Origin of the sequence: Sphingobacterium psychroaquaticum, from assembly GCF_900177625.1 — a bacterium.
GTDB classification, from domain to species: domain Bacteria; phylum Bacteroidota; class Bacteroidia; order Sphingobacteriales; family Sphingobacteriaceae; genus Sphingobacterium; species Sphingobacterium psychroaquaticum.
The window spans coordinates 230,685-288,355 of the sequence record NZ_FXAU01000006.1 but is presented as its reverse complement, the minus strand read 5'-3'; the positions used below and the strand labels follow the sequence as shown (position 1 = coordinate 288,355).

The following is a 57,671-nucleotide window of genomic DNA, read 5'->3' as shown; positions in this document are numbered from 1 at the left end:
CCATGCGCCGCACCGACATGATTTTGATCCGGCCAGTACTTGAACGATCGCACATTGTCTGTTCCCAACAAGTTTACCGTCTGATCCGCATTATTGATGTAACTCGTAATCATCAAGTTCTTTCGCTTATCATTTGCCTCAAAGGAATTATAGAATTCATCATAAATCCTAAACTCATTTGGCCAATTCAGCCAGCTCGACTTAAACGTAAGTCCGATTTGGGGTGCCGATTTAAAATTCTCAGGGAAAGAAACATTACTCCAGCTATTGGCTGTAGCTCGATCAGACGAAGCAATAGCAGGCCTCACCCAAATATACTCCTTATTGTTTTCGTTTTCTACCTTAAACAAATCTTTATACTCCCCAAATAAAGTAAAGTTGAAATTCTTAATAAATTCAGCGGATGTATCCGCAGCCTTTTGCCATTGCTTCGTATTGAGGTAAAACTTGACCAAATAACCTTGAGCAGCGGCTTTATGCGCCCTATACTTTTCTTTTTCTGCACCAGGATTAGGTAGATCCGCAACCGCAACCTTCAATTCGCTCTCAATAAAACTTGTCATCACCTCGTCCGTCGCCCGAGGTAAACTTAAAGCCTCGTCCGTTGAAGTACGTAAGGGAACTGGGCCAAAGAAGAAATACAACTTGTAATAAGAGATCGCTCTCAAGAAACGAGCTTCAGCCGCATATAATTTCCGCTCCTCATCAGAAAGATTAGAAGCCGCGATATTTTCCAAAACGATATTAGCATTCCGAACACACTGATACGGCGAATCCCAATTCTGGATCAAAAAATCCATAGTAGGATCCCAGTTGAAGTCTCTGAAATTTCGGATCGTAGCTTCCACATTATCGCCACTTTGATATAATACATCCGTCGCGAACTCCTGTGGCCCTAACACATATATCGAATTATTACTATTCATATTGGCCGCTTTAGCATAGCCTTCGTAGAGGACAGAAGTCAACCCTTCTTTAGTCTTTAGGTAATTCGTAGGAGATAATTGAGAATATACTTCTTCCTTCAAAAAATCATTGCACGATTGAACACTACATGCTCCGCCCAACAGAGCAAGATATAATAGGGATTTATTTAAAATCTTCATAACTATAAGTTTAAATTTATACCAAACATAAATGTACGCGCCGTTGGATAAGCATTCCAATCGATTCTAGCTCCGCTTCCATTTGGGTTAATCGAAGGATCATAGCCCGTATAATCGGTGATAATAGCGAGATTCTGACCGACTACATACAGGTTGATCCCTTTTACATATTTCGTATTTTGAAGCGGAATCGTATACCCCAACTTCACCGTATTCAACCGAACATAACTTGCATCTTCAACCGTATACGAATTAACCTCTTTCTTACCTTGTTTTAACGGGTTTACAAAAGAAGGATATACCGTCGAGGGGTTGTCCGCAGTCCATCGGTTAAGCATTGGGTCTGCTAATCGGTTTCGTTTTAAGTTTGCTGGAAAATACGTATCCACCAAATTATTATTCAGCATATTAACACCAAACACCCCATCGATGAAGATATTTAAATTGAAGCCCTTATAGTCAAAATTATTCGTTAGTGATGCCGTATACTTTGGAAAAGAGTTTCCTATTACCACACGATCATCGGCGTTCACAATCATATCACCGTTGATGTCTCTATATTTGAAATCACCCGCTACCACCGGATCTTTAGTTACCGAAAAATCATCATTTTTCTGCCATATACCATCGATCTCATAGCCGTAAAAAGAATACATCGGCTGTCCCACCTTGATAATGGATACATTCGACGTTCCTCCCGCAGAACCATTGTAAATAATTGTATTCGTCCCCAGGTCTTTCACCAGATTTTTTAACCACGCAAAATTCCAAGTCGTTTCCCAACTAAACGCACCTTCTATGTTTCGGGTATTCATCAAAAACTCAATACCCGAATTTCGTACTGCTCCCACGTTGGTCATCATCGTAGAGAAACCTGTCGTGCGCGGTACCGCCAGATTTAGTAACATATCCTTTGTATCTTTATAAAACACATCGATGCTACCGGATATTCTATTTTTCAGGAACCCATAATCCAAACCGAAGTTCAACTGTTCTGAGGTTTCCCATTTCAGATTGGGATTCGCAATACGGCTAGGGGTCGTAGTACTAACCTGTGCGTTTCCGATCACCGCTTTCTGCCCTCCACCATAAGTAGACATGGATTGGTAGTTTCCAATTTCTTGATTACCGGTTCTTCCCCAGCTGGTTCTCAGTTTCAGGGTATTAAAGAAATCCAACTGCTTGATAAATTCCTCTTCCTCCAGCTTCCATCCAAAAGCAAAAGAGGGGAACACGCCATAGCGATTGTTCGCTCCAAATCGAGATGAACCATCAATACGCAGCGATGCCGTAAACAAATACTTATCGTATAAATTATAATTAGCACGCCCGAGGTAAGACAAAAGGCTGTTTCGCGTACGGCCACTGGTGACAATAAATTTGGTCGGATCCGCAAGCCCCATATTATTGGTTCCTGTAGCATCCGAAGAGAAGCCACTACCTTGAGAAGAAGAAGAGACATCATTAAACTGTTGGCCGGTAATACCCACCAAAAAATTCAAGTCATGCATATCCAATCTCTTCTTATACCCGAGTGTAAACTCACCGAGATAGCTGGTGCTTGTTCCCTGTAAAATACTAGCGATCCCTCCATTCGCGCGTCCTTCGATCGTTTGCCGATCGACGTAGGTATCGCGGCGTTGATTCGAAATATCGGCTCCAACATTTAGCTTCGCGGTAAAATCCTCGAGAAATTTCATTTCACCGTAGATCGTGCCCAGCGTGCGATACAGATTTGATTGCGATGTTTTCCCATTCGCAATTGCTAAGGGATTATCTATATTCATATCCGGAGATAGTTTATAGGTTCCATCGGCATTATAAATCGGTAAGGTTGGATCATAGGCAATAGCCGCATAGATAATACCTGCTCGCTCATTCAAATCCATACCATTGGCGACATAATTATCTTTGATATAGGAACTCGTAATATTGGTCCCCAATTTAAAGTTACCTGCCGTATGTTCCAGATTCACACGTGCACTGTACCGCTTATTGTCCGAATTAATCAATAAGCCATCCTGCCCAAAATAGTTAAGCGACGTATGGTACTTTGTATTTTCATTGCCCCCTGAAAATGAAAGATTATGGTTCTGTATCGGTGCATTTTTGGAATACATATGAGCTAGCCAATCTGTTCCCTCCGTGATATCACCAATACGTTGGCTGGCCGTTCCCTCTCCCGCATCAATTAAGCCATTGATCACATCTTTGTACTGTTGGGTTGACAGTATCTTAATGTCACGCTGTACATTTTGCGCACCGTAATACGCATCATAATTTACGTTCAAACCGCCAGACTTTCCTTTTTTCGTGGTGATAAGCACCACTCCATTTGCGCCCCTAGAACCATAAATCGCCGTAGCAGAAGCATCTTTCAACACCTCAATGGACGCAATATCATTCGGGTTTATGGCATTCAGTGGATTTCTAGCCGATTTCATTCCTGTGAAATTCGCTCCGGTTCCCCCTACTGTTGCAGAATTATCGATGGGAAATCCATCCACAACATACAAAGGCGAATTACCCGCGTTCACCGATCCGACGCCGCGCACATTCACCGAAATACCACCTCCCGGCTCCCCACTGCTTTGCACCACCTGCACCCCCGATACCTTACCTGCGATCAACTGCTCCGGTGAAATATTTGCACCTTTATTAAAGTCCTTCTCATTCAGACTGCTAACACTCCCCGTTATATCTGATTTTTTAGAAGTACCATAACCAATTACCACAACCTCCTCCAGTGCACTTTCCTGTGCAACAAGAAGCACATCGTAATGCGTGCGACCATCCAAACGGATACGCTGCGATTGATAACCGACGTAACTTACATCGATTGTCGTATTACCCGAGGAAATACTAAATCGTCCTTGCCCATCCGAATTAGTCTTCCCTCCTTTATCGCCTACTATTGTAGCGCCGATAACAACACCACCGGTAGCTTGGTCTTTGACCAGTCCGGTAATCTGTTGCTGTGCATTCCCCTGGTAAGCTACCAGAGCGAGCGCAAACAGGATCAAAATTTTAAGTTTGTTTATCATAACTATACTTTTATAAGTGGTTTATCATTCTATTGGAAAATTTTCATTTTTAATGTATCATATCTATCTTTTAGTTCATTAAGTTTAATTTTTGTTTCTTCATCTAACGGTTCAATATCAGTTCGTCTGCATGTGGTCCCCATCCAACTGTATGTACCTTGGAGGTAGTATTTTGCGGACGCAGGATAGGCATAATGCATAACATCCATATTGTCGATAAAAAACTGCTGTACCTCGTCCACCTTATCTTGCTGTACATCGTCGTTAAAGTTATTGCACAACCACACAACCAACTCCGGAAAATAATTTCCTTGAATACAGGACAGCCCTCTTGATCCGGCCTTCAATGTAGCAACGGCATGCGCCATGTATGCATCATACAAACCAAAATCAGCGACGTCCGCCGTTACTTCATTTTTTTTCTGGACGTTTGCTAGATTTAGGGAAGTATCCTTATGATAGGTAATGCGCCCCGTATGCACCAGTTCGCCGAGAAACGTCGGATCGATGACCCGTTTGTAAGGCACAGGACATTCATAAAATCCTAAAGGAACATCATCTGTTAAAGCCAATAATTGCTTCACATTCGACCTGAATACTTCTTCACTATCGTGCTCGCTGGCCAGCAGACTGGTGATCACAATTACTGCCTGGATTCCTGTCGCATAAATTTCCTTTACAAATGCAGCCTGTTGTTCTATCGCCCCAGGGAAAGTACCTGTCGCTACGATTGGCACCCTGCCGTTCACCTTTTGTACAATAAAGGATACCGACTCCACCATCTCCTGCTTAGAAAGCTCGAACATTTCGCTCGACAGGCAATTCGCAAACAAGCCCTTTGCACCCGCTTCTAAATAGAATTCGATAAGATATTCCAGCGCCCCGTAGTCTATAGTCTTATCCTCAAAAAAGGGCATAAGCATCACGGGAATAAATTCTTTATTATTCCTAATCATAGTATTTTATATGTTTTTTAGTTTATTTTCTTCTTAGTTTTCGGCTTATATTTCCAATTAAAAATATAGTCAATGTACCGACCACGATAATCATATTGGCGTGCAATGGATTACGTAGATAGGCCATATTTTCGGGGATCAGATAAGAGAATGTCATCCAAAGGATAACGCAGATCCCCACAATTGTGCCAATAATGGCATCGCTATTCGTTGCTTTTTTACTGATCAGTCCCAGTAGAAAGAGACCCAGCATTCCGCCCGCAAATATTCCGGACAATGTCCACCATACATCCAGTAAGCTCTTGATACCAATCATGGCGATACCACAGATCATACCGATTACACCGACGATGACCGTAGCGATATAGAGTATTTTCAAACTGTTCTTATCCGAAGACTCCTTATTGAAGTATCTTTTATAAATATCTTCTGTAAAGACCGTTGCAGAGGCATTCATCCCGGAGCTTATGGTGCTCATCGCCGCCGATAATATGGCCGAAACAATCAGCCCCAGCAATCCTGTAGGAATCATGTACACCATAAAATGAGGCATTATTTTATCACCATAATCCGATGGTTTCAAAGTGGCTGCTAATTCTGCTACCTGTGGATTTTGAATAGCGAGCCCCAACTGTTCCGATGCCGCCTGTAATTTAATCGAATCCAACAGCGCAGGATTCTGGAGGTAGTACGTATAAAGACAGGTCCCGATTATAAAAAACAATAAAGACACCGGTACATAAATCCAAACACAAAGCCAAACGGATTTATTAGCCTCTTTAGGGCTCGAAGCGGTGTGGTATCGCTGTACATAGTTTTGGTCCATACCAAAGTTGTTCAGGTTAATAAAGAAGCCATACAAAAGAACAACCCAGAATGACGAATTGACAAAATCAAAATCCATCGTACCCAGACTAAATTTATGCTCGGCAATCCCCACATCAATAATATCCTTAAAACCTCCTGGCACCTCCTTTACCACGAGATAGATAATGATAAGCGCGCCAATAGTTTTTAATATCCCTTGCACCACTTCGGTCCAAATAACGGCCTCGATGCCCCCCATTACCGTGTATATAACGATACAGATCCCCGTTACCACCATAATAACCACCATACTGTAACCTGTTAAGGCCTGGAGCGTTAGAGAGATTCCAAAGAAAATCGAACCGATACGGGCGAGCTGCGTCAGCAGAAAACAAACCACCGCATAGGTCCGCGCCCAAGTACCGAATCGTTTTTCCAGATTCGTATACGCAGACACTTCCCCGGTACTTCTATAGAATGGAACAAAATATTTGGTCGCTAACCAGGCTGCAAACGGCATGGAGAGGCTAAAAGCAAAAGCATTCCAATTGCCTCCAAAGGCCTTCCCCGGTACCCCCAAAAAAGTATTGGAACTTAAAAATGTGGCATAGATCGATATTCCAATTGCCCACCCCGGTATACGTCCCGCAGCTCGAGTAAATTCATCCGCCGATTTATTTTTTCGGGAGAAATAAACACCGACCAGCACCATAGCGACGAGGTAGACCAAGATTATTACAATATCAAGTATGGGTAGATTCTTCATAATTCAAGTTGTGTTAGTTTTTTATATGCCTGATACAATTTTTCATAAATAGCCGCGCGTTCCGGATTACAATGGTATGTTTTTGAAACCTTTGCTGCAAGTTTTAATTTAGCATCATCTATATTTGGATAGACACCTGCTGATACCGCGGCACAAATCACAGCACCTAATGCGCAGGTCTGGTCACTATCTACGACCTGTACATCGCAAGCGAGCACATCGGCCAGCACCTGCACCACATAGGGAGCCTTATTGGGAATCCCTCCCGTAGCAATAACCGCTTTTATCGGAATATTATAGGAACGGAACCGATCGATAATCGCCTTTGACCCAAATGCGGTCCCTTCGACCAGTGCTTTAAAAATATGCCCCGCACCGGTAGCCAGTGCAAAACCAGAAGCGGCCGCCACTTTGGTAAAATCTGCATCCGGCGTCCGCCTTCCATTATGATAATCGGTAAATAACATATCCTCCGCGGTCAAGGGGATCGCTTGCGCTTCCCGCGTTATATAAGCAAAGAAATTATTTTCCAGCACTTCACGCTGTCTGTCCGAAAGATCCAGCCCTTCGACTTCAAAAACGGGCTTAAGCATCATCTTCTTGAACCAGTTATAGATATCACCAAAGGCAGATTGTCCCGCCTCAAAGCCAATCATCCCGGGGTCGATCGATCCATCCACCTGTCCACATATCCCCTCGACCAAAGGCGGGTTATCCTGCTTCGGGACGACCAACATATCACAAGTGGACGTGCCGATCACTTTAATTAAAGTATATGCTTCACTTCCAGCCCCCACAGCACCATGATGCGCATCGATAGCCCCCACAGTGATCAACGTATTTTCATCAAATCCATACCGGTCCACAAAAACCTTGGCGATCGTTCCAAATTCTTGTTCCGACGTATACGTCTCCGTGTAAAAGCGATGAACGAGGTGATAAAAAGAAGAGTCCAAAGAGCAGAGAAACTCCGACGACGGCAAACCACCATGCGATTCATTCCACATCGCCTTATGTCCGGCCGCACACCGATTACGTTTTATAGCAGAAACCTTCGTCGTACCCGATAAATAAGTAGGTATCCAATCCGATTGCTCGACCCATGTAAATGCCTGGTTAGCCAATGCAGGGTCCACACGATTGACATGTAAAATCTTAGACCAAAACCATTCAGACGAATAGATACCTCCGCTAAAGCGTGTATAGTCAATCGTCCATTTTTTTGCGAGCGCATTAATTTCATCTGCCTCTTTAATCGCGGTATGATCTTTCCAAAGGATAAACATCGCATTGGGATTTTCTGAAAATCCTTCCCGCAAAGACAAGGGTTGCCCTTGTTCATCGACAGCTACCGGCGTAGATCCTGTTGTATTGGTACCAATCGCTTTTATCTGTTTAATTGTTTCTGGTGATAGCCCTGTAAGTAATGCATGGAATACTTCGTCAATAGACTCCATATAATCCAACGGATGTTGTCTATACTGATCTTTCTGTGGGTCACAATACAAGCCTTGCTTCCAGCGCTTAAAATACGAGACCGCTGTAGACCGTACGTCCCCGGTCATGGCGTTGACCAATAGACCTCGCACAGAATCCGTCCCAAAATCCATCCCTATTACCAGTTTCTCTTGCATGGCGTCTTGTTTAGTGTATCCCACAATAGTTAACCTTAATGCCCAACGACTGTATAGCTGCAGCCTTGATTGCAGCGGCACGTTTTACGTCAAAATCACCGTCAACATACACCACTTGAATATGATTCGCTTTGTGTTTGGCCATCATCTGGTCCCGGCTTACGCCATCCAACACGCCGTGCATAATCGGCCATTGCTTATCCGTCAGGTTCCATCTTCGGTTCGTTTCTTCAGCAGGCAGCTCAACAACTCTACCGGTACCGATATCGCAGAATAATTCATTATTTTCAATGTATACCCTACTCCATACGATATTCCCCGGACGGCTGATGCCGCGCAGTGTACCGCCACCCTTTTTGAAAAACATAGCAGGTTGTCTTAAACTATCCGCCCCTTGGTACCCACCGATAAAATGTGATGCCGGAGCAGCTCCTGAGATCAAAAACACCCACACGAATTCAGGTACACCGTTAATCATATACTCTTCGCCATAGCGCAGATCATGAAGCGTATTATCGCCATCCAATCCCAGCGCATTCCACAGGTGGTAGGTCACATACCCATCGATACCCGCGCACTCATCCACTTCATTAAAATGTGGCAGCGCCTTTCCCGGATACAACTCCTGCCCTTTTTCATTATAAACGGGAGGTCTCACCGTATTATTTAAAAGTCCTTCCACCAGGTCACTCGCTGGAACCAGTTCTTTTAACCCCTGCTGGTATTGGATACCGATCGTATCGCAGCCAAACTCATCCGCTAAGCGCAATGCCGCCACATACATTTTACACTGTTCGATCGTCTGTTCCCGCGTCAATTCCGTTTCTCCATCTTGCCCCCAATCAAACTGCATACCTTTGCCCTGCATCCATTCCAAAACACCCTCCGCGTCGGTATCCGACACCGTCAACATTTTAGCATATAAGGTCGATTGGCTTAAGCGCTCTTTGAAGATACCCAACTTATGGATCAGGGCGTCAGGCACAATGGCATTAAACATACCCATGCAACCTTCATCAAACACCCCCATTACAATTCGATCCTGCACAATCTTTTGTGCGAAATTTTCTGCTAGAACCCGGTCTTCCGAAGCGAGGGCCCCGATCTCAAACGGGCGAACGTGTGAATAGTCATGGGTAATCGTCCCCTTTTCCGTCCATTCCGCTAATTTCTCCATGAAAAATTCATCGGTAAAATCCTTACTCCACAAAAAGCTATAGTCTACCTCGGCTTTGGTCAAGGAGCCCGTCAGGTTCAAGGCGCCTACTAAACCCGGATAGGTGCCATCCCAGTTTGCGACCACCAATATCGGCCCTTGGTGAGCGATCAACCCCGCCAACACATGATGACTGTATTGCCATACACTTTCTGCCACGATCAAGGGTGCACTTCGATCGATATTCCGGAAGACTTTAATTCCCTCATGTTGGTAGTCTATAAATCCATGTCCTTTTTCGGCATTATACCCATGCGCCCGTTTCACTTCCCACCCCAACTGCTGAAAAGCAGATTGGAGCATTTCTTCCATTTTTTGTTGCATTGGCCAGCAATTCAGGTTTGCCGCTGGTCTAAGATCTCCACTACATACAAGGATTGCTTGTTTATTATTTTTTGCTGTCATAGTCAACTATTTTATAATCGGTATTGCAAATATCAGCGAAGATTGATGGGAAATTGTTTAAGAATTTAGCTAACTATTCTAACATATTATCATAAAGTTGATTATGTCATATCATTTTCAGAACTTTAGTAAGAAAACAAGGTATACCAATTATGAAAGCCAAATTTCATCAAGTTCCAAAGACCAGTGATCACACGTTTAAAATCCGACATGATGTATTGCCGCATTTCGGTACGATCTGGCATTACCACCCCGAAATAGAGCTGCATTATCTCATCAAAGGCGAGGGCATCCGGTTTATCGGGGAAAACATATCCAATTTTGAAAAAGATGAGCTTATCTTACTGGGGAGCAACATTCCACATACCTGGAAGTGCAACCTGAAATCCGATAGTGAGTACTATGTCGAAGCCTTAGTTTTACATTTTCACCCGGAATCCTTGGGGCATAATTTTTTGAATCTCCCAGAAACTATAAAAGTACAAAAGCTATTGACGCTGGCACGCCAGGGATTAATCATTCAAGGAGAATCTAAGCGTAAAATTGTTAAATTGATGAATAAGATGACCGAGTCCACCGGCATCAACAAAATCGTGTACTTACTAAAAATATTCGATTTACTGAGTAACAATAGCGATTATGAAGTGATCTCACCCGACTATGCGCTGTCGGCGTCCCATAACTTTGATGGCGACCGGGCCAATAAAATTTTCACGTATACGTTTAATAATTTCGAAAAGAACATCACCTTGGAAAAAATGGCCGAACTCAGTAACCTCAGCGTCACATCGTTCTGTCGTTTTTTTAAAAATCTGACACAGAAATCCTATTACGATTTTCTCACCGAAATCCGCATCAATCACGCTTGTCGATTGCTCATCAATACCAACATGAAAGCTGGTGCAATTGCTGAAGAAAGTGGGTTTGAGAACACCTCTAATTTTTACCGTCACTTTAAACGATTTAAGGCGAGTACCCCCAGTTCCTTTAAAAAAGATTATCTACTGGCCAATTGATCCATATAAAAAACGCACTACCTTTTTACCAGTAGTGCGTTCGCGTCTAGTTGATTATATGTATTCTTAATTTCCGTATCACCTGATCATAGGCATCGGTATATTTCTTCATTCCTCGATCCGAGGGATGTATACCATCTGCTGTATCGTCGATATCTAGACCGATAGACCGCGCGGTGACCAGATGGACATGGGCATCCTTACCTGTTATATTTTCCGCTATAAATCTATTTAGATTCCGATTCACGCGCTCGTACGCCCTTTGCGAATCTGTATTCAACAGATTTATCGTCGCATCTGCATGCTCTGTAAATATTATCGGAGTTTGCGGATGAGACTTCCGTAACGTCTGCCAAGTATACAACAATCTTTGCCGTACCTCTTCATCCGTAAAAGCAACCAGGTTTGGAAGGCAATCGATGATATAAAGCGAGGCTTCCTGCTTCGCGATTACATCTACAACCTCTTTCTCCAATCTACCGTTTGCAGAAAAGCCTAGATTAACCACCGGCATCTCCACCTGCCGGCCCAACAAAGCAACCCAAGACATTCCCGCCCTCGAGGCCGATGCGCCCTGTGCGATAGAGGTACCATAAACCACGATGGGCTTACCCTTATGCTCCAGCGAGATCAAATCGACCGGCCGATTCAGTCCGATCTTAAAATCTGCCACCGTATTGTACAGCGGAAAATAGAGGCGATAGTATGCCAGGTCTTTGACATCAAGTCCCTCCATCACCACCTTCACATCGCCGTTATTCAAAGTGATATACTTCGTTTTTACCCAAACCCAGCGATTGTCCTTCAATTTAGCATATACATCTATACCTGAAATACCGATCGCACTCATGTGCTTCAAATTTATATTTTGTTCACATCGGTAGGCAAAAGCCACCGTATCTGCCTCCGTATAAAAGTCGAGGTAAACACCGGCTGGATTTCTTGATAGATTCCATACTTCCTTTCGCACCACATCTTTAACGGAAGCCGGCAACCGATATAAACTAGCTCTAAGCGATGCATCATCCAGTTTCCCTTGCAATCTCAAGGTCGCATCCTGTCCGACAGATACCCAGTTGAACCGGTTAAAGTCTTGGCTAAAGACCTGCGCAGATACATGCATCATCACGAAACCTAAAACCAATAACCGTATCACATTTGCTTTCATACCAATCCCTATTAAGGCTGCCAAGACAAGACCGGAAAACCATGGTTATGTAGCAAAGCATCGGCCTTCCAACTGCTTCCACCGTTATTTAGCGTGCTTATAGTCGTCGCACTTTTCAAACTGCTGGCAGCAAGCCCTGTACCCACACCATTATTCACGCCCACACTACCTAACAGAAAGAAAGCATGTGTTACCGTCGGGCCACTTACTCCAGCGATACCTCCCATAGTTGTCAACCCCGTGAGTGTAGAAGATACGCTTCCTACATTATAGCTACTACTGATACTTCCAAACTTAAAATAGCCCGATAGTCCGCCGATGTACTTATTTGTACTGGTGGTGGTGCTGAGCATCAAGCTTCCCGTGTTGTAGCAATTCGTTATCACGTTAGTTCCCACACCATAGCCCAATAGTCCCCCCACCTGAGATGTTCCAAATATGGCCGCCTTATTGTAGCTGTCACTTAGGGTTACGTTGTTTCCTTGGGCAACCAATCCGGCAGAAACACCACCGACAAATATTTGACTGGTGCTGTCTATCCCTAACCGCTTTATCGTGCCGTCTTTTACATAGCCAAACAAGCCATTAGAGGTTTGGGAATTATCATTCCGATTGATGATAAGCTGCTTCACCTTAAAACCTCCACCATCAAAATGACCACTAAAAGGGCGGTTGTTCGTCGTCGTGATATACCAACCGATCGGCATAAAATTATACCCGTTCAAATCGATGTCTGCGGTCAGTTTAAAATACTTACCGGCAAACGAATTCCCTTGATAAACCTGCTCCGCGAGGTACGCTATTTCGCCCGGTTCACCTATTAAAATAGGGTTAGCAGCGGTGCTCCCAAGCGCACCCGAGGCATCAAATTCCTTTACGCCACCATCCCAACCATTGTCAGGCAATAGATGCGCCCAGTTCATGGGTGTCGTTGCCGATGCATACCCTGAAATCCGATGAAACGTCATGAAATTAGCATTGTGAAAGTTATCCGCTCCACCAAAGCCATCCTCGTATGAGGTACGCGATACAAATAAGATATCATTGCCGTCAAAGATCCAATCCACATATTGAAAGCCTACGTTCTCTACATCATCATCCGCCAATACGATTGCTTTAACTTGCCATGATTCTAAGTCGTCCGAGCAGGTCAAAGCCAGGACATTCCTGATTCCTCCCGCCGATCTATTGCCTGCTTTAAACTCCTTTGGAACATAATTAGCCAGTGACCAATATTTTTGCGAAAGCGAATCATACCTGATATTGAATTTTGATGCGCCCCCAAAAAATGGGATCTTTTTTGCCGAACCCGCTTCAATCTGGGTATTTGATGACAGCGAATAATAGCCTGCATGTGCGCCATCCATCGATGCCAACCGAGTAATACATTTAATCTTTCCATCAAGCCCGATCACCGCATTCCCTTCTAGCCAGCCTGTACCATCCAGCCAAGCGGGTTTTTCCAACTTTGCCGACTGCGTCCAACTCGCTGAGTTCAATAGATCTGCGCCCATAGGAGCCGATACGATATACGCTTTATTACCCGACATCCACTTGCCATTCAAGTCCGTATCGTGAAATTCATACGCCTTATAAATGCGTCCATTTGCAAATAAGACGGGGGTCGATGAACCGTGGCACGCGCCAGATACAATAATCGTTGGGCTCGACCAGGTGACCCCACCGTCGTCCGAACCCCGGATGACCAGATTAGCGCCTCCACTGGTATTGGCACCGAGTAAATACAGTTTATTCTGATGGTAAAACAACCCCGACCATACGGCGCCATTCACGGAGGATATACTGTCCCACGAAGCCCCGTTATCCGTCGAACCAAAGATATCGGTGCGATTGGAAATACCCGTTCCAAAGACATCATTTGACGTAATAATATCACCATTCGGTAATTTCGCAATACTTGGCGTCCCTCTATAGACACCCGAAGATTTGGGACTATGGACCACCACCGTTCCGGGCACATTACTAAAATTCTGAACCGCCATGAACGCCGAACGCTCGATTAGCATTTTGTTACAACCTGTACCCGCTGTAAGCAATAGAACAGCGTAGAGCAAAGCCTTGAATATTCTGCTTGAGTTTTTCATGTGTAAATCGTTTATTGAGGTTAAGGTGTTTTTTTCTGAATGATACTCCAATTATCCGTTCGGAAAGGTGGAACTGGCAACCCATGTTCCGTGAACAGGTTTCCCACACTGTATGCCTTGAAACAATATCGTACTGATTTAGGATGCGCAACAGCAGCAGACCATACCAGTAATCTATCCCCCTGCAACGTTGCGTTCGCGGGATGAAAGACCTGATCTTCCCCAGCAATCTCCATATCCTGAAGCGTATCGCCGAGCAGCTGTAACCTATTATTACCCGAAAAAGTAATCGATATTTTATCCCCATCGGTGCTGTATCCTTTGTAGACCGATTCCTGATAGCGTTCCTTAAAACCATAGGTCTGCCCTAAAGCCAACAAGGCCAAGCGCGTGCCCACCTTCGTTTTATCCGGTGGATGTACCGTAGTGGAAGAACCGACATCCACTGTCGATACAATTCCTACCTGCGCCAGCGTACGGGCCAGCTTTCTTTGATTTTCCCTAAAAAAAGCCGCTATATAAGCCTTGTCTTTGTCCGTGGGATACGGAAACGGAGCGATCTCTACCGTATAAAAAGGCAGGTCTTTGCCGCCCCAAGATTTCCGCCAGTCATCGAGCATCGCAGGAAACTGTTTCAGGTAAGCACCTGGCGACATTCTATTCGCCTCGCCTTGATACCATAAAAAACCTTTGATTTGATACCCTAGCAATGGGGCGATCATTGCATTGTACATGGCTGCAGCACTATTTTTCTGAAAAGGTCTATCCAAATCCAGGAACTTATCCGCTATCGACTCCAGGCTACCTTTACTCATCCAAGACTCAATCCTTGTCCCCGAATTTGCCGCAACGATAATCCCCACAGGCACTTTTAATTCCTCCTGCAACGTACGGGCAAATTCGTAGGCTACGGCGCTGAAATTTGCGACCGATTGCGCATCGGCGGCAACCCACTTTCCTAAAACCAGATCGCTAACCTCTTCCGAAGGAGGCGATTCTAAGGTAAGAAAACGAATGGGGGGTAGCTTCGAGGCATGTTGCTCCATCTCCTGTCGATTCACAACAAGCTGCTTTGCATCAAACCCTTTGACAGGCATCACCATATTCGACTGACCTACAGCCAACCAAACTTCGCCAATAAGTATATTTTTTAAAACCGTCTGCTCGCCGTCATCCAGAATAATATCGTAGGGGCCACCCGCCTTTGGGGTCTCAATCGTAACCGTAAATTTCCCCTGCTTATCAGCGGTCGCTTTATAGGTTTTCCCCCAGCCTGTGGTGACCGTCACTTTTCCAACGGTTGATGTTTTACCCGCTATTTTGATCTTGGCAGACTGCTGCAAGACCATGTTATCCGAAAACTGGGTACCAAGCTCAATTTTTGAAAAACCTGTTAATGCGCTCGTCAAAAGAACGAGCAATATCATATATTTTCGCATGTTCTTTCTATTTATTGACAAACCGTACCAACTCCTTTGTGGTCTTACTCTTCTTATAATTCCGGATCCGTTGAAAAATAATGTAGTTCGAATTATGTGCATTATCTGCTTCGCCAAATTCATCCGAAAAACCAACCCGATTCATGAGAATGATATCCTTGCCATCAAACTGCCAATCCACATATTGAAAACCATGGTATTTAACATCCGTACTGGCCATCACAATTTTATCGACCGTCCAATTCTCTAGATCGGGCGAAGAAACCAAAGCGAGTACGCTACGCATTCCTCCTGCACGCATCTTTGGCTTTCGTACTATTTCCGACGGGTAATTCGTTAAGGACCAATATTTTTTAGTTTTGGGATCCCACATCACATTAAACTTCGTGGCTCCGCCTAAGAATGGAATCGCCTTCACCGAACCGTTTACAATAGCGCCTTTATCATCTACAGCATAGTGACCAGCGATATACCCCGATTCGTTCGCGATGCGCGTAATACCTCGTATCGCCCCATCTAATCCCAGTACAGCATTCGTTTCCAGCCAACCGGTACCATCTATTTGTTTAGGTTTAGCTATTTCTTCACTGTAGTTCCAGCTGTCAGGTTTCAACAGGTCTGCATTTTCGTCCGCCCACATAATGAACGACTTATTTTCCGACATCCAGGCTTTACTTTTATCTTCGATCCCAAGATGATCGTAGCCTTTATAAATTTTACCGTTATGAAAAACTACCGGGGTAGAAGAACCATGAAAGCGCCCTGCTCTTAAAATAGCATGTGGCGACCAACTTTTACCCGAATCAGTAGACTTTCTGATCGATAGATTGCGGTCTGATCCACGTACGCCCAGTACATACACATCCGTATCCACAACAAATAATCCGCCCCAAAAAGTATCCGCCAGCTCCGTCAAAAAATGCCAGGTCTTCCCCTTATCCGCCGATCGGTACACATGTACCTTATCGGAAGAACATTGCGGACCAAAAAAATCAAACGAAGCGAGATAATCTCCATTCGCGAGTATCACGACACTCGGTGTTCCGAGGTAACTGCCCGAACTCTTAGGCACATGTGCTACCACGACACCAGGTAAAGGCGCACCCGATTCCAGGTATTGGGCGTGCACCTGGAATACAAAAAACAACAGACACAAGGTCAATATTTTATTCATGATCTAAATCCTTATTCTTTTAATCAATGATGATGTTCAATTCTTTAACAACCTCTTCCTTCTGGTCTATCGACTGGTTGAAAGCCACAAAAGCTACCTTAAACGTCCCCTTTTCCTTAAACACATGCTCCAATTGCTTTGGCATAACCATGGTTATACTCTTTAAGCTCTTTGGTCTATCGGGCACCACGCGATCCAAATGTATGGCACCCGAGATGGCCCATTCCTCATTTTCACCGACAGGCGTGCTATTGTTAAGTACCAATTGGTTCGAGCTATTAACAATCCAAGGTATATTGTCTGTCGAAAATTCCACATTCTTCCATCCCTGCAGGTTGACACCTGGGTTAACTTCATAGGTATTCCCCTCCGAGGATTCCAGCTTGATGCTTAACGTCCTTATCGTATGGTTGTAGCTTTGGGTACTACCGTCATTGGGTTTGTAGCTTCTAAAAGCCAGGTACACCGGCCGCTTGGTTTCCATGTATTTCTGTAAGGTAATAGGACCTGATGCCGTATTATCAGCTCCCGTAGAAAACACCGCTAACGAAGAAAGGTCATCCCATTTAGCCATACTGACGGTATTTTTATCATAGCTCCCACTAAAGTCCGTTGATATCAACACCTGCAATTTGGCCGCTGCTGCACCCGTTTTCAACGATGTAAAACTCAATAATGGATTTCCCGTCGCTGTAACTACCCGATCCCTGAATTCATACTTTGCCCCCTTCTCCCCCGAGTAAAACAGGAGGTAATCCGGCTCGCCACTAAAATTAAATCGTACCGTATCCCCTACTTTATAGGTGTTCTTATCCAAGGATACGTTAAAGTCTACCGGTTTTATCTCCAGTTTGTTGCAAGCACTCAGACCACAACAAAGCCATACAACATATATTATTTTATTTCTCATGGTTTATCAGATTTACCAGCCTGGGTTCTGTGTTAACAGTTTATTTAGATTCATCTCATACGCCGGAATTGGGAGTAGCACATCCCTATCGGCCACATTGTCGCCAGCCTGTGCGGTATATTTTCTATTTGCAGGCGCAAAGTCCACGATATCCTTGGCTGCCACCTGTAAAAATTCCATCAATTTACCCCAGCGGATCAAATCCTGCCTACGTAAATTTTCACCAGCAAACTCGCGCATACGCTCTTTTTGAATAGCCGATCGGAAGGCATCTTTGGAAGCCGTGTGCTGTGCCGATAAGTCGGCATTCACCAAGGCCGGATTAACAAGTGTAGCCTGCGCCACAGCTCCCGATCCACTCGCGGCCGCGAAAGAAATCGTTGGCACCGCCGTAAAGCCTTTCCCTGCCCGGGTAATAATAACCTCCGTTACCCGACCAGATGCGACAATAGCAATAGCCTCCGCATTTGCACCACCGCCACCAGAGATAATCACTTTGGGAGGTGTTGCCGTCACATAACCACTACCACCATTTGTCACCGCTATCCGTTTTAAAACAGATCCATTCAATAGTTTTCCATACGCTCTTTTTCGCACCAAGTTAATGGCCGCTTTCGCCTCCTCCGTCACCCCATTCACCTCATTTTCAGCTTCCGCATACATCAACAAAATATCCGAGTACCGCAATAATGGGAAGTTCTGCGGCGTAAATGTGCTATGCTTAGGCGTTAGCGTCTCGAATTCACGTCGCCATTTCCCTAAATCCATATTGTATATACCTACACTCGCTGTTTTGTTCCAGTCCGGGTTGCTTACCGCCGTGCCAAACGTATATTGCACACAGGTCCAGTCCCGCCTTAAGTCTGGCGAGTATTTTAACGTACCGGCGCTACCTGTTTCTTCTTCATACGCTTTAAATAGCAAACCTGTTGTCTTAACAGATCCTGTGCTCTTACCGATCGTCACATCGTTCGCAAAAGGACCACTTATCGTGCCTATCTGTCCCGTTTCCATAAAGGCATTCCCCGTTCTATTGCCCCAGAATTCAACCTCCCAGATCGACTCCTTCACATCGTACTTATCCTGCGCATAATTAATAAAGATCTGTTCAAAGCTTGGATTCAGTTCATGTTCACCCGAATTGATCACCTTCTGTGTATAGGCGATTACCTCCTTATATTTATCGGTATCTTGAAGCGGGAAACCTGCCATATGGAGGTAAACGCGCGCCAGTATACCGCGCACTGCCGACAGCGTTACCCGGCCACCGAATCCCACCTTTGCCGCCGTTTGTCCTTCTAAATATGTTTCGGCACGCTTCATATCAGTGACGATCTGTTCGTATACGATTCGCATATCGGAACGTTTGATATCCGTGTTGTTGATGGAAGAAGTCGGTTCCAATTTCAGGGGTACATCACCAAAATGTGTCACCAGAATAAAATAGTAATACGACCGAAGGAAAAGCACCTCGCCCAGGATCTGCTTTCTCTTCCCTTCATCCATCTTAGGTTTATCGATATGTGCAATCAGCTGGTTGGCGCGTTCTATACCGCTATAGATGTAGCGCCATAAATTTGTGAGGTATATATTGGATGGCTCATGCTGATAGGTGTTCAACGAGCCCGCAGGTTGTACCCCCGTCATGTAACTCTCATCGGTACCCACCGAAATCTGAAATTGGTACCACTTGCCATACACATACTCGTGTCCCAAAATATCGTAGACACCTACCAATGCTGTTTCTAGGTCCTTTTCCGTATTAAAATAACTTTCAGGGCTGGTAAAGTCTGTTGGTACTTTTTCCAAAAAATCCTTACAACCTGAACACGCTAGTATTGCTAAAAATATGATTATCTTTTTCATGTTTTACACCTTTAAAATGACACATCGATTCCCATTGTCATGGTTCTAGCCCTTGGATATGCAGACCAGTCAAAGCCTGGCGTCAGTGCCGAATTCCGTACCGATACCTCAGGGTCAGATCCACTATATTTAGTAAACGTCAATAGGTTCTGTCCTGAAAGGTAAATCCGTGCGCTTCTTATTTTACGAGATTTCAAAAACGTATCGGAGAATGTATAGCCCAACGACACCGTCTTTAACCGCAGGAAGGAACCATCCTCCACAATGTTCGAGTGGTATATACGAGGCGGCAGCCCACCCACCCGTGGAATGGTTGTATTTTGATTCTCCGGCGTCCATCTATTCTCTACCGTGGAGTACAAATTGAAATTGTACAGATTATAGGTATTCTGTTCAAAATACAGCTTGTTGCCATTTAAGATATCATTACCATACGACCATTGTAGAAATACACTTAAATCGAAGTTCTTGTACGAGAAATCATTCGCAAAACCACCGATATGGAGCGGATTACCATTTCCGATGACCGTATAATCATCTGTATTGATGGTTCCATCGTTGTTCAGGTCGTTAAACTTCATATCTCCAGGCTGTATGGTATTGCGCGCACGCCCATTGTCGGGAACTTCAGGCCGCAGTACATAGGTGCCATTTGCCAACTGGTTAAAGTCTTCGTATTGGTACAAGCGGTCGAAACTGGCACCATAGAGCATCCCCATAGGCTGACCAACTTTCGCAATATAAGGGGCAACATTCGCAAAATCCCCTACAAAGCTCACCGTTTGAAGCCTATAGCTTTGTCCGGGTTGAAGTTTTAGGATTTTATTGCGGTTAAAACTAATATTGAATGCGCTACTCCATCTGAAATTCTTCCCCTTGATATTGGTGGTCTCCAAGCTGAATTCCAATCCTCGATTCCTTACACTACCTATATTCTGAAACGCCACCAGATAGCCCGTTGTATACGGTAGGTTGGCATTCAACAACAGGTCGTTCGTTCTTTTATCATAATAATCAAATGTAAAACGCACCCTATCTTGGTACAAGCCCAAATCGTAACCTACATTAAACTGGGCTGTCGTTTCCCAGCGCAAATCAGCTACACCAGCACTCGTAAGCAAGGACGCACCTTTATCTGGGGAACCATTGTTAAACGAATAATAACTTCCATACGGAAAGGTTATACCAGAATAGGTCGCATATTCATCCACCCGATTATTTCCTGTTGTACCGTAACTGACACGTAGCTTCGATTCCGATATCGCCTTCATATTTTGCATAAAGGCTTCCTTGTTCATCTTCCATGAGAAAGCCCCCGAAGGAAAATACCCCCACTTATTGGTTCCTTTAAATTTCGACGAACCATCCGATCTAAAGCTGGCAGTAAAAAGGTATTTGCTTGCATAATCATAATTTACCCTTCCCAAAAAGGAGGCTAAGCTCCACTCCTTGTGATAGGTCTCCGGCACGATAGATGTACTTAAATCAATACCATCGATCCCCAACTCTTCGTTTTGTATGAAACTTGCCGTGTACCCGGAGTAGCCTAATCGGTTCTCCTGCAAGGTAAAGCCAGCAAGCGCATCAAACCTGTGCTTTCCAATCTTCCTGTTGTAGGTCAATGTATTCTCATTAAGCCAATTATCCATTTTCCGCTCAAACACACTTCCCGTTGTCCCCTTAGATGTCGGATAATTCGGTGATCCAATCTGTGTCTTCGAGTTATACAATGTGCTCGTATTAAGATTATTGGAAACTACCCCTCCCCTCAATTTAAGGAGTAAGTGCTCCGTCAGTTTAAAATCCAGATATCCATTAATAATGGTACTTCCCAGAATACGTTCATTTAACTCATTCTGCACAGATATGATCGGGTTCACCCGGTAATCTGTCGGCGTTTCCGTAATGACAGCTGGGTCAAAGAACTCGTCCATCAAATCCACATCGTCAAAACCAGAAATCGGTCTATAACCCAATGCGCTATAGATCAAACTCAAGCTCGGTATACCCCCCGTAGGATCCGACACAATCGATCCCGATGTTGTGGTCTTTGTATAACTAGCATTGACATATGCCTTTATATTCTTTTTGAGCTGCTGGCTCAAGGTAAACTTACCCTGTGCCCGATTAAATCCCGAATTAAGGATCACCCCGTCTGATTTCAGGATATTGGCAAAAACAGAATACTGGGTATTCTGACTACCACCTCGAAAAGAAATATCATTATTCCACATAGGAGCTCTCCGAAATAATGCCCCTTGCATATCAACCCCAGACAGGTTCTTATAATCCTCCAATGTTCTTCCATCCAGGTACAAACGTTCCGTCGTCGTGGGGTTGAGCTCCTGTTGGTATTTCACAAATTCGTAGGGAGACAGCACATCCAGTTTTTTATTGACCGCTTGAATCCCGTAGTACGAATTGACGGCAATAACCGGAGTCGATTTTGTGCCCTGCTTGGTGGTAATGATAATTACCCCATTAGCCCCTCTAGATCCATAAATAGAAGTTGCCGAAGCATCTTTCAGCACTTGGATCGACTCAATATCAGATGGGCTAACCGGGCTTTCGTTGAAGGCCTCAATAGGGAAACCATCTACCACATACAGCGGGGAGTTATCCTGCGTCAAGGAATTGGCACCCCGAATCACAATGTTGTTAACAGATCCCGGCTGTCCATCATTTCCAGACACCTGCACCCCAGCTACACGCCCCGCCAATGCCTGATCGAAAGTAGCGACAGGCGCCTTCTGCATAGCTTTGACATCCACCGATCCGATTGCCCCCGTGATATCCGCCTTTTTGACCTCGCCGTAACCGATGACGACCACATCTTCAATCTTTTCCTCCGCCATCTTCAGGGATACATCAATCTTGGTTCGTCCCTGTACCACCTGAATCTGTCTCACATAGCCGATAAAGGAATACACCAGGGTATCCGTCGGGCTGACGGCGATGCTATAATTACCTTGTTTATCGGTAAAAGCTTTCTTCGTGGCATTTGTCGTAGCCACGCTTACCCCCGGCATAGCGATGCCCTCAGGCGTACTAACCCTTCCTGCCACGGTAAGCTGTTGCGTAGATTTTTCCTTGTCGTTATAGGCTGCTTTAGCTACCGGTGCTGCTTGGATAAAGACCATCTTATCCTCCTTGTTCAACACTATTTTTAGCGGTATTCCCGTAAAGCACTTTTCGACAACATGGTTCCACTCCATGTTTTTTACATCCATCGAAATAGGCCCCACTTTAGCAGATAAATCCGCATCAGCGATGAAATTGTAGTTTGTTTGTTTAGACAGTTCATATAAAACTGTTTTCAATGGCACCTTCGTAACCCGTACACTTACCTTCTGTCCATAGGTCAGCGCGCTGACCTGAAAGAACGTAACCAGCAAAAGAAAAAGGCTAAGCTTCATAATGATAAGTATTTTTAAAAAGCAATGCGGTATACCATATTGCCATACAGTTATTTTTTCATACATTTGAATGAAGTTTTTTAACGTTTTGATACTATGTTAATTAATCTTTTTATCGGCCTCATGTCGATAAGAGAGCAGAAGTGGTGCGAACACTCCTGCTCTTCTTTTTTAGCGATCTGCACCGCTACTTTCTCGTTACCACAACCCTCCTTTCATTCTTCGATTCAATAAATTCAAAATGAACGTTATTAGAAAGTTCTAACGTCTTGAGTAGATATCTCACATCCCGAGTACGTTGGTAATTTCCTTGAAAGGAAATATCATTCATAGGGCCTACGAACTCAACTTCAAACCCATACCATCTCGATAATTTGCGCATGATATCCTTTATATTCTCGTTGTTGAATATAAAATATCCTTCTTTCCAGGCCTGTAAGTCATTTACGTCAACTTCCTCTACCGTTAGTTTTTGGGTACCGATGTCTTGTCGCGCCAACTGTCCCGGTTTTAGAAATACCTCTTTTCTGCTTCCTTTTACGGAAACTTTCACCTTCCCTTCAAGTAGGGCTGTCTCTATAAACCCATCGCCCGCATAAGCGCAGACATTAAACTGCGTTCCCAGCACCTCAATAACCTGTTGCCCCGCCTGCACCACAAACGGTGTCTTGTGCCCCTGAGCACCTATGGTCGACACCTCAAAATGAGCCTGTCCCGTTAGCTCCACTTTTCGTTCCTCTTTTGAAAAACCAACGGGGTAGCGCAACCGCGACAATGCACTCAGGTATACCACACTTCTGTCGGGCAAAACGATTTTATATTGCACGCCTTTCGGTGTTTCAATTGTATTAAAGCTGGATGGACTATGTGCCTGCTCCTTTTCTGATAGCGTGTATACTAACTCCCCTTCCGCAGATTGTTGAATCTGAACGGATTCGTCCTGTAACAACTTCCCGATATTTTCGGTCGATAAAGCGATCTTTTTTCCGTCGGCCAATGTCAAGATAGCCGACTCGCCCCCCGCCAGCATCTCCGTTGCCGCTGCAGGTTCCCTATCAAATTTATGGAGCGCCCACCAACCTACGCCAAGCAGCAAAATGGCTGCCGCAGCGATCGGTTTCCAGAGGCGGATATGTCTTTTCTTGGCGGTGGCCGCTCGTAAGCGTTGTAAGCCCATTTCTTCTTCCTCCAGTAAATCCGAAACAAGGAGATCCGAGGGTGGTGTTTTGTACTTGAGATACCAACTCTCCACAATAGCTATCTCTTCCGCTGTCGCCGTTCCAGCATTGTATCTATCCAAAATTTCTTTTGCATTTTTCATTAATATAAAATGTTTTAAAGTAAATGCTACCTCATTTAATACCCGATATCATACGAGGATGGCTGTACATTGATGATTGGTTAGTTTCCCCGTTTATTGATAAGACACGCAACCCTATGGGGAGGGGGTAGATGGGTGCGAAAAAAAAATAAAAAAAATGTAAGGTGTTAGAAAAACAAGGTGAATATATTGTCCCCTAATTTTACGCGGAGTATGCGGAGTGCATTCCGAACTTGCGTGCGAACAGTCTGCGGGCTGATATTGAGTTCCTCGGCAACCTCTTTGTGTGAGCGTTCCTGAAACCTACTCATCTCAAAAATAATACGCATCTGTGTCGGTAGTGCACGTACCTCCTGCTCTACCAGGCGAATCAATTCCTTTTCCCGAAACTTTGTTTCTGTGACTTCCACGCCCTCATCCATAAAAGCCTGTAGGGATTGGGCATAGCTGTCCCGTACCTTTTGGTTACGGACCACATTGAGCACCCTACTTCGCACCGCAGCGTAGAGATAGGCAGAGAGACTCGAAGTGATGAAAAAGGTATCTCTATTTTGCCAAAGGTTAATGAATATTTCATGCAAGATATCCCGCACCTCTTCCCGATCCGGCAGTCTACGGTAGGCATGGCTATAAAGGACGTGGTGATACCGCTTATAGATACGCTCCAAAGCATCGTGGTCACCATTCCTCAATAGTCTCACAAGTTCTATATCCGTTACATTAAGTTCCAAAAGTATAAGGTCTATCTAATAAACAATGTGCTACCTGAGATTTACAGTATGTATCCCTCGGTATCCAGCTCTTTGTTTATTATTGGTACGCAAATATGCCTAAAACATCGCGTATTTTTCTACAAAATATTATCAAAATACTCTAACATCTTGACATATAGCAGCATCGTTAGGAGAACGGCTGTATTTAGATAGAATCCCCGACACACGACCGGGGAGATGGTGTGTCGGGGATTCTTTATTACGGTTTACGAATACACCGGATGCTTAAGCCTCCCGAACGAGAAAGTGCAAGCGATGTATTGATATCCGTATCGGTAAAATGGATGGCCACGGCCGCCCCTACCACCGTGGCGTGCGGGGTGCTACTCCAGTAACGACCATTGGAATAATATAAGGTTCCATTGCTCCCTAAACGATATCCGGCTTTGGGCATCTTCAAGCTGGAAGCCCATGCGGTAGCTGAGTTACTGATCTGCTCCGATACAATCAGCTGCTGCCATTCTATAGCCGTCGGAAGTCTCCACTGTGCCCCGAGCTGTCGACAGGGATCACATCCCTTATTCGAAGCGATTCCAGCCGATGTGGAAGCAGTCCACTGATCGGTCGATGTACCCGTATTCCACCAGACAGTACTTCCGCCATAAAAAGGAGCATGGTGCAGCAATGTAAGTCCGGAGGGATTATTCGGAGTTGGGGGTGTCGCTAGAACTGAAGTCCGCAGCTGATGCCCATCCGTATGCCTCCCCCACTGATAAAGGTTACCGAAACTCTGGGCATCGGCGATACTTCTAGCGATCCAATCTGCCCCTAGATTCTGGCGGAGCCACACGTTGCCATCGCCCGCTCTAACGGTGATATACACCTCCTGTGTCGGGTAATTCCCGGAGCGAACATACCCGACGCTTCCCAATGAACTAGCCGGCACGATTTCGGTCGGACCAAATCGAGCGGTATCGGTAGGCGCAGTGATGAAAGACCTAAAATTTTTCAACCTTCCGAACGTAATCCGATTGGCGTTATGATAATTATATGCACCGGCATACGAAGTACGAACCAAATAAATAAGATCATCGCCATCAAACTGCCAATCGGGGTACTGAAATCCAGTCTTGGCAACAGACACCGAAAATGAGAGCCCTTGGTCGTCTTCCATTAATGTCTTAACATGATGCCATTGCCGAAGATTGGTCGACATATAGAGCGACAGAATATTGCGCTGCTGTGGATAGCTGGCGTTGGTATTGTTGTTAACCATAGCCAAGTATACCCCTGTCGTGATATCTTTGCGTATCACAAACTTATGTAGCCCACCAGGAAAGGTAATAAAGTCATCCGGCGTGAATGTCGCCGTATCGCCCGTACTATTAATCCGTATGATAGCTGCCTTGTCAATGAAAGGTACGGAGTTGACCCGAATGATATTGACGAGGTCACCATTCGGATCGACCACGGCATTTCCTTCGATCCAGCCTGTCGTTTCTTCCGATCCTGGCGGATCCCATCCTTCATTGTAGGTCACCTTGGTACTCATCTTCCAGTTTGCGGGTGTCATAAGATCCGCATTCTCGGCGGCCGAAATCACAAACGCGCGATATCCACGCGTCCAGTTATAACGGGTATCCAGTCCTTCAAATGCACGATACAAACGGCCATTATGCTTAACAACAGGTGTTGGTGCACCGTGGTAGCGTACCGGCTGACCGGGAATATCTGTATCGAACAACGTTACCGGTGCGCTCCATGTCGCGCCCAAATCGGTAGACCGACAAAGGACAATGGTACGCGCAGTAACGCCTGTCCCCGCATTGGTCCCTAAAAAATAGATATTGCCCCCCTGTTCAAAAAGATTGGCCCAAAATAACCCCACAATGTCCGTGATGTGCGTCCAGCTATGACCATTATCGGTAGACCGGTATACACCCGTGGTATTCGAGGTCGGTCCATTGTAATCATGCGACGCTAAAATATCGCCATTCGCTAACCGCAGGAGACTGGGGCTCCCCAGAAAAGTTCCCGTTTCGGCAGCTTGGTATTTCACTTCGCTAATCCATAACGAATCAGCCTCTAGGCTATCCGCTTTCATCATGAGCTGCTCGCGCTCCATCATCAAACTCTCGCAGGATTGGAGAAGAAAGGCGAACAGAAAAGTGCTAAAAAAAAGTTTGATCTTCATACGTTTTAAATATTATATAAATCCGTGTCAAGGTGTCCCTATGGACATACCTTAATATTTTTAAACAGATAAAACCGTCCGTCTTCACCCCCTACCAGTAGCTCTTCTAAGGCGCCATCTTGGGTCACGATCGGACTAACCCAACAGCCGTGCCGGTCCATGTTTATGGCGCGATCGCCATCATGGCACAGTGCCTTCGGCCGATCAAACACGGGACGCTCATTGGTTCCCACGTTACGCATCACGTATGCTGTCGCGTAAGGCTTTGCTTCGGCCACCGCTCTGGACTGAGAGAGATGTATCCCCTGTCCAAATAAGATATCCCAATTACCGTCTTGATCAAAATCACAGATCGACAACGTCGCACGCCCCTCGTGCCCTGCCTCACCGACGATCTTAATCGGAACATCATCTTGCCACCTCAAAATTTCTTCGTCCACCAAGCAGCCAACATCCCCACCCGTACGCCCGTAGCGGCACAATAGACCTTGGCTATTAATCGCTATTAATGGCATTAGTTTTTCTTTTGCAGGCAGATACATAGACGGGATCGCTACTGGTTTACTACGCCATGCCCCTTTAAAAGAGTGATCCCCATATCGTAAGGCTTGTATTGGCGCAAGCTTAGGCTCCCGGGCGCTACCGATATTTTGATACCATTGGTACTGGCCCGTCACATCATTACAGACTATATCCAACAAGCCATCTCCATCCCAATCCACGACCAAGGGTTGTACATATCCCCATCGACGCTCATTAGGTCCTTGTATCGACCCCTGTTCTCCCGCTTGATGTTGTATAATGCGATGGCCCGCTTCCAACTTTACCGCCGGTTCCCATAGGGGTGCAGAGGCCGTCCCGCTGTTACGGAAAAACCAGATAAATCCGGAGGAATCTCCTCCAATAATATCAGCTACGCCATCTCCATCCCAATCCACCCATTGCACGGCAGCCAATGTCTGTATATGCAGGTCACCGCCCTTCATCTTCACGGGACGGATGTCCCATTCCTTTTTACCCGCGTGGTAGTAATACTCGACCAGTATGCCTGGATTGCCTCCCAGAATAAATCCATACCGCCCTTTTTGATCGGGATAGAGCGGTCGAGTAGACGTCGCATAGGCTCCACTATAAATTTCCTGCGTAATGGGTGGAATCCCTTTGGGCAATTTTTTTTCGAAAAGATGCAATACCCCATCAATAATACCGGTATCATACAAACTCATGCGATCAATCCCCCAAGTCAGCAACAATTGCTGCTCTTTGCCAGACGAAAGTTCGGCTTCATAGATTTTAGAAGGGCTCTGATAAAACTCTAGTGTAAAGGGTTCGCCGTTCAGTTGAACCTTTTTATAGGTTCCAAAATGCCATTTCTTAAGTTGGATCGCCTCCGCATAGCTCAGCTGTGCCTTATTTTTATCCCCCAACCAAGCTCCTTTTTCATCGAAACCTTTCCCAAATCCTATCGATGGATTGGGCGGATACACCCAGGGATTACTTTTCCCGGGCCAGTATGATTTATCTTCATTGACATACGAGTACTTCACTAAAAATGTACCCTCACGGTTACTTACAATAGTAAAATCACCTCCTATCAACGGCTCGCTACCTATAAGGATCGGGTTCGCCGTTTTAACGTTCAAATTGTCCTCATTTTCAAATTCCACCTGCCACCATTGCTTCTTAGCGATATCCATAAAGAAATAGTACACCTTGTTCTGGATAACAATAGACCGCGCCAAACTATATGTTGTACTGAGTTCATCCACACGCTCAGGCCGACCATAAATTAAGGATCCATCCTCGGCCCTTCCTAAAAACTTGCTCCGATAGAAACCATTGCCCAATAAAGCGATATGCACCAAGAGATCCCCATTTCCTAATACAACGGGCTTGATATCCAAACCGAATCCAAAATCTGTAACCGTATCCTGCGGATAACGCAGTGGCGCTACCTGCTGTTGTGCGTATGTGTCGGTCAGCATCAAAACGACCAGACACAGCGCATAAATTAGAGCTTTCTTCATAACGTACATTAGGGTTCAACAGTAACCTGTACTTTACGAAGTATCTCGCTCCGACCATCTTTATTGGCATTCGTTGCTATAAAGACGACCTCATAAGTACCCGGCTTCTTGTATATGTAACTATAGGACCGAATTGGCTTATCGATATACGCTTTGACCGCTACGCCAGGATTATGCCCGAGGTTGGTATCCGTAATCACAAATGGATTACTCACGCACCACATCTCATAGGTCCCCGTGGTGGTAAGTGGCCCCCGCATCGTAACTGCGGAGGAACTCGCGGACAAGTCGAATGCGTTGGCCATCCATGCTGCAATGCCTCCTTCATACACCGGTTTCCAACCCGCATTGGCCTGCGTCATCAACACGGTCGTTCCCAAAGGTGTAACCGCGCTAAGGGTCAATGCTTGAAACCGCCAGATGGCCGACTTTCCATTCTCCATTGTATTGGGACGGTTGGTATACCGAAAGGCAATGTAATTACGTTTATTCTTTGTGATATGTTCCGCAATATTGTGGACGCCGGCGGCAATATAGGGGTTGGTACTGCTACAATTCAAGGGGCTCCATGCATACTTTGCAGTCAGATCGACCCATTTAGCCTGTTTTATTTTGTCCAACTGATCTTCCGCCGCCACCCCAGTAAGATCGAGATCACTACTGATCAATACATGAAATTGGTCGGACTGACAGAATGGGGCGGTACCGCCCTGTCCGCGCACCTGGTTCTGAAAACTAAGGTTTAGTTTTTCCAGTGCTATAATGCTATCCTTATCTGCGTAATGGTAATCGTTACCAAATTCGCCCGAGTAAAAAGTAATGATATTGGCATCGCCAACAAAATCAAACTGTATGGGTTGGCCTACCTTGGCGGTAGACTGTAGCACCTGTACATCAAAATCAGGCGCTAACGTCTTTAATTCCTTGCTACAGGAGCCCCCCATCAGAACGGCTAAAAAAAGAAGGACGTATCTATATGTATTCATCATGAACGATATTATATATTTCATATTTTAACTGCATTTACCAGCCGGGATTTTGCTCCAGCTTTGGGTTAACCCCCATTTCATAGGATGGTATAGGCCAGATTACATCGCGCTCTCTGGCATTATTATAATAATTGTACATCGAGGTATACAGCGTATTGGTTCCGGTGGGAACCTCGGAGAGGCGGTCCTTCATCTTTTCATAGAAATCCCCCCAACGGATCAGGTCATTCTTACGGAGGGCTTCAAAACACAACTCCCGTGCTCTTTCGTTTTTGATCTCGCTGCGCAACTGTTCCGAGGAAAGCCCAGTCAGATCCACCGAAACATTACCGCCCTCCACATCAATACCTTTGGCACGCCGCCGCACTTTGTTCAGGTAAGGCAGTGCATGGGTGGCCGAATTTTCGGATTCATTAATCCCTTCTGCTGCCATCAACAAGACATCGGCATACCGCACCAACGGAAAGTTCTGTGGCGTCTGCGTATTGGTCTTCGGTAGAACCAGTTCATTTTCTCTTCTGAATTTACCGCAGAACCGTTCGATCAGCAAGCTGGTCGGCGGAAATGACTCTTTGCCTGCCGTACCATAGCGATACGGGGCAATAGCCCAATCACGTCGCTTGTCGTCGGCATCATAGAGCCTGTACAGCCACGGATGTGGCCGAACCATCCCTTGCGAAAACCCAAAGCCCAAGGTTCCTGTAGCCGAATAGGCGATGCCGTTGTTGATGCCTACACTGCCTCCCGTAACATTATAAACACCCGTACCGTTGCCCCAGAACTCCACCTCCCAAATGCTCTCCTTACTGTCGTATTTGTCTTGTGCATAATTGACAAAGACCTCTTCATACGAAGGATTCAAGCGGTGAAACCCTAAGTCAATAACTTTTTTTGCCCATTGGGCAGCCGTTGCATACCGTTCCTTTTCTGCTAATGGATAACCAGCCATATACAAATTCACCCGCGCTAAGACAGCCCATACGGCAGATTTGCTCACCCGCCCGGCCGACTCCACGGTGTTTATATCCTTCACCATCGTTTCCGCTTGCTCCATATCGGATAACACCTGGGCATATACTTCTTTAATATTCGTTCTCTTCAGTTGCAAAACTTCATTTTCGCTGGATACCGGTGGATCCAACGGCATAGGGACACCTCCAAATCGGCTTACCAAGAGGAAATAGTAATACCCTCGCAAGAAAAGAGCCTGCCCCTTTATCTCTTTCCGTTTTTCTTCACTCACCTGTGGCCCCGCCTGATCCATATTCTTCAAGAGACTATTGGCTCTACTCACCCCTCTATACAATGCCCGCCAGTGGTTGAGCAGCTTATCGTCGGTGGTATTGACAACATAATAGCCAATCGTACCATTGTCGGTCGGAAAATGCATAAACCCTTCGTCTGCTTCCAGCCCCATACGTCCCAATAGGGAGTTGCCGTAGACAAATGTTTCGGCCAAAACAGCATAGACCCCACGCAGCGCAATATCCAACTGCTCTTCGGTCTTATAATAACTCTCCGTGGAGACTACATATTTATCCGGTTTTACCTCGAGAAAGTTATTGCAAGCGCTCAAACTTTGCAGGATAACCAAAGCGGCAACAATGGGCCCGCGTACTAATATCTTCTTTAACATGTTCCTTGTTTTAATCGTTTAAAAACTAGCTTTAACTCCGGCTGTCACGGTCAGACTTCTCGGATACGACGAGTAGTCAAATCCCGGGGTAAGGTTGGAATGGCGAACCGAGACCTCGGGATCATACCCGCTATATTTCGTCCAAGTGATCAGGTTCTGCCCGGCGGTATACACTTCCAAACCTTTTAACTTGCCTCTAAGGCGCTTAGGAAAGGTATAAGACAGCTGCACTGTCTTCAGCCGCAGGTAAGAACCATCTTCGATAATCTTGGTAGAATACCGCCCCTTAGGACCAAAACCGCCCACCCGGAAATTCTCATCTGTCGGATTCTCCGGTGTCCAGCGATCTTCATAGGAAGCAAACTGGTTCAGCCCTATTCTATTTCCCATATTCCCTTCAAAAGCTAGCCTATTCGCGTTAATGATGTCATTTCCATAGTTCCACTGAAACAATACGCCCAGGCTGATTCCTTTGTAGGTAAAATTATTCTGAAGCCCGCCGATATGTCTGGGCAGAGCACGACCGATCTCCACCATATCTTTCTCATTGACGGTACCATCTCTGTTGTAATCGACATATTTGATATCCCCGGGTTGTACGCTTGCATTTCCATTATTGGGAACGCCCGCTTTCAGGACATAGGTGGATCCCACTCTATCAAAATCCTCTACTTGATAATTCCCGTCCCACACATATCCATAGATCGTGGAGGCCGGCCCACCGACCTTACCGATATAAGAGAATGATCCGTTATAGTCTCCCGTAAAGTTGACCCAAGAAAGAATATTAGATTGCCCATCAGAAAGCTTCATAATTGTATTTTCATTGAAGCTTATATTGAACGCCGTTTCCCACGAAAAGTTCTTGTTGCGAATGTTGGTTGACCGTATCGCAACTTCCACGCCCCTATTCCGTACTTCGCCGACATTCTTGTATACATTGCCAAAACCGGTCGCCAAGGGTATATTGGCATTGAGCAGGAGGTCCGTCGTATTCTTTTGATACACGTCTATAGTAAGATCTATCCTATTTTTCAGCAGCGTCATATCGTAGCCAATATCCCACTGCGCTGTACTTTCCCATCTTAAGTCCGCATTGCCCATCCCACTTAGAACCGCAGCATAATAAGGCAGCTGATTCCCAAAAGAATAATAATCCGTAATATCCAATGTCTGAAAACGTACAAAGTCATTGATCCTATTGTTACCGGTCACCCCATAGCTTACGCGCAACTTAGCATCGTTGATCCAAGAAACAGCCTTCAGGAAGTCTTCCTTGCCCAACTGCCAGGCAAACGCTGCAGACGGGAAAACGCCCCAACGATTTGCTTTGGAAAACTTCGAAGACCCATCGGCCCGAATCGAACCCGTTAAAAGATATTTAGATTTGTAATTGTAATTAACGCGCGCCAAAAAAGAAGCTAAGGTATTGGAGCTGAGAATTGATTTTACATTTTTTGGGATACCATAATCCAGCGCCCGGAGCCCCAAATGTTCATTCGTGATTCGATCCGTCTCAAATCCATAATTCTCTAGGGAGGTTCCTTGCAGCGTAAAAGCGCCCGTTACATCAAAATAATGCTGTGGGTTGAGCCTCTTTTTATACGTCAAGCGGTTTTCGTTAACCCAACTGTTCAACTCTATATCGCCATAGCTGCCGTTCGCCCCATTGGGATTCCAATTGGATGTAAACCCTTTATAGGTTTGCGAATTGTATAGGGCCTGACTTTTCGTAAAGCGCTGTGTATATCCCCCCCGTACATTAAAATTCAAGTCTTTAGTAATATTGTAATCCAGCGCAGCACTGACAAAAAGGTCAGACTTGTTTTCCTCCCTTATTTCATTTTTTGTGGAGATCAATGGGTTCATCAGAAAAATAGCAAACTCATCCTCCGGATCGATCAACTCATTCACCAGATCGACGTCATTGGCAACCGGTCTGTATCCCAGCATCCGATACATTAAGTAGGAAGCATAGGCGTTACTACTGGATTTCATCTCGGAGGCCAATGTCCCGTAGTTTTTATCCTTCGCGTAATTAATCTGGAGGCTTGTTTTTATTTTACTGCTTATGTTTTGTTCCATATTGGCCCGAAACTGCATCCGATCAAAACCGGAGTTCAAGATTACACCATCCTGCTTGAGGTGAGAAGCCGAAAAGGCATATTTCGTATGCGTACTTGCGCCGCGTACCGATAGCATGTTGTTGAGCATAGGCGCATCTCGAAAAAGGAGCGACTGCCAATCAATTGCAGGTGCAGATCTATAGTCTTCTACGGTCATGCCCGCTTTATCCAGGTATAAACTCTTCGCTCCTTCCGGACTTAACTCCAATTGGTATTTGACAAAGGCATAGGGGCTCATCATCTCCATCCGTCGGATAGGAGACTGTATCCCGTAATAACCTTGATAGGTAATCTCGGGCGTTCCGAGCTTCCCTTTTTTCGTTTCAATAATAATAACACCGTTGGCACCCCGCGAGCCATAAATGGCCGAAGCCGAAGCATCCTTTAGAATATTGATGGATTCAACATCGGCAGGATTCAAAGACGATAACGAAAAATCTTCCATGGGAAAGCCATCCACCACATACAGCGGGGCATTGCTCTGTGTCAATGAATTACCACCGCGGATGGTAATTTCGGAGGAACTTCCGGGCTGTGCGTCATAGCTATTAACCTGCACACCAGCCACCCGTCCTGCTAACGCCTGATCTAAAGTCGCTACCGGAGCTTGATTAAGCTCTTCCATCTTCACTTGACTAACAGCGCCTGTCAGATCGCTTTTGTGCACCGTGCCATACCCCACATTGACGACAACCTCTTCCAATTTCTGGTAGGAAGGGATCATCCGCACCGAATAGGAATCACGCGTATCGATTTCCAAGCGCTGTGGCTCGTAGCCCAACATATTAAAAGTCAGATAACTGTCCTCCCCCACACCGATATTAAAATTCCCTTGTGCATCCGAAACAATGCTGGTACCCGATGCAGAGGTTCTAATCGTTACATTCGGTAAGGCGGCTCCCTTTTCATCCGTCACGATTCCTTTTAGCGTGCGAGCCGGTTTACCCGACTGATCGGCTGCCTTTTTCTTAATAATCACCGTGTTGTCTTGGATCACATAATTGACCGGCAATCCGCTCAGCACCTTGGTAAGAACTTGGTCTAAAGTAGCACGTTCAAATTTAGCGGTAACAAGCTTGTTCGCATTAAAATCTGTCGATGAGTACATGAATTTTATGCCTGCCGACTGGTGCAATTCCTTAAAAACATCTTTGATGCTTTTATTTTGAAATTCCATTTGAATAGCTTGCTGAGCATCTACCGTGGCGATAGAAATAAATAGTGTAAAAATACCGGTGAGAAAGAGCTTTCGTAGGCGTGTTCTTTCCTTCCCTTTAGTGGGAGAATTAATTCGTGTTTTATACATTTGTAGTGTTTAAATTGGTAAGAATTTAAATGGGTTATTCCTAACCGATCGGATAGGGATGTTCGTAGCATCCCTATCTATTTAAAAGTTTATGGTTTATCAACTGGCATTACATACGTCTTTCCTCCTTTTTCAACAAGTCTTATATTATTGGTCAACTCAATGAGCTTAAATACTTCGTTAACATCTTTGTAGCGGGTAATAATCCCCGAGTATTTTTGGCTTTGCACCGCTGGGGAGACAGTAATGGATACCCCGTACCATTGCGCTAGCTCCGCCATCACATCCGCCAGTCCCTCTTCTTCAAATGAGAAAAGTCCGTTCCGCCAAGCTTCAATTTTATGCAATTGGGATGCCGCGGAAACCGAAATGTGGGAATCACCTTTAGAAACAGCCGCTCTTTGCCCCGGCTGGAGTACCGTGGAGCTGGCAAATTTTTGATGCTGGAGTTTCACCTTACCCTCGAGTAAAACAACCTCCTGCTTATCATTTAGCTTCGCATCGACCAAGAAAGAAGTTCCTAAAACCTGTATTTGCTGCAAAGTTGTATGCACCATAAAAGGAACGGCTTTGCCATTCCTCCGTAGGGATTTAACCTTAAAATAAACTACTCCTTCTGCCTGCACTATACGATCCCCCTGACCAAAATCAGGGTCGACCACCACCTCGGCAGACTGGTTTAGCCACAATTGGGTACCATCAGATAATTGAATAGCCAAGGCCTCCCGGTTCGGGTTTTTAAGATGAAGGGGCTTATTGGTTACGGTTAGCGTTGCTGCATTAATGACAACGACTTTTTGTTCGTCTCTTTGTTCGACCGAGATTCCCTCAGGAAGTGCATCCGCCAAGTTGTAGGAAGCTCCATCTTTCACAATATGCAGTGCGGTTACACCAGCAGATGCTTCCCCCTGTTTTTTTACCAGGACAACAGCGTCATCACGATCCCCTAAAAAATAGATACCACCACAAACGAGCATCGCGATAAAAACAGCGGCTACCGTTCGGATAAAGACAGTAAAGCGAGGAGGGCTATACGTCGATGAAGTATCCAGTTGGTTATTGATTTGCTTTTTGAGCACCTGCCCCATCTCCGGATCTATATCGACCTTACTTTCATAATGGCTTAGATTATGATAGAACTTATCTACAAACTCCTGTTCGGAATCTGTCGCCTTTCCACGCATATAACGGGAAAAAATAGCATGCAGTTTTTTCTTTAACGATGAATTCTTCGACATAAAATAGACATTAGGTTTATACGTGTCTATCTATATGTCGAAGAAAAGGTATTAAACTCCCAAAAAAAGAGTAAATATTTTTTTTAAGAGACCTCTGAGTTCCGTTTTAGCGTGTAGCAGTTGATTTTGAACGGTTTTAGGGGAGATATGAAGGATCTCACTAATTTCAGCAGTTGATAAACCCTGTTCTAATTTCAATTTAAATATCTCTTTCCTCTTATGGGGCAACTGTTCAAGCCAACAGGCAATAATAGCCTGTAACTCGTTTGCTGCAAATGAAGAATCCGCATACTCACTTCCTGCGATGATTTCTACAAAATCTTCAATCACCTCAAAGGTATATTTGTTCGCCCTAAAGAAGTCTATTACCTTATACTTTATGGCATTATGCAGATACGCTTGTACGTTTCTGATCTCCCGTATGTTTCTTTTATTCCATATATCAATGTAGACCTCTTGTAAAATATCAAGGCTCATGCTTTCATCCCCTATACGTGCACAGGTTTTGGTGTACAGATCTTTCCACGTTTGATCATACAGGACATCAAAAGCTCTTCGATCATCTCTTTGCACCAAAAGATAAAGTTCTTCCAAAGATATAGGAGCAAAAGCGTTAGGCATGGGTATAATTAGTCTTGCAATGAAACGTCAAATAAAGATATTTTTACGAGATTAACCTAAATTATTTTTCTAAAGCACACGACGCATTTAATTTCCTTTGACGATCGATCTGAAATTCTCCACACTTTTCTTAACATCCGCCATGTTATTATCCCAATTGTACTCGTATTCTGCAGCAATCATTCCTTTGAAATGCTGTCTTTTTAACTCCGCAATTACACCGGGAACATTGTTAACCCCCGTTCCCCAATGCACATCATGCGCTTTCTTATTCCCTTTCTCATTTAAGTCCTTAAAATGTAGGTGATAAATCCTGCCTTCCAGCTTTTTCAAACAAGCGACTGGATCTAATCCCGACCGGACCCAATGCCCAATATCGGCCGCAGCCCCCATCCGTTTGCTCCGTCCATTTATACTGGCCAAAACAATCTCTGGACTCCAGTAGTAGGAAGGGTCAGGATGATTATGGATCGCCGCCCGTATATCATAGCGATCACATAGGGCCGAAATATGATCCAACAAACGCGCTTCCGGTTCACAGGTTATCGTTTTGACCCCCATACTTTTAGCAAAGGCAAACACTTTTTCCCAATCGCTGTCCTCCTTAGTCTTGATCACACCATAGGCTTCCAAAACTATATTTTTTTTCTTCAGCATTTGCTTGATGTATTTTTTACTGTCCTCGGACATATTATAATCCATTTTTTCTTCGATGCCACCCCCTATAACCTGCTGTGGATACGCCTCTACATAACGAAGTCCAGCACTATCTATCTTCTCCAATGCTTCCGTAAACGTGAATCGATTAAAGGTATAGGCCTGCGCTCCCAGGTGCCAGCCCCATGCGGCTTCTGGATGTGTTACAGCCTGTCGATTACCCTCGGGCTTGGTTGTACTACAGCCGATTATAAAAACAGTGACGAGAATCAAGAGTAGATTGTTTTTTTTCATTTCGCTTATTTATTTGATATATGTTTAATACTGTAACAGGATGACATTCGAGACATCTTACGGTATTATAATTGGTCATTCCTTCTTGATCACTAAATTATAAGAGTTGGTTATTTGAGGTCTTTAACATTTTATCCAAAATGCTTAAGATATTATCATTTTGGAGGGGACGCGAAAAAAACAAGGTTTTTTACAAAGAAAGCATGGTATTCTTATAATGTTATTGTTTATTTGTAGGTACCATCATGTCCCATGACACGTGATTACCCATGCAGCAAGACGATTCCAATACGGACCAGCAACTTTTCGAATTACTGAAGACCTCCGATAAGGCCGCCTTCATGGCTATCTATAATCGCTACCGTGAACCGCTCTATCTTTTTGCTTGCAACCTGGTCAAAAATGAAGACCTTGCTGCCGACTTGGTGCAAGATATCATGCTACGGCTGTGGGAAAAGAGAGAAACAACGGCACTGCACTCCACCCTCGAGTCTTACCTGTTCAGCGCTATCCGTTATCGCTTTTTCGATTGGATAGACCGCCAAAAGGTGCGACAAGATTACATCGACCGCTTTCAGACATTCCTGGATCAATCGCACTGGCAAACCGACAATGCGATTGCCGAGCGCGAAGTGATGCAGATCGTAAATGATCAAATCGACAAGCTGCCGCAAAAGATGCGTATCGTATTTTTAATGCACTACAAGGACCATCTTAACGCCGATGAGATTGCCGATCAACTGCAGATATCCAAAAAAACAGTACAGAACCAAATCAACAATGCCAACCAGCAGCTACGCAAACAATTGGGTAAGCTTTACTGGTTTCTCTTCCTTTTTTAATTTTTTTTATTTTTTTTTCTGGGATAATCACCTGCTGAACCTACATGTTATGTAGAAGGCCAAGTTATTGATCGTATGAAACAGAAATATGATGCTGCAGCACTAATACGCAAGTACCACAACGGTACGGCGACCGATCACGAGCGGTGGTTGGTAGAAAGCTTTATGTTGATCGAACAGGAAGACGAACATTTTCTTCCTGATGAAGCGCGTATGGCCCAGCATCTGGCCAAGATTGAGCGAAATCTAGCGCAGCATATCGCATTAGAGACGGCAGCAAAAACGACCACAGCTTCCCCCGTTCGCTGGCTACAATCTCCTTGGCTTCGCATCGCTGCACTATTGATTGTCTGCACGGGTATTGCCTTCCTCGTGTTCATGCGTCAGGAATCCCAAACACCTTCGGCATCCGCTCCGTCTCTGGCAACGGCATCCACCCTTATCACACCGGGCGGCAACAAAGCCTACCTGCAAACCGCCGACGGCCAAGCGATCGACCTCAACGACACGCAAAATACGATTCATGTGGGCGATAAGGTATCGTATGGCGATGGCACCGTTGTTTGGAGTCCCCAAACGGCCATAAACCAGCAAGCCCTCAACGCCCTGCATACCCCCAAAGGCGGTAACTACACCATTGTACTTAGTGATGGCTCCCGGGTGACCCTGAATGCATCGAGCACCCTGCGGTATCCCAACCATTTCAGTGCCAACGAAAGAACCGTTGAGCTCCATGGTGAAGCCTTCTTCGAAGTGCGTGCCAGCCGCCAGAACGGGAAAAAGATTCCCTTTATCGTAAAGACAAAATCACATCAGATCGAAGTCACCGGAACAGCGTTCAATGTAAAAAGCTATGAGGACGAGAAGCAAGCCAAGACCACCCTCATTCATGGACGTGTCCAAGTACGCTTACCACAAGGAGGGGCTATCCACCCGTTGCTACCCGGACAGGAAGCCCGCATCCATAACAGCGACATCCATATTGCAGCCATCGATACTGCCGCTGCGCTCGACTGGAAAAATGGGTTGATCTACTTCAATGACGAAAGCTTGGTTACCATCATGAAAAAAATCGAACGGTGGTACGATATCGATGTCGAGTTCAAGAATGTTGACCCCAACATACGTTTTGGCGGTTCGGTATCAAAATATAAAAACCTATCGGATGTATTGCGCCGCTTAGAACTGACGGGCGATGTTACGTTTATAACCAAAGGAAGGAGGGTCATCGTGACGAAATAGTACCAACCAAGAAAAACATAAAACCGGAAGTGCGACCAACACCTCCGGCAACATGTTCTGATTAACCTAATTCATAATGTATTACCGGTTTATAGGCGACTGTGTCTACCAAACATCGTTGTCGCACTATAGATCAAAACACCTAACAAATGTATAAAAATTTGCGCACACTAATTTTTCTTAGGATCGTGAAAACAATCACTTTACTTCTCACTGTGTTCCTCTGCCAAGTCAGTGCCCATAGCATTGGCCAGCAGGTCAGTCTACAGAAAGACCGCATCAACTACAAGCAGTTTTTCACGGCTGTCCAACAACAGACAGGCTACCGCGTCGTGTATAATTCGGCGTTGCTCGAAAACACATCCCCTTTCCGGGTCAACCTCAAGAACGAGGCGTTACCGGCTGCCCTTACCCAAGTACTGGAGCCACAGGGCATCACCTTCGTCTTGGAAGGCAAGGAGATTATTTTAACAAAATTACCACAGCGTCCCCCCATCGAAAAGGTGCAACATAGCATCACGGGTAGTGTTACCGATAGCGTGGGGGCTCCCTTGGTGGGCGCCACGATCCGTGTCAAAGGAACCGAACTAATCACGCGTACCGATTCGCAGGGACGCTTCACGATTACCTCCGACAGGAGCACCGTCACCCTACTGATCAGCATGGTCGGTTTCCAGCTGCGCGAGGTTTCCGCCAGCACGGCAGGCAACAACCGTTATGTCCTTCAGCAATTCGTCACCCTGATGGACGAAACCGTTATCATCGGATATGGAACGCGCAAACGGAGCTTGTTGACCGGTTCGGTAGGTCGTGTCTCGGAGCTAAAGGCGGAAGAGAATATGGTAAGCAACCCCATTTCGGCACTCCAAGGAAGAATCGCCGGTCTGCAGGTACAAAATACCAGCTCCACCCCGGGTTCTATTCCGAACTTTGTGGTTCGCGGCGTACAAACCACGCAGGGAGCAATTGGAGGTACGGGAGCCAATCCACTTATTGTGGTCGACGGTTTGGTGATCGATGCGATTGGCACACCGATGTCGCCGACATCCACCAATGCCAACTACAGTTTGGCAAACCTCAACCCGCAAGATATCGCTTCGGTTGAGGTATTGAAAGATGCGGCCTCTTCTGCCATTTATGGTGCTCGTGGTGCACAAGGTGTAATCCTGATCACGACCAAACAAGGGCAGCTAAACAGCAAACCTACCATCGCCCTCAACAGTTATTACGGGGTTACGAAGACCGAATTTGGATACCGTCCCCTGAACAGCGGTGGATATCAATCGATGTTCAATGAAGCCCGAAAGAACCGAATCAGTGATATCGAGCGCCAGCTTCTTGCGGGCAACCTCACGCCGGGACAGATTGCCAACCTGAACACCGAAAAAGGACAATTGAACGGACAGATCAATAGCCTCCAAATGGGCGATGGCGATACGAACTGGATCGAGCAGCTGGCGCCCAACCATGCCGGCACCTACAACCTACAAGCCAGCATCAGCGGTGGAACCGCCAAAAGTGGTTACTACGTTTCCTTTGGTAAATTTGGAGAGGACAATTCCATCGGAAAAGGTCGTTTTGGGCGTAACAGTGGCAAGCTATCCTTAATTCAACAGCTGTACCCTTGGCTCGACCTGCAAGCAAACATCCAGATCTCCAACTCCGTATCCAACAATATATACAGCGATATGTACGGCGCCCTCCAAGCGCGCCCGGATACGCCCCTAGAGATCAAGACGAACAGCGACGGGAGCTATGGCTACTGGTTTGGTGCACAGCCCCACCCTTTTGCCTCTCGGGATGGGTATCGCCCCAAAGCGTCCACCTGGAACTACGTCGGTAACTTCTCCGCCAAAGCGAAGCTTACCGAAAATCTTTCCTTCCGTACTAGCCTTGCAGCCTCGCAAAGCCAGATCGAAGACGTGGAGTTTTTCACCCCGTTTTCTTACGAAGGTCAATTTAGCGCCGGACATTACAAATCCGTACAGAACAAAGGGATACGCTATACCTTCAACAACTTGCTGACCTACAACGTAAACTATGACCTTCTGCAGGGCGATGTGGTGTTGGGGCAAGAATTTATGGACAACAGCTACGGCACGCGAGGATCTGTTCTGGAGGGTTTTCCGGTGAGTGAAAGCCTATGGGCACCGGGAAATGCCTCTCGCTTTAACAACAACTACACCTACCTCAATCGCGATTACCAGGAAAATTCTTCGTCTTACTTCCTGCGTACCAACTTGAGTTGGAATGGTCGTTACCTGCTGAGTGCATCCCTACGCCGTGACGGTTCGAGTAAACTGAAAAACTTCCGCTACGCGTGGTTTCCTGCCGTCTCTGCCGGGTATATCTTAAGCAAAGAATCTTTTGTACAGTCGCAACCGTGGATCGACTTCTTGAAAGTACGGGGAAGCTATGGTATTACCGGAAACATCCGCCCATTGGGTCTTTTCGATGTATCCAGCTTAGCCGGTATCCAAACCTACCTCAACCAACCGGCCCTCCAGTTGAATACCACGTTGGGTAATCCAGACCTGCAATGGGAACGCACCAAGCAGTATGATATTGGGTTGGACGGTACCTTCTGGAAAGATCGGATCCAGCTGACGGCCGAGTTTTATGTGAAACAGACCGACGACCTCATTACGAGCATCCAGATACCGATGTCCAGCGGGGGCTTTATGTCGCAACGCGCCAACTTGGGCGGTATGCGCAACCGTGGTCTCGACCTATCGCTATCGGTCGGCAACTCGTCGGCACAGCAGGGACCGTGGAAGTGGCGCGTGGGTACCGACCTGAACATCAACCGCAATAAGGTAACCGAGCTGCGCGATAACAGAATCGCTTATGGCGGCTATGCTGCGGGCGGACCGATGGGCTTTATTCAGGTCGGCAGACCGGTGGGGCTGCTGCAACTGTATAATGCGATCGGTATCGATCAACAAACGGGGGATGCTATTTATGAGGATGTTAACCAGGATGGTCTGATCAACCAAGAGGATATGGTGTATATTTCGACCGCGCAACCGAAAATATCGGGTGGCTTCCATGGGAACCTCTCCTACAAGAAACTATCGTTATCCAGCTTATTTGTATTCTCGGCGGGCAGTAAAATCTATAACTTCAGCGAGCAGGAAGCCCGTCAATATGGCTTTGACGACTATACGGGCGTCATGGTCAATAAACCAGAGTGGGTGCTCGACCGTTGGACTGCACCGGGTTCCGATAGCCGTTATCCAAGAGCTGTGGTGGGACCACATGGAGCTGGGATGACGACCGACTGGAATACGCGTGTATCAACCCTATATCTATATAATGCGTCCTATGTACGCTTGAAAAACTTAACCCTAGCTTACGATCTGACATCGACAAAGTTGAAAAACGCAGGGATCGGATCGTGCCGTGTGTATGTAGCGGGGCAGAATCTCTTTATCATAAAGGATAAAAGCCTGAATTCCAACGACCCCGAACAAGCGATGGGCAGCGGATGGCAGCAGGCTATCGCGCCTATGCCGCGCGTCTATTCCCTAGGTTTCGATATCACTTTTTAATCTATTCCAATGAGCATCATGAAAATCATATATAAAATACAGTACAGCATCGCTTCTCTATTGCTTGTGGCCTGCCTGCTAAGCTGCGACAAGTCCTTGGATAAACCGGTGCCCGATACCTCTATTCCATTGGAGAAGGTACAACCAGGCGACTTACCCTTGTTGCTGCGCGGTGCCTATCGCCCGTTGGGCATCTATTACCAACCGTATCCGGTGTGGGATATCTATAGCGATGATATCACATCGATCCAAGGATCTTCGCCTGCACAATTTAATCCACGTTCCTATGACGACTGTAACCCGAATGTGCAGGATGGCTTTGGCAACGGCCGATTATACAACAGTGCCTATACCGCGATTGGTAATGCCAACTTTATTATCAACTATATCCGCACCAAAGGGCTGACGGACTACAACAGCATCTTGGGCGAAGCCTTAACCATCCGTGCGTACAACTATTACCGCTTGGCAGAAGCCTACGGTGGCGTTATCCTGACCTTGGACCTGGAGACCGATATCAGTGTCATCCGCCGTGATAAGAACACCGAGGAGGAAGTTTACGCACATATCACCAAGGACCTAACGGATGCCATTCCACTGTTGGGTGATTTTAAGAGCGCCGACAATGTGAGCAAACCGGCTGCCCAGCTGCTGCTTGCTCGTACGTACTTACACTTGGGAAAAAACAAGGAAGCTTATGACCTATCGGAAGAGGTGATCAAAAGTGGAAAAAACAAGCTGAGCGAGGGCGACTTTGGCGATAACTTTCGCTATGCCAGCAAAAGCTCAGAAATGCTGTGGCGACTTTCCGAGCCCATTACCGGATACGAGCGCGGTGGACTCTATACCATGTATTCGCCCCCTCCTCCTTTCCGCGGTGCTGGCATCGGGTTAACTTGGGTAGACCCGACATTGGCGCAGTCTTACGAACCAGGCGACATCCGGGCTTCTTTACTCCTAAAGAGGCATAACAACACGATTGGGGAAGCGGTGACTTACCTGTTGAAATTCTCGACCGATACGTTGCAACCGTCCTCCAATGCGTTTATTGTGTATCCTATAGCACGTATCAGCGAGGCTTACCTTATTTCTGCGGAAGCCGCTGCCCGTCAAGGACAGGTTGTCGTGACCCGCTATAACGAGCTCCGCAAGGCGCGCGGCAGCAGCCAAAAGCTGGCGACTGCATTTGCCAATACCACGGCATTCCTGGCGGAGATCGAAGCGGAACGCCGTCGAGAACTTGTGGGCGAAGGTCGACGCTGGCAAGATATGAAGCGTTTTGGGAAAGCGATTCCGTATCTGCAAAGTAAAGGTCAAGATGCTACACGGTTGTTCCTCCCGTTCAATAGCACGGAGCTGCTGCGCAATATCAAACTCTCCCAAAATAAAGGGTATTAAAAGAAAAATGGAGCTGTATACGGGATACAGCTCCATTTCTTTTTTACGATATTGTATACCTTTAATTGCACCTCGAGTTTTATTGTAACACAATAACTACAGAATGTCTTATTTATTTCGAAAGGCGAAAAAAAAATTCTATTTTTAGTTGATGTAATTCAATTGATAAATTATGAAGATCTAACAATAAAAAGTTATTAATATTAAATAAACATAGCCGTTTTCCTAAACTACTTTCGTACTAAGAAAGAAGAAAACATAAGAAAAATATAACTAAATAAAAATAACTCCAACAAAGGTGAAGTAGGGCGTTTCTATAGGGTAAAAAATGTTGGTCTCGTAATGATACAATGATTGAACGTGAATCTAATGCGATATGTCGTTTTAGGCAGGACAACCCTCCTTCTTCCGAAGTTTCACTAAAAACGAATTCTCCTATTGTAAAACCTGCACGAGAAAATTTACAGTCTTTACAAGAGAAGTTAAGAGATATATTTACAAGGTATCGAGAAATTGATCTGTCATTTGATTATTCCAAAGGATCCGCTAATTATCCATATGTTTTACATGTATCGATATTACCTCCAGGACAAAAAGTGTCAAACGGCATATATGTTGTCATCTGTTTTGATAAACTAGGTAGAGGGGCCCTAGTAGGAGCTGCTAAATCTAAAACTACTCCTCAGAATCTTGACACAATCTTTAGAAAAACTTCAAACAAAGATATTTTACAGATAGATGTTGATGGAAAAAGTTCAAAAACTCATTATAATAATACTTTTGCTAACCCTAAAGAATTTTATTTCAGCTTAGACGATGATGAATCCCTACTTGCTCACATTGCGACATCTTTAGACCTTGTTTTATACAAACTTGGTTTTATTAATGGGGATAAATTGACTCTCCCTTTACAAGTAAAGGGAGAAGGTTTAGACGCCCCTTTTGACTCAAAGAATATCGAAGATGCTCGAAAAAAAATTACCACACAGATTAATGCCAGGCAAGGACAATCTATTTTTAGAAAAGAACTACTAGAGGCTTATGGGGCTAGGTGTGCAATTTCAGGATGTAATATACAATCTCTTTTAGAAGCCGCTCATATATTACCTTATAGAGGAACACACACAAATCATATTCAAAATGGAATCATTTTGAGAGCGGACTTACATACTCTTTTTGATCTTGATTTAATAAAAATTGATCCTTCAACTTATACTGTTTTGTTAGATCATTCTATTAAGAATTCTGAATACAGTATTTATGAAAATAAAAAAATACTACTCCCTAGAATAACAGATTTCCATCCCTGCAAAGAAGCATTAAACTGGCGTCTAATGGAAAACAGGTTATAATCTCACGAATGATATAATCTACAATACATTTTATTTCAAGACATCCTCAATAGTCTACCCAAAGTCGTTAACCAGATTGTACTGTTTTTAGAAACCAGAAAACAGTACAAATAAGAGCCTTTGTTATTTTCTTATAATAGTTTACTTTTACGTTACACAACACTAAATAGTCAATTATATGAACATGCTATTCCTCAACGTGGGCGGATTGGAACTTATTGTCATTCTGCTTCTATCCCTCATTTACATCTACACATTCTATCACGCCATCACGAATCCGAACCTCACAGGCAACCTACGCATTGTATGGATAATCGTTCTTCTGGTGCTTAACGGACTCGGTGTTATCTTATACTGGTTGTTTGGAAAAAACGGTTCAAGGTAAGACCAGCAGCATAGATTTAAATCTCCTTGGTGAAGAAATTTTTAGTTTCCCCTTGCTTTTGTTAATTTGTGCTGATTAAACAGCCAAAGGATCATCCATCATGAGAAACAACACCAAGCTTACCAATGCAAGTATCGAGTCGGCAGGACTACCAAAAGACCCGGCACAGGCTATTGCCGAATATATATGGAACGGCTTTGATGCCCGCGCCAGCAAAATCGCGATAGACTACGACAGCAATGAATTGGGTTATATCCATAAGCTTGAGATTGCCGACAATGGTGAAGGGATGCCGCATGAGGAGCTGACACTGGCCTTCGGAAATTTTTTGGATTCGACCAAACGCCACGCCGTAAAGCGTAGCTCCTATACCCGTGGTAAAAAAGGGAAAGGTCGTTTTTCCTTTTCGCTGTTTGCGACCCATGCCAGCTGGTACACCACCTACAGCGAAGACGGCAAAAACTACACCTACAAGATTGAGATCGACCGTGGACAAAAGGAAAACTACGAGGTATCCGCACCAGAAGAAAGCAAAACGGCTGTCCCTGGCACCACGGCTGTCCTACAAGGAATATTCGGCTTAAAGGACGACTACCTCCACTCGCCTGAGTTTATCCATTTCTTGGCGCAAGAATTCGGTTGGTTCTTGTTCTTGAACCGTGATCGTGGCTTTGAAATCCGTATCAATGGGGAACTGTTGGACTACAGCCAGCTGATTGCGGAGAGCGACCAGACGACCGTGACGCTTTACACGCCAAACGAACAGAGTACCGCTCAATTTAATATCCAATATATCCGATGGAAGGAAAGTATTGGTGACCGCTATTACTACTATTTCCTAGATTCGGAGAAAAAAGAAGTCAGCAAGCTCCTGACCAGCTTTAACAACAATGCGATTGATTTTCACCACAGTGTATACATCCAATCCAATTTCTTCGATAATTCGGAGGAAGAGCTGTTCTTAGCGGACGACAATACCTTATTCAGCCACAAAGAGCAACAGGTTCTCTTCAAGCGACTACAAGCTGAGCTACGTGATCTTTTGGATCGCAAGCAAAAGAAATATGTGCTAGAGCAGGCCGTGCAGGGTAAGATCCAGGAGTTAGAAGATAAGCTGCTCCTGCCCTACTACAGTCCCGCACCGGCCGACCAGCAGCGCAAAGGCGTGTTGATTGCATTGATCAAGGAAATTTATACAGCAGATCCAAAAGTCTTTGTCGGCATGAAACCGGAGCTCACACGTACCTTTTTGGGTCTCTTCGACCTGCTGTTGCAAACCGACCGCCGCGAAGATTTACTACCCGTGATCACACAAAGTGTAAAGCTTACCGATAAGGAGTATGCACGTATAAAGGCGATTATTTAGAATAGTTCATAGCGTTTAGTGTCGTAGTTCATAGCGATTAGTGTGTAGTTCATAGGGATTAATGTAGTTCATAGCGATTAGTGTGTAGTTGGTAGCCATTAGTGTTATAGTTCATAGCGTTTAGTGTTATAGTTCATAGCGTTTAGTGTTGTAGTTCATAGCGATTAGTGTGTAGTTGGTAGCCATTAGTGTTGTAGTTCATAGCGTTTAGTCGGCCACAAACCACGAACTATAAACTACCAACTACTCCCCTCGCATCCACAAGCTAGCACGGACTAACAGGATCAACACTGGAACTTCAACCAGTGGACCGATAACGCCGACAAATGCTTGTGGGGAGTGAATCCCGAACACGGCAATGGAGACGGCTATGGCCAATTCGAAGTTATTGCCTGTCGCAGTAAAAGCGATCGCAGCATTCTTATCGTACGGCACGCCTAACGATCTATTGATAAAGAAGCTCAAGAAGAACATCAGTACAAAGTAGATAACCAAGGGTATCGCTACGCGGACCACATCCATGGGTAGTGCGACAATACGGTCGCCTTTCAAACTGAACATCAACACGATCGTGAAGAGCAGGGCATACAGTGTAATAGGTGAAATACGTGGAATAAACGTATGGTTGTACCACGCAATCCCTTTGGTTCTGGTCAGAATAAATCGGCTCAAGAAACCCGCTAGAAAAGGAATTCCGAGATAGATAAGTACACTTTCGGTTACATCGCGCATGGAGACCTCCACCTGAAAATCGGCTATACCCAATGTCCGCGGCAACACATTGATAAACAGCCATACAAAAAAGCTGTACGTAAAGACCTGGAAAATACTGTTTAATGCGATCAGCAGGGCGGCATATTCCCGGTTTCCCTTAGCCAGATCATTCCACACAATAACCATCGCGATACATCGCGCCAAGCCGATCAGAATTAAGCCGACCATATAATCGGGCTCATCGCGCAAAAAGAGAATGGCCAATGCAAACATCAGGATGGGGCCGACCACCCAATTGAGGAGCAAAGAGATACTGATGACCTTCTTATCACGAAAAGCGTGCGGGAGCAAGGAATAGTCGACTTTAGCGAGGGGTGGATACATCATCAGGATCAATCCGATCGCCAACGGAATAATTGTGGTGCCCACCGAAACGGTATCCATCCGCTGGGCAATCTCCGGAAAGAAAAACCCCAATCCCACACCAAAAGCCATCGCCATAAAAATCCAAAGGGTGAGGTAGCGGTCCAAAAATTTTAGTCGGGGCTGCATCATGATCGTTTAATTTTTGAGAAAACATAAAACATGGCAGCAGCAATCTCAAGGCTGCGTGCCGCATAGACTTCGCATTGTTCAGCGGTACCATCCGACTGCTTCGGATCTTCAAAAGGCAGAGAAATCCGCTTCTCGGCGCCCGCAATAAAAGGGCATCCTTCATCCGCCTGCGTGCATGTAAGCACGGCCGCAAAGTCGGTTGCTGGATTAAAAGGGCTGTCGTATACTTTCGAGAATCCAATAATAGGCCGAGCATTATCCTGACACTTCATGCCATAAATTGGGTTTGCACCTTCAGCAAGAGTACTGGCTGTAAAGCCCTGTGCGATGAGTGTATCAAGGATTTTAGGAAACAGCGCCGTAGCCTCGGTACCGCCCGAGTAGCAGGTCACACGTGGAACACCAAAGTATATTGCTGCCGTTTCGGCCCATACCTGCGCCAGATGGCTCCGACGGGAGTTGTGCGTACAGATAAAGTTGAGGTCGACCGCTTGTCCGCGACAGACTTTCTCCTGGATATAATCAATAAGAGGCTGCAACTGTTCACGGCGCTCCGGACCTACCTGGTGCCCCTGCAGCACGTGCGCTATCGTATGGGATAAGGCTGGATACATCATGGTACTAAACTAGATTAACAACAGCCTGAACCTGGGGTGCACGAAGAAGCGTTACTGATTGGCAGCTGGGATAACGTTACTTTGGTTTTTGCGCCCGGGATACCGCACGCATCTTCCGCTAGACATGCGGTGGTCTTGTTTTTTAAGACAAAATTTGATCCGTTGAATGCCAGGTCGTACTTGCCAATCGTCGTACTTTGGTATTCCACTTCGATCTCACCATCGACCATCCCTAATTTTTCTTCGGATAGATTAATGATATGCAACAGCTTCCCTGGTTTTAAACGGTGCTCGTAGTCGTCCGCATTCCATAGCTGGAAGTTCACCACCTGTTCCGTCCGAATAACACCACCGCAGTCGATAAAGTGTTTCGTAATCTGTCCGACTTCCGTAACGTGGAAGTGTTCGGGAACAAAAGTTCCGTCCTCTAATTGAAAAGCTACATTCGATAATGTAGGTAGGATTTCTTTGATTTCTGTCAGTGTCATCTTGTTCTTTTTTTATTCTGCCGAAGCAGCGATTATTGAATTTGTTTATTAGTTCTTGTGCATATAGGAAATACTATCATCGTAATATACCGATGCGTATAGATAAAAAAAAGGCTTAACAGCACCTATCTATTTTCACATCTTGATTGAAAAAACCATTAAAATGCAATTGGAATTGTTTCCATACCTTTTCATCGATACAGTAGCATACCGATTTACCTTCGACCGAACCCTGGATGATTCCGCTGCTCTTTAATTCTTTAAGATGCTGTGATATGGTAGCCTGCGCCAAGCCAAGTTCATCGACAAGATCATTACAGATACAAGCCTTTTGGTCGATGATATATTGGAGGATGGCAATACGAGCCGGATGCGCCAATACCTTCAGCAAGGAGGCTAATCTATTTTGCTCTTCCGTGTATATTTCTGTTTTTGTTGTTCCCATGACATACAATTAACATCGCAATATTACGATATTAATTTTATTTTTCAAAATGAGTCTCATTTAATTTAGGATCATCTTGGAAAAAAGTTTGTTACTTATCTAGTCCCTAGATCCCTCCACAATATGGTTTACCTTTTAAACAACAATGGGCGGGGGCAAGCCCAGCCCCTACGCATGATTTTCTTTCTACTGTAGGGGCTACCCTTGTGGTCGCCCTCGCCAGTCATAGTTTGTAAATCATTCCGAGATACGATCAACCTAGGTTAGAAGATTGCCGCACCTTCGTACCTCAGGTTCGCAATGACGTATCTACGAACTACTTTCCTACATCAACTACGAACTAAACTCTACAAACTACTAACCACCACAAACTACTCTCTACCAACTAAAAACAACTTCACGGCATGATGCACGGCACGTGCAGTTAAAGCCATATAGGTTATGGATGGATTTTGTGTGCCAGTGGAGGTCATGCAAGCACCATCGGTGACATAGACATTTGGACATCCATGCATCTGATTGTGCGCATTGAGAATCGATGTCTTTGGATCATGCCCCATACGAGCACCGCCCATTTCATGGATATCCAGACCCGGATTCTGCTGGTTACGATGCTGCTTGATATTTTTAACCCCAGCCTTCTCCAAAATAGCGGTTCCTTGCGTCAAGAAATCTTCCATGCTTTTGAAATCATTTTCTTGGTACCCCACCGAAGTAACCAGTTGCGGCATACCGTATGGATCAACCTCCGTCTCGCTCAGTCGGACATGGTTCTCCGCAATAGGAATAGTTTCCCCCTGCATCATCATGGACACCTGCCAGCGACCTGGCACCAGTAGTGCGTCTTTGAAAGCCGCTCCCAGTCCGTCCCCCTCCTGCTGCCCACGCGTGCGGTAGGCAGAAAAGAACAAAGCATACCCCCGTAAGAAATCGGCCTCTTGCTTTGCCACATTCCGGAAATTGGGAATCAGCGGTTGCGTAGGCCTGCGTCCATAATAGTAACTATCTTCAAACCCTTCAACCTCGCCCGAAAGGCGCCCCATATAGTTGTGAAAAGCAATATACTTACCCAGCAGTCCGCTATCGTTACCTAATCCGTTAGGAAAGCGTTTAGATTTAGAATTGAGCAAGATCTGATTGGTCGCCAAGGCGGAAGCATTGACGAAGATAACCGCAGCGTAAAACTCCTGGCGTTCATGTGTCTGTTGATCGATTATCCGGACACCAATTGCCTGACCTTTACCTTCGTCGTAAAGGATAGATTCCACGATAGACCCGGGTCGGAGCGTCAGATTTCCCGTCTTCGCTGCCCACGGCAAGGTGGACGCATTGGAGCTAAAGTATCCACCAAACGGGCACCCGCGGCTACAGAGCGACCGAGCCTGACATGACGTGCGCCCTTGGGCAATATGAACCGCTTGCGGCTTCGTCACATGTGCACAGCGACCATGCAGGACCTGCCTATCGGTGTAGTTTCGTGCCACCTCTTGCTGAATCATCTGCTCGACGGCATTCAGCTCAAAAGGAGGTAAGAACTCTCCGTCTGGCATAAACGCATTGCCTTCTTTCTTGCCCGACACCCCAATAAAACGCTCCACATGGCTGTACCAAGGCGCAATATCACGGTAACGAATGGGCCAGTCGACAGCAAAGCCATCGCGTGCCGGTCCTTCGAAATCAAAATCAGACCAACGCTGTACCTGCCGTGCCCACGTGAGAGACTTTCCGCCCACCTGATAGCCACGGATCCAGTCAAACGGCTTTTCTTGAATATAGGGCTGCTCTTTATCCTTGGTAAAAAAATGCAACGCGTCCTCCCGAAAGGCATAGCAGCGTGCGGCTATTGGGTTCTCCTCGGCAACCGACTTGGGCAGTTGGTTACGGTGCGGAAATTGCCACGGATCGAGGTACGCTGTCGGATAATCCTTCAGATGCTTTACATCCCGCCCACGCTCCAAGACCAAAGTCTTGAACCCCTGTTCACAGAACTCCTTGGCAGCCCAACCGCCCGAAATCCCGGAACCAATCACAATAGCATCATACTGATTATCTGTAAGCATTATTTGTTTTTAATTTTAAACGTAATATGAATTAAAAGATGGGCGACCGCAGGGATTTCCCATCCTTATTTATAACATAGATTGCCACGTCGCTGCGCTCCTCACAATGACGAATTGCTCTGTAGACTTTCTCTCCGCGCAAAGATATCATTCCTAAGAGACTATACCGTCATCCCGACATCGGAGGGATCTACAAGATATACTCCTAAATGAGATTGTCACGTCGCTACAATCCTCACAATGACGAACGGCTGTGTAAACTATACCGTCATCCCGACATCGGAGGGATCTACAAGCTTTATAATCCTAAATGAGATTGCCGCGTCGTTCCTCCTCGCAATGACGACCTGCTATGTAAACTATACCGTCATCCCAACTAGGGTCAAATCTCTGGTTCCAGTATTATTTTACTCCACCCCTCCCATCTTCGCAAATGTCGCCTGAGGAATATTTGCTTCTGTAGAAACTTGCCCTTGCACGGACCATTTCCTGCAAATATTCCTAGCGACGATTTTTTGCTTCCTTTTTTAGAAAAAAAGGAAGATGCCCGGCCGGCATAGAGGCCTTCGTATAAAACCTATGAACCATATCCTAAATGAGATTGCCACGTCGCTACGCTCCTCACAATGACGAATTGCTCTGTAGACTATACCGTCATCCCAACTAGGGTCAAATCTCTGGTTCCAGTATTATTTTGCACCGCCCCTCCCATCTTCGCAAATGTCGCCTGAGGAATATTTGCTTCTGTAGAAACTTGCCCTTGCACGGACCATTTCCTGCAAATATTCCTAGCGACGATTTTTTGCTTCCTTTTTTAGAAAAAAAGGAAGATGCCCGGCCGGCATAGAGGCCTTCGCATAAAACCTATGGACCATATCCTAAATGAGATTGCCACGTCGCTACGCTCCTCACAATGACGAACTGCTCTGTAGACTATACCGTCATCCCGACATCGGAGGGATCTACAAGCTATACTCTTAAATGAGATTGCCACGTCGCTGCACTCCTCACAATGACGAACTGCTGTGTAAACTATACCGTCATCCAACTAGGGTCAAATCCATGGTTCCAGTATTATTTTGCACCGCCCTTCCCATCTTCGCAAATGTCGCCTGAGGAATATTTGCTTCTGTAGAAACTTGCCCTTGCACGGACCATTCCCTGCAAATATTCCTAGCGACAAGGTTTTGCTTACTTTTGGCTTCAAAAGGAAGATGCCCGGCCGGCATAGAGGCCATAACCTAACCTTAACCTATTTCACTCAACTGTACTTTCCCGCCCGTAGCCTTACTCCGTTGACCGGCCTCCATAAACTTAAATATCTCGATTGTCTCCTCGGGTGGTACCGGCACTTTACCGGTATCAAAGAAAGTCAATATCTCTGCCACCAGCGGACCATAGCCTGCAAACGGTCCAAGTTGGGATATGCCCGTCTCCCCAAAAGCGATACCCGCAATATTGGACGCCCCTTTTCGGATACCGCGTACCGTTCCTATACGGCCGTCGGACCAGATACCTACCATTTGCTCTTGGTCAGGACTGAACGCACGGAACACCTCCTTACACCCCGTACCCATCACCGTAAAGAGCATCTCGATACCGTGGATCATGTACCACGCTTGATCGATATGGTTCGGTTCGATTTCTGCGGGTGTATACACATCAGCCCCCATCACCTTACCAATCTTACCGCCCTTCACCTCGCGTACCAGCTTATCATAACGGAGGGACGAAGACGAGAACACCGGCACATTGTTTTTCTTTGCCAAGTCGAAGATCGCTTTCACCTTATCCAGGTTTTCAGCCATCGGTTTATCGATAAACAACGGTTTCTTCGCTTTGATAACTTTCGTTGCTTGCTCTAAATGCACACGTCCGTCGTTCGACTCCAACAAGATGTAATCCACCTGCTTGAGCAGCTGCTCAATGGAATCTACAATTTGTACGCCCATTTTTTGCACGGCATCTATAATACCTTGCTTCATGCCCAAGGCCGACGGGATATCCTTACTCCCGTGCGGGTAAGCCGCTACCACGCGATAACCACGATCTTTGAGGCTCCCCTCATTGATATCCTTGGTAAACATCTCACTGTGGGAGGTATCCAGACCGATAATCCCAATTTTCTTATACGTCTGTTGCGCAAAGGCCGGTATTGTTGGCAGGGTAAGTGCGGCTGTGCCGACACCTACCATACCCAGTTGTTGTATAAACGCTCTTCTGTTTGTTCGTTTCATGCGATTAGAATTTAGGCATATCCGGTAAACTAAAACCATTGTGGTAGCGGTGCTTAATCCACTCGCTGGCTGCATCTTTAGCATTCAGCTCCACATATTGTCTATTGAACCGAGGGTCACCATCGACTACGCTGAACTCATCCACCGAAACAATCTTCAGCTTATCTGCGGCACTGATATTGGTAAACTCCATGCGTTCCCCATCCCACAACAGGTCGCGGTGCAACGCTTGTAGGCGCACCGCCAAGACACCCATCACCACCATCTCATTGAATGGCCCCGAGAACCCAAAGTTAGAACTCGCCTCTTTGCGGCTGCTTGGGGACTCCTTGGCGGCACGGATCCAATCCTGCTCATGCGCATTGGTGTTCCAGATATCCCCATTTCCACCCTTCACCCGTGGGATCCACGGCTTAGGTTGTGCAAAATGGTTCATCTCCGTAACAGGCAGCAAGGTAGCATTCATCCCGTAACATCCCGTCATGATCTTACCTTTCTTACCCACGAAAATAATTCCGCCATTCTCATCGCCCATCATCTGTCCCGGTGCAAGCTCTTGTGGTCGCTCCGGCACCAAACCACCATCATACCAATGTACTTTCACTTCCGGCATATTGACTTTCCCTTTCTTCGGACGAGCCGGGAATGTGTACTGTACCATCTGCGCGTGTGGAGGTGAATACAGGTTGCTCAAAGTAGAGCTACCGTTCACTTTGGTCGGGTATTTAAGGTCAAGTGCCCAATAGATAGGATCCATAATATGGCAGGCCATATCCCCTAACGCACCTGTTCCAAAATCCCACCATCCGCGCCAGTTCCATGGTGTGTAAACGCTGTTGTATGGACGATTCTCGGCTGGGCCTAAGAATAAATCCCAAGCCAATGTATCAGGCACCGGCATCGCATCTTTAGGCTTCATCAACCCTTGCGGCCAAATTGGTCTATCGGTCCAGCAATGTACTTCGTAAACCTCACCGATAGCATCCGACTGAATCCATTCCGCAATCTGGCGGCACCAGTCGAAAGAGTTCCCTTGGTTACCCATCTGGGTGGCTACCTTATGTTTTTTAGCCAGGTTGGTCAATAAACGAGACTCATAAACCGAGTGAGTCAAGGGCTTTTGGGTGTAACAGTGCTTACCCAATGTCATGGCATGTGCCGACACCAAAGCGTGTGTATGGTCTGGTGTCGCCACCATCACCGCATCGATCGAGTTACCCATCTGATCGAACATCTCCCGCCAATCTTTAAACTGTTTGGCTTTCGGGTAATCGTTAAATGTTTTTTTGGCATATTTCCAATCCACATCACACAAGGCCACAATATTCTCGGTATTCATATTGGCCAGGTTACGACGGCCCATGCCGCCGACACCGATGCCTGCTATATTCAATTTATCACTGGGAGCCACATGCCCTAATGTTTTTCCCAATACATTGCTCGATACAATCGTAAAACCGGCAACGGTAGCGCTATTCTTAATAAAGTTTCTTCTGTCCATTGTTAATAGTTATCATTTTGTACTAATACCCCGTTGGAGCGGTCAATTTCAATCTGTGGAATCGGGAAAGGCCAGCTCTTATCGCTTGCATCTCGTCCTTTATCGGCAAAGCCGTATTTCTGGAAAAAGGCTTTCATGGTCGTTGCGTAGGTTCCCCAACGCACCAAATCATAAAGTCTAAATCCTTCCAAAGCCAACTCGTGGCGACGCTCCGCCTTGATCGCTTCCAACACATTATCCGATGCTTTAATCGCATAGGTTGTGTTGAATTCACTCTCCGAAACAGCCTTCAGCCCTTCGCCAAATGCTCTATAGATTGCTGGACCATCGACGATGGAGGTCGTCACGTAGGCACGCTTGCGCACTTCATTGACATAAGGCAATGCTTCTGACGCACTTCCGCCCGACCGCACGATCGCTTCTGCATAGACCAGTAATACTTCCGCATAGCGGATCCAATACGGCTGCCAGTTGCTGCGTTGCAGGTCGTTGTTTTGGCGATACTGCTGTGGTACAAATGCTTTACGGCTATGTTGCAGATCGAAATCATTGAAATAGCCCCGGTAGTTATGTACTTCCTGACCACCAGTGGATGTTTTAAAAATATCGTTATGACTGATGATGGTGAACATCTTACGTGGATCGGCTGGATCGAACGAAGCGGCCAAATCGCGCGTCGGGGTGTTACCTCCCCATCCGCCAACATTGTTACGCCCCACGTTCATGATCGCGAAAGCATCTCCTCCCAAGCCATAAGCCGGATCAAAT

39 protein-coding genes (2 of these 39 cut by a window edge) are annotated in these 57,671 nt (G+C 45.7%); 8 read left to right on the top strand and 31 right to left on the bottom strand.

Annotated elements, in window-relative coordinates; translation table 11 throughout:
* The 6 genes in view from B9Y69_RS15680 to B9Y69_RS15655 are tightly spaced (at most 29 nt apart) and all read right to left on the bottom strand, a layout consistent with a single transcriptional unit that may run on beyond the window.
* Positions 1 to 1,106 carry the 5' portion of a RagB/SusD family nutrient uptake outer membrane protein gene (locus B9Y69_RS15680; RefSeq protein WP_085473916.1) on the bottom strand. Its footprint begins 367 nt before the window's first position, so 1,106 of the gene's 1,473 nt are visible here — the first part of the coding sequence; its start codon is at positions 1,104 to 1,106; the stop codon falls past the left edge of the window.
* A 2-nt stretch (positions 1,107 to 1,108) separates the two neighbouring features.
* Positions 1,109 to 4,150 (bottom strand): SusC/RagA family TonB-linked outer membrane protein, encoded by a 3,042-nt coding sequence (locus B9Y69_RS15675; protein ID WP_085473915.1) that lies wholly within the window; start codon positions 4,148 to 4,150, stop codon positions 1,109 to 1,111.
* A 29-nt stretch (positions 4,151 to 4,179) separates the two neighbouring features.
* Complete coding sequence (locus B9Y69_RS15670) at positions 4,180 to 5,106, bottom strand: dihydrodipicolinate synthase family protein (RefSeq protein ID WP_085473914.1); 927 nt, start codon at positions 5,104 to 5,106, stop codon at positions 4,180 to 4,182.
* A 22-nt stretch (positions 5,107 to 5,128) separates the two neighbouring features.
* A complete protein-coding gene (locus B9Y69_RS15665; protein ID WP_085473913.1) occupies positions 5,129 to 6,679 on the bottom strand; it encodes a sodium:solute symporter family protein in 1,551 nt (516 codons plus the stop codon).
* The gene (locus B9Y69_RS15660; protein ID WP_085473912.1) at positions 6,676 to 8,313 is read right to left on the bottom strand and encodes a ribulokinase; all 1,638 of its coding nucleotides are present in this window, start codon (positions 8,311 to 8,313) and stop codon (positions 6,676 to 6,678) included. Before B9Y69_RS15660 ends, B9Y69_RS15665 begins: the two co-directional genes overlap by 4 nt.
* A gap of 10 nt (positions 8,314 to 8,323) precedes the next feature.
* On the bottom strand, positions 8,324 to 9,934 hold the full coding sequence (locus tag B9Y69_RS15655) for a fucose isomerase (RefSeq protein WP_085473911.1): 1,611 nt from the start codon (positions 9,932 to 9,934) through the stop codon (positions 8,324 to 8,326).
* Positions 9,935 to 10,086: 152 nt separating this feature from the next.
* Here B9Y69_RS15655 and B9Y69_RS15650 point away from each other — a divergent pair, with 152 nt between their 5' ends.
* Complete coding sequence (locus tag B9Y69_RS15650) at positions 10,087 to 10,950, top strand: AraC family transcriptional regulator (protein ID WP_085473910.1); 864 nt, start codon at positions 10,087 to 10,089, stop codon at positions 10,948 to 10,950.
* Between the two features lie 46 nt (positions 10,951 to 10,996).
* On the opposite strand, the gene B9Y69_RS15645 is transcribed toward B9Y69_RS15650, so the two are convergent.
* The 17 genes from B9Y69_RS15645 to B9Y69_RS15570 form a co-directional block, all read right to left on the bottom strand.
* Positions 10,997 to 12,118, bottom strand: a complete 1,122-nt coding sequence (locus tag B9Y69_RS15645; protein ID WP_144036600.1) for an SGNH/GDSL hydrolase family protein — start codon at positions 12,116 to 12,118, stop codon at positions 10,997 to 10,999.
* Positions 12,119 to 12,129: 11 nt separating this feature from the next.
* Entirely contained in the window at positions 12,130 to 14,223 is a 2,094-nt protein-coding gene (locus B9Y69_RS15640; protein ID WP_085473908.1) for a sialidase family protein, read from the bottom strand.
* Positions 14,224 to 14,243: 20 nt separating this feature from the next.
* Positions 14,244 to 15,662, bottom strand: coding sequence for a sialate O-acetylesterase (locus tag B9Y69_RS15635; RefSeq protein ID WP_159451870.1), 1,419 nt, complete (start codon positions 15,660 to 15,662; stop codon positions 14,244 to 14,246).
* A gap of 7 nt (positions 15,663 to 15,669) precedes the next feature.
* Complete coding sequence (locus tag B9Y69_RS19115) at positions 15,670 to 16,836, bottom strand: sialidase family protein (RefSeq protein WP_144036599.1); 1,167 nt, start codon at positions 16,834 to 16,836, stop codon at positions 15,670 to 15,672.
* Positions 16,837 to 16,855: 19 nt separating this feature from the next.
* Positions 16,856 to 17,746 carry a DUF5017 domain-containing protein gene (locus B9Y69_RS15630; protein ID WP_085473906.1) on the bottom strand — a complete coding sequence of 297 codons (891 nt, stop codon included), beginning with the start codon at positions 17,744 to 17,746 and terminating at the stop codon, positions 16,856 to 16,858.
* Positions 17,747 to 17,758: 12 nt separating this feature from the next.
* Complete coding sequence (locus B9Y69_RS15625) at positions 17,759 to 19,612, bottom strand: RagB/SusD family nutrient uptake outer membrane protein (RefSeq protein ID WP_085473905.1); 1,854 nt, start codon at positions 19,610 to 19,612, stop codon at positions 17,759 to 17,761.
* 11 nt (positions 19,613 to 19,623) lie between these two features.
* Entirely contained in the window at positions 19,624 to 23,028 is a 3,405-nt protein-coding gene (locus B9Y69_RS15620) for a SusC/RagA family TonB-linked outer membrane protein (protein WP_234991277.1), read from the bottom strand.
* A gap of 187 nt (positions 23,029 to 23,215) precedes the next feature.
* The gene (locus tag B9Y69_RS15615) at positions 23,216 to 24,349 is read right to left on the bottom strand and encodes a FecR family protein (protein WP_085473904.1); all 1,134 of its coding nucleotides are present in this window, start codon (positions 24,347 to 24,349) and stop codon (positions 23,216 to 23,218) included.
* Between the two features lie 167 nt (positions 24,350 to 24,516).
* Complete coding sequence (locus B9Y69_RS15610; protein ID WP_234991276.1) at positions 24,517 to 25,050, bottom strand: RNA polymerase sigma-70 factor; 534 nt, start codon at positions 25,048 to 25,050, stop codon at positions 24,517 to 24,519.
* 271 nt (positions 25,051 to 25,321) lie between these two features.
* Entirely contained in the window at positions 25,322 to 27,256 is a 1,935-nt protein-coding gene (locus B9Y69_RS15605; protein ID WP_144036598.1) for an exo-alpha-sialidase, read from the bottom strand.
* Between the two features lie 38 nt (positions 27,257 to 27,294).
* On the bottom strand, positions 27,295 to 29,283 hold the full coding sequence (locus B9Y69_RS15600; protein WP_159451869.1) for an FG-GAP repeat domain-containing protein: 1,989 nt from the start codon (positions 29,281 to 29,283) through the stop codon (positions 27,295 to 27,297).
* 8 nt (positions 29,284 to 29,291) lie between these two features.
* Entirely contained in the window at positions 29,292 to 30,293 is a 1,002-nt protein-coding gene (locus B9Y69_RS15595) for a DUF5017 domain-containing protein (protein ID WP_085473901.1), read from the bottom strand.
* A gap of 13 nt (positions 30,294 to 30,306) precedes the next feature.
* Positions 30,307 to 31,908, bottom strand: coding sequence for a RagB/SusD family nutrient uptake outer membrane protein (locus tag B9Y69_RS15590; protein ID WP_085473900.1), 1,602 nt, complete (start codon positions 31,906 to 31,908; stop codon positions 30,307 to 30,309).
* A gap of 18 nt (positions 31,909 to 31,926) precedes the next feature.
* Entirely contained in the window at positions 31,927 to 35,340 is a 3,414-nt protein-coding gene (locus B9Y69_RS15585) for a TonB-dependent receptor (protein ID WP_085473899.1), read from the bottom strand.
* Between the two features lie 89 nt (positions 35,341 to 35,429).
* Positions 35,430 to 36,578, bottom strand: a complete 1,149-nt coding sequence (locus B9Y69_RS15580; RefSeq protein WP_085473898.1) for a FecR family protein — start codon at positions 36,576 to 36,578, stop codon at positions 35,430 to 35,432.
* 51 nt (positions 36,579 to 36,629) lie between these two features.
* A complete protein-coding gene (locus B9Y69_RS15575; protein ID WP_085473897.1) occupies positions 36,630 to 37,199 on the bottom strand; it encodes an RNA polymerase sigma factor in 570 nt (189 codons plus the stop codon).
* 87 nt (positions 37,200 to 37,286) lie between these two features.
* Positions 37,287 to 38,150 carry a sugar phosphate isomerase/epimerase family protein gene (locus tag B9Y69_RS15570; RefSeq protein WP_085473896.1) on the bottom strand — a complete coding sequence of 288 codons (864 nt, stop codon included), beginning with the start codon at positions 38,148 to 38,150 and terminating at the stop codon, positions 37,287 to 37,289.
* 269 nt (positions 38,151 to 38,419) lie between these two features.
* Between B9Y69_RS15570 and B9Y69_RS15565 the strand changes: the two genes are divergently transcribed.
* The 7 genes from B9Y69_RS15565 to B9Y69_RS15535 all read left to right on the top strand — a co-directional run bounded on the left by B9Y69_RS15565 (position 38,420) and on the right by B9Y69_RS15535 (position 48,286).
* Complete coding sequence (locus tag B9Y69_RS15565; RefSeq protein ID WP_085473895.1) at positions 38,420 to 38,992, top strand: RNA polymerase sigma factor; 573 nt, start codon at positions 38,420 to 38,422, stop codon at positions 38,990 to 38,992.
* Positions 38,993 to 39,067: 75 nt separating this feature from the next.
* The gene (locus B9Y69_RS15560) at positions 39,068 to 40,234 is read left to right on the top strand and encodes a FecR family protein (protein WP_085473894.1); all 1,167 of its coding nucleotides are present in this window, start codon (positions 39,068 to 39,070) and stop codon (positions 40,232 to 40,234) included.
* Between the two features lie 188 nt (positions 40,235 to 40,422).
* Positions 40,423 to 43,785: a SusC/RagA family TonB-linked outer membrane protein gene (locus B9Y69_RS15555; protein WP_159451868.1), complete on the top strand. Its 3,363-nt coding sequence runs from the start codon at positions 40,423 to 40,425 to the stop codon at positions 43,783 to 43,785.
* An 18-nt stretch (positions 43,786 to 43,803) separates the two neighbouring features.
* Entirely contained in the window at positions 43,804 to 45,183 is a 1,380-nt protein-coding gene (locus tag B9Y69_RS15550; protein WP_159451867.1) for a RagB/SusD family nutrient uptake outer membrane protein, read from the top strand.
* Positions 45,184 to 45,533: 350 nt separating this feature from the next.
* Positions 45,534 to 46,535 carry an HNH endonuclease gene (locus tag B9Y69_RS15545; protein WP_085473891.1) on the top strand — a complete coding sequence of 334 codons (1,002 nt, stop codon included), beginning with the start codon at positions 45,534 to 45,536 and terminating at the stop codon, positions 46,533 to 46,535.
* Between the two features lie 178 nt (positions 46,536 to 46,713).
* Complete coding sequence (locus B9Y69_RS15540) at positions 46,714 to 46,920, top strand: PLDc N-terminal domain-containing protein (protein WP_085473890.1); 207 nt, start codon at positions 46,714 to 46,716, stop codon at positions 46,918 to 46,920.
* A gap of 100 nt (positions 46,921 to 47,020) precedes the next feature.
* On the top strand, positions 47,021 to 48,286 hold the full coding sequence (locus tag B9Y69_RS15535; RefSeq protein ID WP_085473889.1) for an ATP-binding protein: 1,266 nt from the start codon (positions 47,021 to 47,023) through the stop codon (positions 48,284 to 48,286).
* 243 nt (positions 48,287 to 48,529) lie between these two features.
* On the opposite strand, the gene arsB is transcribed toward B9Y69_RS15535, so the two are convergent.
* The 8 genes from arsB to B9Y69_RS15490 all read right to left on the bottom strand — a co-directional run.
* Positions 48,530 to 49,552: an ACR3 family arsenite efflux transporter gene (gene arsB, locus B9Y69_RS15530; RefSeq protein WP_085473952.1), complete on the bottom strand. Its 1,023-nt coding sequence runs from the start codon at positions 49,550 to 49,552 to the stop codon at positions 48,530 to 48,532.
* Entirely contained in the window at positions 49,552 to 50,172 is a 621-nt protein-coding gene (locus B9Y69_RS15525; protein ID WP_234991275.1) for an arsenate-mycothiol transferase ArsC, read from the bottom strand. The genes arsB and B9Y69_RS15525 overlap by 1 nt, the downstream gene beginning before the upstream one ends.
* Before the next feature lie 14 nt (positions 50,173 to 50,186).
* Positions 50,187 to 50,660 carry a DUF6428 family protein gene (locus tag B9Y69_RS15520; RefSeq protein WP_085473888.1) on the bottom strand — a complete coding sequence of 158 codons (474 nt, stop codon included), beginning with the start codon at positions 50,658 to 50,660 and terminating at the stop codon, positions 50,187 to 50,189.
* A 115-nt stretch (positions 50,661 to 50,775) separates the two neighbouring features.
* Positions 50,776 to 51,105, bottom strand: coding sequence for an ArsR/SmtB family transcription factor (locus tag B9Y69_RS15515; RefSeq protein ID WP_085473887.1), 330 nt, complete (start codon positions 51,103 to 51,105; stop codon positions 50,776 to 50,778).
* A gap of 371 nt (positions 51,106 to 51,476) precedes the next feature.
* Positions 51,477 to 53,165 (bottom strand): GMC oxidoreductase, encoded by a 1,689-nt coding sequence (locus B9Y69_RS15510; protein WP_085473886.1) that lies wholly within the window; start codon positions 53,163 to 53,165, stop codon positions 51,477 to 51,479.
* A gap of 1,247 nt (positions 53,166 to 54,412) precedes the next feature.
* A complete protein-coding gene (locus tag B9Y69_RS15500; RefSeq protein WP_085473884.1) occupies positions 54,413 to 55,402 on the bottom strand; it encodes a Gfo/Idh/MocA family protein in 990 nt (329 codons plus the stop codon).
* Between the two features lie 4 nt (positions 55,403 to 55,406).
* Positions 55,407 to 56,903 (bottom strand): Gfo/Idh/MocA family protein, encoded by a 1,497-nt coding sequence (locus tag B9Y69_RS15495; RefSeq protein WP_085473883.1) that lies wholly within the window; start codon positions 56,901 to 56,903, stop codon positions 55,407 to 55,409.
* A 2-nt stretch (positions 56,904 to 56,905) separates the two neighbouring features.
* Positions 56,906 to 57,671: the end of a RagB/SusD family nutrient uptake outer membrane protein gene (locus B9Y69_RS15490; RefSeq protein ID WP_085473882.1), read on the bottom strand. Its footprint extends 902 nt past the window's final position; 766 of the gene's 1,668 nt are visible here — the last part of the coding sequence; its start codon lies off the right edge, out of view — the gene reads right to left on this strand; its stop codon occupies positions 56,906 to 56,908.

Bases quoted from the DNA above. Each gene is read 5' to 3' on its own strand.
- B9Y69_RS15675 (WP_085473915.1), bottom strand. From the start codon at position 4,150: ATGATAAACAAACTTAAAATTTTGATCCTGTTTGCGCTCGCTCTGGTA.
- B9Y69_RS15670 (WP_085473914.1), bottom strand. From the start codon at position 5,106: ATGATTAGGAATAATAAAGAATTTATTCCCGTGATGCTTATGCCCTTT.
- B9Y69_RS15665 (WP_085473913.1), bottom strand. From the start codon at position 6,679: ATGAAGAATCTACCCATACTTGATATTGTAATAATCTTGGTCTACCTC.
- B9Y69_RS15660 (WP_085473912.1), bottom strand. From the start codon at position 8,313: ATGCAAGAGAAACTGGTAATAGGGATGGATTTTGGGACGGATTCTGTG.
- B9Y69_RS15655 (WP_085473911.1), bottom strand. From the start codon at position 9,934: ATGACAGCAAAAAATAATAAACAAGCAATCCTTGTATGTAGTGGAGAT.
- B9Y69_RS15650 (WP_085473910.1), top strand. From the start codon at position 10,087: ATGAAAGCCAAATTTCATCAAGTTCCAAAGACCAGTGATCACACGTTT.
- B9Y69_RS15645 (WP_144036600.1), bottom strand. From the start codon at position 12,118: ATGAAAGCAAATGTGATACGGTTATTGGTTTTAGGTTTCGTGATGATG.
- B9Y69_RS15640 (WP_085473908.1), bottom strand. From the start codon at position 14,223: ATGAAAAACTCAAGCAGAATATTCAAGGCTTTGCTCTACGCTGTTCTA.
- B9Y69_RS15635 (WP_159451870.1), bottom strand. From the start codon at position 15,662: ATGCGAAAATATATGATATTGCTCGTTCTTTTGACGAGCGCATTAACA.
- B9Y69_RS19115 (WP_144036599.1), bottom strand. From the start codon at position 16,836: ATGAATAAAATATTGACCTTGTGTCTGTTGTTTTTTGTATTCCAGGTG.
- B9Y69_RS15630 (WP_085473906.1), bottom strand. From the start codon at position 17,746: ATGAGAAATAAAATAATATATGTTGTATGGCTTTGTTGTGGTCTGAGT.
- B9Y69_RS15625 (WP_085473905.1), bottom strand. From the start codon at position 19,612: ATGAAAAAGATAATCATATTTTTAGCAATACTAGCGTGTTCAGGTTGT.
- B9Y69_RS15620 (WP_234991277.1), bottom strand. From the start codon at position 23,028: ATGAAGCTTAGCCTTTTTCTTTTGCTGGTTACGTTCTTTCAGGTCAGC.
- B9Y69_RS15615 (WP_085473904.1), bottom strand. From the start codon at position 24,349: ATGAAAAATGCAAAAGAAATTTTGGATAGATACAATGCTGGAACGGCG.
- B9Y69_RS15605 (WP_144036598.1), bottom strand. From the start codon at position 27,256: ATGAAGATCAAACTTTTTTTTAGCACTTTTCTGTTCGCCTTTCTTCTC.
- B9Y69_RS15600 (WP_159451869.1), bottom strand. From the start codon at position 29,283: ATGAAGAAAGCTCTAATTTATGCGCTGTGTCTGGTCGTTTTGATGCTG.
- B9Y69_RS15595 (WP_085473901.1), bottom strand. From the start codon at position 30,293: ATGAAATATATAATATCGTTCATGATGAATACATATAGATACGTCCTT.
- B9Y69_RS15590 (WP_085473900.1), bottom strand. From the start codon at position 31,908: ATGTTAAAGAAGATATTAGTACGCGGGCCCATTGTTGCCGCTTTGGTT.
- B9Y69_RS15585 (WP_085473899.1), bottom strand. From the start codon at position 35,340: ATGTATAAAACACGAATTAATTCTCCCACTAAAGGGAAGGAAAGAACA.
- B9Y69_RS15580 (WP_085473898.1), bottom strand. From the start codon at position 36,578: ATGTCGAAGAATTCATCGTTAAAGAAAAAACTGCATGCTATTTTTTCC.
- B9Y69_RS15575 (WP_085473897.1), bottom strand. From the start codon at position 37,199: ATGCCTAACGCTTTTGCTCCTATATCTTTGGAAGAACTTTATCTTTTG.
- B9Y69_RS15570 (WP_085473896.1), bottom strand. From the start codon at position 38,150: ATGAAAAAAAACAATCTACTCTTGATTCTCGTCACTGTTTTTATAATC.
- B9Y69_RS15565 (WP_085473895.1), top strand. From the start codon at position 38,420: ATGCAGCAAGACGATTCCAATACGGACCAGCAACTTTTCGAATTACTG.
- B9Y69_RS15560 (WP_085473894.1), top strand. From the start codon at position 39,068: ATGAAACAGAAATATGATGCTGCAGCACTAATACGCAAGTACCACAAC.
- B9Y69_RS15550 (WP_159451867.1), top strand. From the start codon at position 43,804: ATGAAAATCATATATAAAATACAGTACAGCATCGCTTCTCTATTGCTT.
- B9Y69_RS15545 (WP_085473891.1), top strand. From the start codon at position 45,534: ATGATTGAACGTGAATCTAATGCGATATGTCGTTTTAGGCAGGACAAC.
- B9Y69_RS15540 (WP_085473890.1), top strand. From the start codon at position 46,714: ATGAACATGCTATTCCTCAACGTGGGCGGATTGGAACTTATTGTCATT.
- B9Y69_RS15535 (WP_085473889.1), top strand. From the start codon at position 47,021: ATGAGAAACAACACCAAGCTTACCAATGCAAGTATCGAGTCGGCAGGA.
- arsB (WP_085473952.1), bottom strand. From the start codon at position 49,552: ATGCAGCCCCGACTAAAATTTTTGGACCGCTACCTCACCCTTTGGATT.
- B9Y69_RS15525 (WP_234991275.1), bottom strand. From the start codon at position 50,172: ATGATGTATCCAGCCTTATCCCATACGATAGCGCACGTGCTGCAGGGG.
- B9Y69_RS15520 (WP_085473888.1), bottom strand. From the start codon at position 50,660: ATGACACTGACAGAAATCAAAGAAATCCTACCTACATTATCGAATGTA.
- B9Y69_RS15515 (WP_085473887.1), bottom strand. From the start codon at position 51,105: ATGGGAACAACAAAAACAGAAATATACACGGAAGAGCAAAATAGATTA.
- B9Y69_RS15510 (WP_085473886.1), bottom strand. From the start codon at position 53,165: ATGCTTACAGATAATCAGTATGATGCTATTGTGATTGGTTCCGGGATT.
- B9Y69_RS15500 (WP_085473884.1), bottom strand. From the start codon at position 55,402: ATGAAACGAACAAACAGAAGAGCGTTTATACAACAACTGGGTATGGTA.
- B9Y69_RS15495 (WP_085473883.1), bottom strand. From the start codon at position 56,903: ATGGACAGAAGAAACTTTATTAAGAATAGCGCTACCGTTGCCGGTTTT.